This is a genomic window from Acinetobacter sp. MF4642, from assembly GCF_002018925.1.
In the GTDB taxonomy this organism is placed as follows: domain Bacteria; phylum Pseudomonadota; class Gammaproteobacteria; order Pseudomonadales; family Moraxellaceae; genus Acinetobacter; species Acinetobacter johnsonii.
Genome location: NZ_MVON01000006.1, coordinates 57,672 through 115,342 on the forward strand (window position 1 = coordinate 57,672; position 57,671 = coordinate 115,342).

Genomic DNA, 57,671 nt, shown 5'->3' on the forward strand with positions numbered 1-57,671 from the left:
TGTTTCAACAATAATGTTGGCATCAGTACGTAAACCAACATTAATTAAATAGTGATGTATAGCACCTGTTGCCATCAATGCATTTGCAGGCAAGAAACCTTGACGAATTTTCTTATCAGACAACACCAATAAGGTTTTGCCATCACGAATCGCTTGCGCTGCTTCTTCACAGATACGCGCAATTGCAGCTTCTAGCCCTTCATTTTCAGCATAATTTAAATCGATATCTGCAATTTCATAACCCTTACGACCCAGCGTACGGATTTGATGCATTTTCGAATTTGACAATACTGGGCTTGAAATGATCAAACGATCCGCATGCTCAGGGCTTTGTTCAAAAACGTTTTGCTCACGGCCTAAACACGTTTCCAATGACATTACAATCGATTCACGTAATGGGTCGATTGGTGGGTTAGTGACCTGAGCAAACTGTTGACGGAAGTAATCCGACACATGACGTACTTGGCGAGACAAAACTGCCATTGGTGTATCATCACCCATTGAACCCACTGCTTCCTGACCGCTTTCAGCGATTGGGCGAAGCAATTGGTCACGCTCTTCAAAGGTCACCATAAACATTTTTTGTGATGCTTTAAGGTCGTCGCCTTTTAAGCCTTGATCACATAAATATTCTTCAAGCTCTGGACTACCTTGTACACGAACTGAGTTTTCACGTAACCATTCACGGTAAGGACGCATTTTTTTCAAATGCGTGCTGACATCTTTAGTGTCGAGCATTTTACCTGTGAAAGTATCAATCACCAGAATTTGACCTGGACCGACACGACCTTTAGAAATCACGTCTTCAGGCTCGTAGCCCCATACACCAATTTCAGACGCCAGTGTGATGTAACCGTTTTTGGTAATCACCCAACGTGCTGGACGTAAACCATTACGGTCCAACATACAAATTGCATGACGACCATCTTGAATCACTAGACCTGCAGGGCCATCCCACGCCTCCATATGCTTCGAGTTAAACTCATAGAATGCACGTAAATCGGCATCTAAAGTTTCCACGTTCTGCCATGCTGGCGGAACCAACATACGCAATGCACGGAACAAATCCATACCACCGCCCACAAGAATTTCAAGCATGTTGTCTAAGCTTGAAGAATCCGAGCCAGTACGGTTCACGATTGGGTTGAGCTCAGTTAAACCAGGCAATAATGGGTTTTCAAACTTTGGCGTACGCGCCATCGCCCAGTTACGGTTCGCAGTAATGGTATTAATTTCACCATTGTGCGCAAGATAACGGAATGGCTGTGCCAAAGGCCAACGCGGCAAAGTATTGGTCGAGAAACGTTGGTGGAACACCACAATATGTGACTCAAGACGTGGGTCTGCCAAGTCTGTGTAGAAGTCAGCAATTGCTTCAGGCATCATCAAGCCTTTATAGCTAATCACTGTTGAACATAGTGTAGTTACATAAAATGATGAGTCATTGCTGAGCTGTTGTTCTGCACGGCGGCGTGCCAAGAAAAGTTTACGGTTAAACTCAACTTCAGATACACCCATTGGGCAGTTCACAATAATTTGTTCAAATGCAGGAAGTGACTGCATCGCAATCGAACCCAAAGCATCGTTATTGGTCGGGATCACACGCCACGCCAAGACTCGACAGCCTTCAGATTCAATTTCTTTACTTAGAATTTGTTTTGCATGTGCTGCAATTGCTGGATCGAGGCTTAAAAACACCGTACCGACAGCAAAAACTTCACTGAGTGTAATATCACTGAGTTTTTTCGCTTCTTCGCGGAAAAACTGTTTTGGCATTGCTAAGAGTAAACCGCAACCATCCCCTGTCTTACCATCTGCAGCAATACCACCGCGGTGGGTCATACAGCTCAGACTGTGCATAGCAGTCTTGACAAGATCATGGCTTGCATCACCCTGCATATGGGCGATTAAACCAAAACCACAGTTATCTTTAAACTCATCCGGTTGGTATAAACCTTGAGCGGGAGCTACAGTATTAGGCGATGGCATGTGCATAGCGTACCCTTCTTTCTACAGGCCCTGTCGGGCGTCTAACAATCTAATTACTTCTTGCCGATTCGTTCAATTGACTCATATTCAGATTCTGATTGAAGTACAGCATTTTTTCTTCACACCCAAGATAGACTGATTTTCGTCTTTATGCATGTCTTAATTGAAAAAATGTATGCAGCAGTCACGCACTTTTTTAAGGCACTTGGCCGCTACTATTTCGCTCATAAATCGAATCTTTTTTGCGCCAAAACAGTGACATCAACTCAATTCATGCACCATTAAAGCAAGTTTTATGCCAATTATTTATTTTGTGTGTTAAGCGCTTTAGTTTTATTAGGTTTGTGTTTTTTACGTAAAAAATTAGTTCGAAGACAATCCATTTATTGCACTATATTTGTGCGTATATGAAATTTACATTTTTTGATGCGCCATAATGAACCAATTTTAATTAAATGGGTCGGTCACTTCAGGTTCATTTGTTTTATTTTGTGGCGCATTCTCTACGGTCGTTTGTGACTTTTGCACATCAACCACATTTCCATCTGCATCACGACGAGTAACCGTTGTCGATGTGGTCGATTGTTTATTTTGTGCGACTGCCGCACGTGCCGCTTGTTGACGCGCAGCAAGGGTAGCTTCATCAATCACGGGGACAGCGGCTGGTTTCAACTGCACAGCATAGAGCTTATTGCTAAGTCCAAGTTCATCAGAACCTAGGTCATTGACATATTCAGCATAACTTTCAATTTTTTCAACTTTGGGTTTCACCGACTTCGGCAACGTCAGCTTTAAGTCCGCCAATACCTTTTGCGCCTCATTGGCATTTTTATATACACCATAGATCAGCACATATTGCTCAATTTGGTTTTCACCCGTCAGCCTTAGGTAACTAAACGCTTGACGATCAGATTGCCTTTGCAAAAAGCGCTTAATAATCGCTTCTTCTGAGACTCTAAACAGTTCAACCGTACTGTTCTTTTTATTTTCCTGAATAAATTTGGTCCCACGGAATTCAGCTTCATGCTGCGCGATTGCTACAACACGTGTCGTCATATCCAAAGGTTTTACTTCATCGAGGAATGAGCCTAAATGTGCGGTTGTTGCGACTTTTTCTGGCTGAATTTGTAACTCAACTTCAGATTCAGCCTTTTTTTCAACTTCAACCACAGTCTCTTGATCTGTAATGGCCCAAAAGACTATGGCGCCAAACAAGCATACCCCTCCGAATGCAAGCCAAATATAATTTTGCTTTGTCTGCCACTGGGTTCGAAGGGTTGTTGCCATAATAAAGTTATGCCTGCTCTTGGTTGGCTAAAATCGCCTGTTTCATCAATTCTACATCAAATGTTTTGGTAATGATGGCCTGCCCTACCGCTTGCATCAAAACCAAACGCAATTGCCCGTTCAAGACTTTTTTATCATGAGCCATATATGCCAAAAAGTCATCGAGAGGAATCTGCGGACATACTATCGGTAAATTCGCGCGTTGAATGATATTTTTTGTACGTACCAAATCTTCTGCACTAATCCATCCCATACGCTGCGATAGATCTGCTGCCATCACCATACCTGTTGCCACAGCTTCACCATGGAGCCATTCACCATAGCCTAAATAAGATTCAATCGCATGTCCAAAAGTATGCCCAAGATTCAATAGGGCACGCTCGCCTTGTTCTTTTTCATCATTGGCAACAATACGCGCTTTATGGGCACAAGAACGATACACAGCTTCAGCCAGTGCAGCTTCATCACCCTGGACCAAATCATCTATATATTGTTCCAACCAAGTGAGAAAGTCAGCATCTCCCAAGAGTGCGTACTTAATCACTTCTGCCAAACCTGCTGATAACTCACGTGGTGGCAGCGTTTTAAGTTGAGACATATCCGCCAAGACCACTTGCGGTTGTTGAAATGCCCCGATCATGTTTTTACCCAGCGGATGATTAATCCCTGTTTTACCACCGACACTCGAATCAACCTGTGAAAGAAGTGTCGTTGGCACCTGAATAAAATAGACTCCGCGCTGGAAGCATGCCGAAGCAAAGCCCGCCATATCACCAATCACACCGCCACCTAGAGCTAAAACTGTACAATCACGGTTGAAGCCTGACGCTAACAATGCATCAAAAATCAGGTTGAGGTGCTCAATATTCTTATATTTTTCACCATCGGGCAAAATACACGTTGCAACTGTTTTTCCCAAAGCTTCAATTGCTGCCACGTAACGCGCTAAATACAAAGACGCAACCGTTTCATTACTCACAATCATCACTTGGCGCCCTTGAATATACGGCTCAAGTAAAGCTTTCGGATCTAAATCACTGCCAATAAAGATCGGGTAACGGCGTTCGCCAAGTTCAACATATAAGGTTTGCATGGATCAAATCACTTCAAAACTGAATCAAAACTACTTTACAAGAATCAAGTTTAAGATACGCTGCGCAAGATCTCGTGCAGCCCCTTGATTGGTCTCGATAATATAATGGGCAACTTCACGATATAAAGGATCTCGAACGCAGAGTAAGTCAGTTAACTTTTGTTCAGGATTCTCCACTTGAAGCAGTGGGCGATTTTTATCACGATAGGTTCGCTGTAGTTGAATCTCTACAGGAGTATAAAGATAAACAACGATACCTCGCTGTTTTAGGAATGCGCGATTTGGAGCCTGAGTCACCGCCCCACCACCTGTGGCCAAGACCAAGTTGGGTCGAGAGGTTAACTCATCGATTACAACCGTTTCACGACTACGAAACCCAAGTTCACCCTCTTTTTCAAAGATCCATGGAATCGTTGCCCCTGTTTTACGCTCAATCTCATGATCGCTATCAAGAAATTCACGTCCTAACAATTCAGCTAAATGTCGTCCTACCGTTGTTTTTCCGGCCCCCATAGGGCCTACCAAATAAATATTTGGTAGGGTTTCAAACTCTTTGCTTGGCAAGGAGTCACCTTTTAGATTTGTTCAAATTGAAAATATATTAATGATTTCTTGAAACACTGTCATTAACAATTCGTGGTGTCACAAAAATCAATAACTCCGTTTGTATCGTCGTTTTGACATTATTCTTAAATAAGTTACCCACCACAGGCAAATCTCCTAAGAATGGTACTTTTTGATAGTCATTACGTTTCGTATCATCAAAAATACCACCAAGCACGACGGTTTCACCATCGTCTACCAACACATTGGTTTGTAATTCACTGGTATCTATCGCAAGACCATCATTGGTGATATCACCAATCGAGTCTTTCTCAACCATGAGCGCCATTTGAACTTTACCATCAGGGGTAATGCTTGGAGTCACCTCTAACTTTAAGTTAGCCGCACGGAATTCGGTTTTTAAGCCTTCCGTCGCACTCCATGTTTGATAAGGAATCTCTGTACCACGCAAGATATAGGCTTTCTGTTTATCACCAGTCAGTACTTTAGGTGCCGACAAGACTTCACCATGACCATCCGCTTGAAGCGCGCTTAACTCAAGGTTCAACATATAGTCTGAAATTTTCAATAACCCAAAGTTAAACGTACCAGCAGTGTTTGTTGCTAAATCCACACCCAAATCAAAACTTGGCTGGAAGTCTCCGCCCCATACCGGGCTACCGCTAAGCTTCTTCGCACTCCACTTAATCCCCAATTCGCGAGAAAAGTCTGTTGATGCTGTGACAATACGCGCTTCGACCATCACCTGTTTCACTGCGACATCCAGCAAGTCAATCATGCGACGAATCTTGTCAATATTTTGCTGCGTATCATTAATAATTAAAGTATTGGTACGCGAATCAGAAACTGCACTACCACGAGCACTCAATAAACTTTCCAAAGCCAATGACTCTGAACCCGCTGTACGGTTCGACTCACTTCCTTTACTATCACGAGAGTCCTCTAACAACTTCAATACATCCGCCGATTTTGCATAACTCAATTGAATGTAATCGGTTTGTATTGGTGAAAGCTTAATACTTTGCGCGATAGCTTTGGCTTCATCTTCCTCAGATTTGATCAGCTCAGCTACAGGTGCAATCCAAATCACATTACCATTTCGTCGCTTATCCAAGTTCTTGGTTTTCATAATAATATCAAGTGCTTGATCCCACGGAACATCTTTAAGGCGCAAGGTAATATTGCCTTGTACTGTGTCCGAAGCCACCATGTTAATGCCTGTAAAATCAGCTAAGAGCTGTAATACACGTCGCACTTCAATATCTTGAAAATCTAAAGAAATCTTTTTGCCCGTATAAGCACTTGGTGCTTTAGGTTTCATTGGATTTTTATCTTCAGGACGCTTTAAACTAATGGTGAGCTTATCTTCTGCCTGATAAGCCATATATTCAAAACTGCCATTCGATTGAATTGTGATCAGGCCATTACTACCATCGTTTTGTGCATCAATGGTCGATACAGGCGTGGCGAAATCATTCACATTGAGACGGCGTGATAAGTGGGCAGGAATTTTATTCCCCAAAACGCGCACCACAATTTTACTACCTTGTTGTTTCACATCGACAGGGGTATTGCTACCTTTTAAATCAATGACAACTTGGCCTTCGCCGTCTGAACCACGTTGGAATCCAATATTTGAAATACCTTGCTCTGAACGCGCTGCAGCAACAGGTGTTGCTAGCGCTGGGTTCACTGAGTTAATTTTCAGAATAAAGGTATTACCTTCAACACGTGTAGTAAATGCACCGGCATCAGCCAAATTTACAGTTAAACGTGAACGCTGCGCATCTGAAGTTACATCTACTGTACTTGCTTCAGCCGTTGCCACCGCAATGCTGCCTTGTTTTAAGCTCTGCTGTGCTTTATCAAAATCCAAAACCAAACGTGATGGCTGTTCCAACTGATAGGCTTGCGGCTGTGGTGGCAAACCGTTGAACATGACACGAATTTCTGTTCCCTGTCCCGGAATTTGCATCGGCACAATATTCGTAATACTGACTTGCGCACTTGCAGCCTGCATCACCGCCATTGCAATTGCACCCATTGAAAACTGACGGAACATATGGTTCATCGTATTGCCATCCCCAAATATAAAATCTTTAGCACTATTATTCATTTTTATTCCTTTTCCTTTTTTAAGGCGCCGGCCCAATTAATACTAGGCTTCTCGGGCGCTCGACATAGCCCTCACGCCCATCCGGAATAATTTCAATCAAATCAATTTGTGTGGCGGTGATATTAATCACACGACCATGATTCATCCCCAAATAACTACCACGCTGCACGCGTTCAATTTCACCATCAGGTGTTTGAATCAACGCCAAAATTTGTCCATTTTGCCCGCGCATACTACCTTTCATGTTAAGCGATTCAATCGCATAACTTTCCAAAGGTTGTAATTGGCGAGATAAGTTTGGATAAACACGCTTTCCAGCCATAATTTTCAATTCAGCTGCCAATGAGCTTGGCATAAACGGACTCTTTAATTGATGTGCGGCATAATTAAAAGTCGGTACAGGTGGAAAATCTGGCGCAGGTTCAATCGGCAATGGTGGCTGATTGCGAATTTCAGCCATTTGCATATTGACCGCATCAATACGTGAATCACAACCGATAAGAAATAGTCCAACGCAGAGACTAAGCATGAGATTTTGATATTTCATTACTGAGCACCTCCTGCATCTGCTTTAGCTGTATTTTCCACACTTGCAGCAGCTGTCGCCCCGACATAGCGGTAAGTTTTAGCCTTTACACTGTATGAAATTTGCGGAATATCCGTCTTTTTCTCATTATTACTTGATGCTGAGATATCGAAGTCATGCAAGGTCACAATACGCGGTAAAGCTGCAATTCCACTGACAAATGAACCAAAAGAATGATAATCACCCGTCGCTTCAATAGAAATCGGCTGTTCGATAAAGAACTCTTGGCGAATTTCTGGCTCTAAACGAATATTTTTAAATTTTAATCCAGAATTTACGCCGCTCACGTTAATGTCTTCAACCAAACCAGGAATTTCAGTTTCTTTCGGCAGCTGTTCTAACTGCTGATTAAAATTGGCTTCCATTTCTTGCAATTGCGCTTGATATTGCTGCAAATTACGTAATTTTGAATCTTTTTCACGAAACTCATTCAGTAAATTTTGTTCTTGTGCATGTGCATTTGAAATCGCATCAAGCTTCGGTTTAATCACGACAAAATAACCCAATGCCCCAATTACTAAAATGATAAAGATCCAACAAGTCAATTTGACTGAAAAGGGCCAACTACCGTAATTGTTTGGATCTAAGGTATTAAACTGTTGAAAAAACTTATCAACCGTCATTTTTTTCTTGGTTACAGCATGGTTTTCTGATGTTAATTCTTCAAATTCATCGCGACTCATTGTGCTGCCCCCGCTGTTGAATTATTAACTGTACTTGCGGCTTCAGGTGTCGTCGCATCAGGTGCTACTGGCTGTGCAATCTCATCTAAATCTGCCGTGACCACAAAGGTGCCATAGGTTTCTTCAACACGAGGCACAATGGAACTTGGTGCTTTATCTTTTTTCTCTTCAGCAACCAAGAATGAATTCATAAAGGCATTGCGATACCACGCAGATGCTTCGAGATTTCGTAAGAATTCCGCAACTGTATTCGGGCTTTCCGCTTTCCCTTCAATGGTAAATTTATCACCCGTACGCACAAACTTAGTAATGTACATATTACTTGGTGTGACACGTACCATTTCATCGACCAAACGAACAGCCACAGGACGTTGACCTTGCAAACCTTGGATCAACTTCATCCGCTCAACAATCGCATTGCGCTGTTCTTGCAGACCTTCCAATGACTTTAATTGGACATCTAAGTTTTGATTGGTACTCACCACCAACTGATTGGCCTGTTCCTGATCTTCCAGTTTTTGACTGTAAAAGAACCAAGCCAAAGCAACAGCTAAAACCCCAACTAATGCAGCCCCAACACAATAGGCAATAAATTCTTTTTTTCGTTTCTCTCTTAACGCATCACGCCAAGGGAGTAGGTTTATTTTTGCCATTAATCAAAACTCCTCAATGCCAACCCACATGCCACCATGAGTGATGAAGCATCATTTTCAATTTTTTTAATGTCGATTTGTGGAGAAAAGCCCATCTGTAAAAATGGGTTGGCAATAGTGACCCGATAACCTAATTTTTGTTGTAATAACTTCGCCAGTCCTGGAATATTGGCATTCCCCCCTGCCAATAAAATATGGTCGATCTCATTAAATTGAGAGGACGAAAAGAAGAACTGCAAAGAACGTGCTGCTTGTTGCACCACAGCTTCAAGAAAAGGTTCAAGTACTTCAATATCATAGTCGTCAGGCAAAGTACGGCTTTTTTTGGCGCGTCCAGCTTCTTCAAAAGACAAACCATAACGGTTTTGAATTTCTTGAGTCAGTTGTTTACCACCGAACACCTGCTCACGGGTATAAATGACTTTATTATTCTGCATGACAGATAAGGTGGTCATGGTATGACCGATGTCCAGAATCCCAACAGTATTTACGCCCATTGGAAGCGTATCTGAAAAGACTTTGAATGCATTTTCAATGGCGAAACTTTCAACATCGGCAATCTTAGGCGTTAAACCACCTAACTCCAATGCTTCGGATCGCGCCTCTACATTTTCAATGCGGGTTGCAACGAGGAGTACATTGACACGATTGGGATTGGCTAAACGATCTGGAAGGACTTCAAAGTCCAAACTCGCTTCATCTAATGGGAATGGAATATATTGCTCAGCATCATCACGAATCTGAATTTCACGTTCGTCATCGTTCATATCGGCATCCATTTCAATGATTTTAGTAATCACCATGGAGGTTGGAACTGCCAGTGCTACGTCTGTCGATTGAACATTGGCCAAATTTACCGCACGCTCAAGGGCATCACCAACTGCTTCTGGATTCAATATATTTTTTTCGACCACACTTCCTTCTGGTAAAGGGACAAGTGCATAGCTCTCCACCCAATACCGATTGTTTTTAACAGAAAGTTCCAATACCTTAACAGAAGTCGAACTAATATCTACTCCTATTAACCCCTTACTTGGCTTACGATATAACCTGAGCACAGTATCATTCCTATTATTTTTTTATCCCCAAAAAAAGTAACCCACTAATTAGTCCGCGTCTATAATTTTATACGGATACAATAACTCATCTAACATTCCGTATGTGTACAGGATATACTGACCGCTAATTAGTTTGCCATTAGCTCTTATTAAAACTTACTTGTTATGAAAAAGCTATCTTGTTCGGGCCGTGTTCATCCATTTTTTTTGATCATTATTATAATGTTGGTCTCAATTCCAATGGGTTTTTATGGCATGTATCTCTATATTGCCCCATCTTTGCCGCAAATGACAACTCTAAAAAAGGCGCCATTACTAAAACCTTTACAAGTTTATAGTGCGGATAACCAACTCATTTCGGAATACGGTGGCAAGCTATCTGTACCCGTAGATTATGATCAGATCCCACAAAGTTTTATTCATGCCTTTTTAGCGGCGGAAGATTCTTCTTTTTTTGAGCATAGTGGTATCAGTTTTAAAGGTTTAGGGCGTGCAGTCAGTGAAAGTATTACTGGGTCAAACGTCCAAACGGGTGGCTCGACCATCACCATGCAAGTGGCAAAAAACTATTATCTCAGTCCCGAGCGTACGTTAAAACGTAAGTTGACTGAGGTTTTTCTGGCACGAAAAATTGAACAAAATTTGACGAAAGAGGAAATCTTAACCCTCTATGTCAACAAGATTTTCTTGGGTAAAAATGCCTACGGTATCGCAGCGGCAGCTAAAATTTACTACAACAAAAGCTTAGACGAACTCAGCATTGCACAAATGGCAATGATTGCAGGTCTGCCTAAAGCGCCGTCTAAATACAATCCAGTGGTCAACCCCGAACGTGCTTTAGAACGTCGTAACTGGATTTTGGGTCGTATGCTCCAACTAGGCTATATTAACCAAAGCCAATATGAAAAAGGGATTGCTGAACCAATTAACCTCGATATGCCTGACCGCGGGGTAAGTAACCGATTTCCCTACATCGGTGAAATGGTCCGCAGCGAACTGATTGAAAAGTTCGGCGAGCATGCCATTGACTCTGGTTATAAGGTCTACACCACCATCAACAGTGAACGCCAAGCCTATGCCGAACAAGCGGTACAAGATGGTTTAGAAGCCTATGACCGTCGTCATGGTTGGCGTGGTGCGGAAGCTCATGACAAACCCTTAAGTAGCTTTAGTGCATTTGCCAACACCTTCCCTGCCGAAGTTACCCGTGTGAATCAAAATAGTTTTGATGCCTTAATGCAAGATGGCTCAACGGTAACCGTACCATGGTCTGGCATGTCTTGGACACGTCCTTATCGCAACGCGAATGCCGTAGGCGGTGCACCATCAAGAGCATCTCAGATTGTTAAAGTAAAAGACATTGTACGTCTGCGCCCCAATGACAACAAAACCTCATGGGCTTTGGTGCAATTGCCTAAAGTTCAGGGCCAGCTGATTGCACTTAACCCAAACAATGGCGCTGTAGAAGCACTGGTCGGTGGTTATAACTTTTATCAATCTAAATTTAATAGAACCACACAAGGCTGGCGCCAACCAGGTTCGATTATTAAACCCTTTGTCTATGCACTCGCTTTAGAGCGCGGGATGACACCGTATAGCATGGTCAATGACAGCCCAATTACCATTGGGAAATGGTCACCACGTAATGCCGATGGTCGCTATTTAGGCATGATTCCCCTGCGTCGTGCACTCTATCTATCTCGGAATACCGTGTCAGTTCGACTCCTGCAAACCGTGGGCATTGAACGGACACGTCAATTGTTCATGGACTTCGGCTTAACCGATGAACAGATTCCCCGTAACTACACCATTGCACTCGGAACACCTCAGGTTTTACCGATTCAAATGGCCACAGGTTACTCAGCCTTTGCCAATGGCGGTTATCGTATTCAACCACACTTCATCAATCGTATTGAAGATGCCTATGGCAAGGTCATTTATCAGAACAACCCTGAATATGCATGTATCAGTTGTATCTCTCAACAAGAATCAAATCCTCAGTCTGCTGACACCATCACGCCTGATGATGAAGTAATTGAAGTCACCAACCAAGAGCTGAACCCTGCTGAAAAATCGGCAAATCCTATTGAGATCAACAGTGACTATCGTCAAGCGCAACGTATTTTAAAATCCAGCTCTGCTTATGATATGGCGAATATTTTAAAAGACGTGATTCAACATGGTACAGGCCGTGCTGCGCTACGTATTGGACGAGATGACTTGGGCGGAAAAACAGGAACCACCAATGATGCAAAAGATGCTTGGTTTGCTGGCTTTAATGGCAAATTGGTGACCGTAGCGTGGGTCGGTTTCGACCAACCAACGACCTTAGGACGCCGCGAATACGGCGGTGTGGCTGCGCTCCCAATATGGACAGATTTCATGGCCAAAGCCTTACAAGGCACGCCTTCGGCTTGGGTTCAACTCGATGCCAAAGCCAAAGCACCGATTCAACGCCATCAGAAAGAAACACCTCAGAGCAACTTAGGACCAACCCCACCTTTGGCGCAGCCGTTGTATCGCCCTGCACCAGTGGTGGTTCCACGTGCTCCTGAGCGTGACTTTGATGATTTGCCAGGTGAAGAGGAAACACTAGTTCCAAAGAATAGTACTCCACCCACCATGCAAGCACCCAAAGAACAACCGAAACCTAAATCAGATGCGCTCGATCATTTAATTGATCAAGTCCAATAATAAAAGCCCGCAGATGCGGGCTTTTTTATACTCATGCTTTTTTCTGAAACAGTAAAATTTGATACTGTGCTTGTAAGTCAAAAGCTGCTTGCGACTCTAAAGCTTCACGGCGCTCTTGTTTTGCTTTATAGGCATAAGGGGTCATGGCAATCAGGTTTTTTAAGTCCTGCTGATTAAGCTTAAATTCAGCATCGACAACATCATCACTCACCAAATCAAACGCATCACTCAACTGCTCTACAAATTTGCTCGGTTCATGCGGCTTCACCTCTTCGAACAAGGCCTCACGCATGGCATACAAATGCTGAGGCGCAGGCGTCACCACCAATAAATATCCTTGCGGCTTGAGCACCCTTAAAATCTCTTGTTTTGGAATCGGGCTAAACAAACTACTACATAGATCAATCGATTGGTCCAACACGGCTAAAGTTGCTCCTGTACCCACCACCCACGTGATATTTTTATTGATTTTCGCAGCCACTTGCACTGCATTTTTTGCAATATCTACACCGACACATTGCAGCACTTCAGCTTGCATCGCATCGGTGTAATAGCCTTCACCACAGCCGATATCGAGTAAATTTTCAATACGTAACTCACGCACCTTATTGACCACTGCTTGCTGTAAAGGCGCGTAATGACCTGCACTTAAGAAGGCACGGCGGGCTTGTACCGACTCAGGCGTATCCCCCGGATTTTTGCTGTGCTTGTGTTGAACGACATGCAGATTGACGTAGCCTTGTTTCGCCACATCATAACTATGTGAATTCGCACAGCGCCATGTTCTTTCGTTTAAAGTTAAAGCCTCACGACACACAGGACACATGAGCAGATTCATTATTTTCTCCAAGACGTTACCTCAGGCATAAAAAAAAGCCGGCAAATACCGACTCTTTTCATACTTTTTGCTTAACGCAATTTTAAGGTCATTAGCCCTAAAACTACCAGCATAATTGTGATAATCCAGAAACGAATCACCACTTGGGTTTCACGCCAGCCTTTTTTCTCATAATGGTGGTGTAATGGCGCCATCAGGAATACCCGTTTATTGCGCATTCTGAGAGAGCCAATTTGCAAGAAGACTGAAATCGCTTCGACCAAAAACACACCAGCCATAATGGCAAAGACAATTTCCTGACGAACCATCACAGCGATTGTACCGAGCATTGCACCCAATGATAATGCACCCACATCGCCCATGAAGACCTGTGCAGGGTGCGCATTAAACCAGAGGAAAGCTAGACCCGCGCCAATCATAGCTGCACAAATCACCACCAATTCAGAAGCAAACCGCACATAAGGAATATGTAAATAATTGGCAAAACGGACATCACCAGCCAAATATGCAAATACGCCTAAACCCGCTGCAACCAGCACCACAGGCATAATCGCTAAACCGTCCAAACCATCAGTGAGGTTCACGGCATTTGATGCACCATTAATCACCAAATAGGTGAAAATGATAAAACCAATACCCAACGGGATCACCGACAAAGGAATACTTAAATCTTTAAAAAATGGAATCAGCAGATCCAGCATATTTGCAGTATGTACAGGATTGCTCTGTTGTTGCGCAATTACATACAGCGCAATACCTGCGCCCAGTGACGCAAGCGACGTCCAGAAGAACTTTTTACGGGCAGGTAAGCCAGCATTGTCTTTATAGCGAATCTTGATCCAGTCATCGGCCCAACCCACTGCACCAAAAATCACCATCACTGCCAAGACAATCCATACATAAGGGTTGGATAAGTCTGCCCACAACAGTGTGGAGATACCAATTGAGAGTAAGATCAGCACCCCACCCATGGTTGGTGTACCCATTTTTTTGGCATGATTTTCAGGAGCATATGAACTCACGGCTTGACCATATTTGAGTGCTTGCAACTTGCGAATCATCACAGGACCGAGCACTAGACCAATGGTCAGTGCGGTTAAAACACTGAGCAAAGAACGCAATGTTAAATAACGAACCACCTGAAACGAACTATGATAGCCCGCCAGTTGTTCAAATAACCATAACAACATTTAGAGTTTCTCCATCAAATCAGCCATCAACGTTTCCATATGGGTATAACGAGAACCTTTAAACAGGAAACTCATAGACTGGGGTTGATGTGTTTCAATTAAACTGAGTAAGAACGGCAAAGCCTGCTCTTGATTCAAAAAAGCCTGCATTTTTTTGCCATATTGGGTGCTGCGTGCGCCTTCTTGTGCCGCAGGTGCAAATTCACCGACAGCCACCACGAAGTTCAGCCCTTTCACTGAGACCAAATCACGCCCCAGCATATAGTGCTGCTGTGCAGCAGAGCTACCTAGCTCACCGATATCACCCATCACCATCACTCGAACCCCCTCTTGCTGTGCAAGCACTTCAGCAGCGGCACGCATAGAGGTTGGGTTGGCATTGTAGGTATCATCAATTAACAAATGACGGCCTTGTTGAATAAAGTTCAAACGCCCTTTTGCACCGACCGCTTGCTCAAGGCCAAGCACGATATCATCCAAGCTAATACCAATCGCTAAAGCAAAAGCTGCCGCAGCAGTTGCATTTTGAACATTATGCTCCCCAGCAAACGGCAAATTCACCTGACGCACGCCTTGCGGGGTATTTAGCTTAAACGTTGCAGATTGTGCCTGTAACTCAATCTCAGTGGCAAAGATTTCACCACCCGCACCAAAGCTGAGCACCTGTTCAGTTTGCACTGCTTGGCGAATGCTATTGGCAAAATCATCGGCTGCAGGAATAATTGATGTGCCATTTGGAGCAATATGCGCATAAATCTCAGACTTAGCACGGCAGATGCCATCGCGTCCACCAAACTCACCCAAGTGTGCTGTGCCAATATTGATAATGCCCGCCACCAAGGGCTGGACCAAATTCGAAGTATAGTCAATTTCACCTTGATGGCTTGCACCCAACTCCATCACTGCATATTGATGCTCAGGACGTAATTCCAATAACATGACTGGCACCCCCAAGTCGTTATTCAGATTGCCACGGGTCACCAACGTTGGTGCTATACGTGACAAAATACTGCCTAACATTTCTTTGGTGGTGGTTTTACCACTACTACCCGTCAGCGCAATCACTTTTAGCTGTGGGTTTTGTGCACGACGATAAGCCCCCAGTTGTCCCAATGCCAAACGTGTATCAGGCACCACCAACTGACAAATCTCTGCATCTATAGGCTGGCTCACAATGGCCACTTGGCAACCTTGTTCAGCAACTTGCGTAATAAAAGCATGTGCATCAAAACGTTCGCCTTTGAGTGCTAAGAAAGCATCTCCTGCTTCTGCATCACGTGAATCCGTCAAAATACGCTTAATTTCAGTATTTGGCGCTTGATCATTTAGCCAATAACCTTGGGTAGCTTCGAGCAACTGTGCGGCGGTCCATGACACTAAAGGCACTGTGCTGGTTGTTGAGGTATGCATACGACTTCCTTAGTGTGCAGGATAAGCAGAATCAGTAGTGTGGTGCTGTGCATCAATCGCGGATTGCACTTCAACGACATCATCGAACCAATGCCGAACACCCTCTATTTCTTGATAGTTTTCATGACCTTTGCCGGCAATCACGACAATATCACCCGCTTGGGCCTGTTGAACGGCAAATTTAATCGCTTCACGACGATCATGGATTTCATGAACCACACGGTTTGAGAAATCAACACTTGCTTTCATATCGGCAAAAATTTGATCAGGATTTTCTGTACGTGGGTTATCTGAAGTCAACAACACCACATCCGCTCCATTTAAAGCAGCTTGGGTCATGAGTGGCCGTTTACCACGATCGCGGTCTCCACCACAGCCAAATACTGCCCAGAGTTGCTGTTCTACATGGCGCTTCAACGTACTTAAGACTTGCACCAGAGCATCAGGCGTATGCGCATAATCAACCACAAACAAACGCGCATCATCACGAATCACTTGCATACGACCTGGCGCACCCTTGAGCTGTGCTGTCGTAGCAACCACATCGGCTAAATCAAAACCCGCTTGTTCAACCATAATTAAACTGGCGACCAAATTTTCAATATTAAAATGACCCAATAATGGGTTCTGTACCTGATATTCGGCCTGTGCCGTACACAGGCTAAAGTTCGCACCCGTCAAACTATATTGAATATTCTTCACCTGATAATCAGCAGGCTGCGTGGTTGAATAGGTTAAAATTTTCGGTTGGGCTGGATTATTTTGTGCCGCTTGAATCATGACTCCAGCATGCTCATCATCCAGATTGATGACTGCAACTTTCAATGATGGAAATTGAAATAAGCGAGATTTAGCTTCGGCATAGACCTCAAGCGTGCCATGGTAGTCCAAATGGTCGCGACTTAAGTTGCTATATGCAGCAATTTCAATTTCACTGCCCGCTAAACGGCCTTGTTCCAAACCATGTGAAGAGGCTTCAATCGATGCAAATTCAGCACCTTGCTTGGCATAGCTATGTAGTGCATTTTGTAGATGCAGCGCATCCAAGGTGGTATGCGACGATGCTTCTAAATTGGGCAAAATGCCATTACCTGTCGTGCCCATTACCGCACATGATTTGCCTTGTAGCATCAACAGTTCTGCGACTAAACGAGAAATGGTGGTTTTACCATTGGTTCCTGTCACCGCTAAAATACGAGCAGGCTGTACTTGGCTAGTGGCCAACAAAAATTGCTTTTGCCAGCCCCCCATCAAGTGGCGTACATTCGGCACCACAATACTGTTTGCAAGTGCAAGCTCAGTTTCACTCACCACTGCTAAAGCCCCTTTGTCCAAGGCTATTTGCGCAAACTGCTCTGTTTTCTCAGGTTGTGAAAGTGATGTCAGCGCAATAAAAATTTGCCCTGCCTGTACTTTACGACTATCAAGAACAAAACCTTGAAATGGCTGTGCCATCCATTCAGCGCTTAAGTTAGCGGTGTAGAGTTGTTGAAATGTAATGGACATTCATCACCTATCTCTTGATTACAGGAGCATCTAAAGGTTTATCTAAAGGCACGTTCATTAAACGTAAGGATTCTTGCATAACACGGGCAAATACAGGCGCAGACACCGTACCACCATAGTAGGTCCCTTGCGGGTTTTCGACCACAACCACCATCGCTAAACGCGGGTCGCTGACTGGTGCAACACCGGCAAAAAGTGCACGATATTCATTGGTTGAGTAGCCTTTACGGTCAGCACGTAACTTATGCGCGGTTCCTGTTTTACCCCCCACACGGTAGCCCGGAATGGTTGCACGAGTCGCGGTACCACCCGGTAAGGTTGCCGTTTCCATCATCAACAAAACTTGATCCGCAATTTTTGGATCAATCATTTGTTCACCACGGGGCGGCGCATCTAACTTATACAAACTCAAAGGCATTTTCACACCTTTGTTAGCCAACATGGCATAAGCATCCACCAGTTGCAGCACAGTCGCATTTAAGCCATAGCCATACGCCATGGTCGCGACTTCCGATACATTCCATTTACTTGGCGGAAGAATTAAACCACCACTTTCACCTGGGAATTTAACTGCAGAACGCTGACCAAAACCGAGACGTTTATAAAAAGTCGGTAAAGTTGCATAAGGGAGAGACAAGGCAATTTTAGCCACACCCACGTTAGACGATTTTTGAATAATCCCGCCCAAAGTTAGTGGACCGTAGTTATGCGTATCTCGGATGGTATGGTTACCGACTCGCATTGAACCCGGAGTGGTATTGACCACCGTATTCGGCATATATTTGCCGCTTTCCAAAGCCATTGAAATGGTCAAAGGCTTCATGGTTGAACCCGGTTCGAAAGAGTCAACCGCACCACGGTTACGCATGGCGTCTTTATTGGACAAACTATTTTTATCGTTCGGGTTATACGACGGCCACGACGCCATCGCTAAAATTTCACCCGTTTTCACATCGACCGCAATTGCTGTGGCAGAACGAGCATTATTGGCTACACCCGCAGCAGTCAGTTCACGGTACATAATGTACTGAAGGCGCGAATCAATACTGAGCGTAATATTTTCGCCCGGCTCAACTTCTTTAACTACCTCTGCATCTTTAAAACGATTGCCCTTTTTATCTCGAACAATTTGCTGCTCACCATCAATACCCGACAGGCGTTGATTCAGCTGCATTTCTAAACCTTCAATGCCCGAACCTTCACTGTTGGTTAAACCAATAATTTGCGCATTCGGTTGTGGCTGCGGATAGTAACGTTTGTAGTTCTTTTCGGTATACACCCCTTGGAACTCACGTTTTGCAATCAGTTCAGCTTGCTGAGGTGGCACTTCTTTTTTCAAGACCAAGTAGCGCGAACGCGGACGTTCATTCAGTTTCCGCTTCAGTTCCGCACGATCCATGCCCACGGCATCAGCCAGTTCATCCAGATTTAGGTTTTTGTCTGGTAATTGACGCTTCAACTTACGATTGTGTGGATCTTTGGCTAATTCAGCGGTAATTTCATCAAACAGTTTTTTATTATCAAAATAATCACGTGGATCAATCACCACTTTCATAATCGGCGTACTGATCGCCAAAGGCACACCATGACGGTCATAAATCACACCGCGCATGGCCTTAATTTTTTCAGTTCTTAAAATATTGGCATTGGCTTTATTTTGCAAAAATTCAGTATTGATGACCTGTACGTAAAAAGCACGTCCAACCAAAGCAATAAAGCAGGCTAAAACCACCGCCCACATGAGATAAAAGCGCCACATTTCAACCTGTAGAGCCGATTTTTCAGTCACCGCTTGCTGTTTTTTAAGAGTGGGTTTACGCTTTTCTACCATGTTACAGCGGCCTTATTTTTTGTCTTCTGAAGTCGTGGGTAAAGAAATCACTACGGTTTGCGCCGCAGGTGGTGAATACATCCGCAGTTGCGTCACCGCGCGCGTTCCAATTTGTGCAGTTGCGCCAAAAGTTTGCTGTTCAATCAGCAAACGGCCCCACTCTGCATTTAAATCATCACGCTCGCGCATAAAAGAGCTCATTTCACGATAGTCATGACGGTATTCAAACACTTGAAACACCACCATCATGGCACTGATAAACACCAGCACCAATAAAATGACATAGGCAATCAGCTTCTTAAACTTTAACTTTGTTGGAATTTTTTCAACGACTTCAGTTTTCATTATTCGCCTTTAAGTGCTAAGCGCTCTGCAACTCTAAGCCATGCACTACGTGAACGTGGATTGGCTTTAACCTCGGCATCACTTGCTTTCACACGTGATACTTTCTTTAAACGACGTGTATCTGGTCGTTGTTGGGGCATACCCCAACCCATGTCTTCCTCAAGTGTCGACTCTTTTTGAATAAATTGTTTAATTAATCGATCTTCTAAGGAATGGAAGCTAATCACAGCCAAGCGACCATTCGGTTTTAATATGTCTACCGCTTGCGGTAGGAAAACTTCAATATCTTCTAATTCTTTATTAATGGCAATACGAATTGCTTGGAAAGTTCGTGTTGCGGCATGTTTATTTTTTTCCCATTTCGGGTGTGCCACTTTCACAATTTCAGCCAACTGCGCTGTGGTTTCAATCAACCCAGCTGCTTTAATAGCTTTGGCAATACGACGGCTATAACGCTCTTCACCGTATTGGAAAATAATATTGGCTAACGCCTCTTCCTCAATATTGACCAACCACTGCGCTGCAGTTGGACCTTTTGAATTGTCCATACGCATATCCAGTGGGCCATCTTTCATAAAACTAAAGCCACGCTCCGCCTGATCAAGCTGCGGTGAAGACACGCCCAAATCGGCCATAACGCCATCTACCAAGCCAATACCGCGTACTTCTAACTCATGTTTAAGGTCAGCAAAGCTGGCATGGATAATTTTAAACCGTGGATCTTCTTGTTCTAAAATTGCGGCTGTTTCCAGTGCTTGCGGGTCTTTATCAAAACCATAGACACGTGCATTTTCATCCAGCTTAGACAACAGCAAGCGTGTATGTCCGCCACGACCAAACGTCCCGTCAATGAAAATCCCTGTATTGCGATCTGCTACCAAAGCATCAACAGTTTCGTGAAGTAATACAGAAATATGCGACATAAAGACTCAATATGATCGGAAGGAAAAATGTAACTGCACATTATTACCTTGTTTTAACAAAGCTCCAAACGACTTTTTGTAGGGAAATATTACTTTTCATAGACAAAACCGTTTTTAAACGGCATTCATTATCAAAAAAGCCTCCCAAGGGAGGCTTTTTAAGTAGTAGCTGAAATAATTAACTGGATTATTTACGGCTATTATAGATTTGGTCGAAGGTCGCCCCATTCACAAAGTGGGTCTTTTGAGCATTGGCCCAACCACCAAACACTTCATCAATGGTGAAGGTTTTTAACGGTGGAAATTGCGCTTTATATTTTTCTAAAACCGCAGCATTACGCGGACGATAGAAGTGTTTCGCCGCCATTTCCTGACCCAGTGGTGAATATAAATAGTTGATATAACCCTGTGCTAACCACTTGTTGCCATTTTTCGCCACGGTCTTATCCACGATTGCCACCGAAGGCTCGGTTAAAATCGAGATCGATGGATAAACAATATCGAACTGATTTTTACCTAAAGTTTTTTGTGTCACTAAGGCTTCATTTTCCCAAGTCAATAACACATCACCAATACGACGTTCTGCAAAGGTGGTCATAGATGCCCGTGCCGCAGAGTCCATGACTTTCACGTTATGGTACATTTTACCCACGAACTCTTTGGCTTTGGCCTCATTGCCACCAGGTTGTTTCAGTGCATAACCCCAAGCAGACAGATACACCCAACGCGGTAGACCGCCTGTTTTAGGATTAGGCGTAATAATTTGTACACCCGGTTTGGTTAAATCAGACCAATCCTTAATTTTTTTCGGGTTGCCTTTGCGTACCATGAACACAATGGTCGATGTATAAGGTGCAGAGTTATTTGGAAACTCTTTTTGCCAACCCGGCTGGATTTGACCCGATTTAACAATTTCTTCAATGTCATTGGCTAAGGCCAAGGTCACCACATCCCCTTTTAGACCATCCACGACCGAACGGGCTTGTTTACCTGAACCCCCATGTGACTGTTTAAAATCGACCGTTTGTCCTGTACGACTTTGCCAATAAGCACCAAAGGATTTATTGAACTCATCGTAAAATTCACGTGTTGCATCATAGGATACATTGAGCATAGTACGGTCAGCCGCTTGAGCTGATGTCATACTGAATGTTAAACCTGTTGCCACTACGGCAGCAGCCCAGAGAGATTTCAAATGCGTTTTCATGGCGTATTAAATTAAATATCAAGAATTATGCTAAATATATGAAACAAAATCATAAATCGCAATTCACTTTTGTTTTTTAAATACTCGTTATTTTAGAACCACTGAGACTTAATGAATTGTTTTTATTTAAAATAATAGCAAACACTTTACTTATTCTTATTATATACATTTTTATGCTTAAAATATAATAAAAGTGGATATGCACATATCCACTTTGATGTCCGAACGTGATCGCGTCAAACCACAGCACGTTTATTTTTCAGTATAAATCTGATCAAAGATCGCACCATTTACAAAGTGAGTTTTCTGCGCTTTGGCCCACCCTCCAAAGACATCATTAATATTAAAGGTTTTTTGCTTTGGAAACTGAGCAAGGTATTTGGTCGCCACTTGTTTATTTCGTGGACGGAAGAAATGCTTCGCCGCCAACTCCTGACCTTTTGGCGAATACAGATAGTTTAAATAGCCCTTGGCCAAATTTCGATTGCCATTTTTATCCACGGTTTTGTCTACAATCGCAACTGACGGCTCTGCTAAAATCGAAATAGAAGGATAAATAATATCGTATTTGTCTTTACCTAGGCCTTGAGTTGCCAGTAAGGCTTCATTTTCCCAAGACAACAACACATCACCTATGCTTCGTTCAGCAAACGTGGTCAATGAACCTCGCGCGCCTGAATCAAGGACTTTGACATTTTGATAAAGTTTTTTCACCAATTCTTTGGCTTTAGCATCATTACCTCCCGGTTGTTTTAACGCATAACCCCAAGCCGATAAATAGATCCAACGCGGCGCACCGCCTGTTTTTGGATTTGGGGTAATGATCTCAACCCCCGGCTTGGTTAAATCATTCCAGTCTTTAATTTGTTTCGGATTACCCTTACGCACTAAAAAAACAATGGTTGAAGTATAAGGTGCAGAATTATTTGGAAATTCTTTTTGCCAGTTTTTATCAATTTGTCCAGTATTCACAATTTCATCAATATCATTGGCCAAGGCCAAGGTCACCACATCTGCTTGTAGACCCGTTGCAACGGCACGTGCTTGCTTGCCCGATCCACCATGAGACTGTTTAAAGTTGACCTCCTGCCCAGTTTTGCTTTTCCAATACTGTCCAAAGGCTTGGTTATATTCTTGATAAAACTCACGGGTCGGGTCATAAGACACATTTAAAAAATCTTTTGCCGCATAAGCACTGGCTGCAAAGCCCCCAAGTAATACTAAAATAGATGTCGCTAATATTTTTTTCATTGCTTTATACTCGAACTGAATTTGCTCACTATATAAACAACAAAAAATCAATACAATCATATAATTATAATTAATTATGGCTTTTATATCTGATAAAAAGATATCTCTAAAAGGACTATTTTGTGCACTTTTAAGGATAACCCCATATCCATCATCTACAGATCAAGTTCAAAATCTCCATGCTATCTCCACAGTTATTTGGTACAAAAAGCCAAATGATTTATATTTGATGTTTAAATGTCAATTTAGCCCAAATTTGTTTATAATTTTGTAAATTGTGTGACACAGTTCTACTTTTTTATTTGTAAAATCGGTTAAATTGAAACTAGATTACCAATGACTTTAATAAAAATCTGTTCCAATACCATGTTGAGAGGGGGAAAAGGACATGAAAGCAACATTTTTACATACCGTTACGTTGAGTATCGGCTTGGCTTGTTTTAGCCAACTGGGACATAGTGCAGCCATTCAAAGCAATGACAAAGCCACGATGCCCACTGAAAAAACATCGTTGATTGAAAAAGCGCTCAGCCAACAAAAAGGCAGTGACCGAACTACGATGACGGATAATGATTTAAAAATCATGACCTCAATCAAAGTTGCACCGACACAAAATTTCTTTGCTACACAAAACCAGCGCTTTAGCCGTTTTGTGCAATCATTGTTCCTCTAAACTAAAAATAAGCCACAGCGTCATAACCACTCTCAAGTTATGACATTTGCGTACTAAAGCCTGATCACTGAATGTTGAATTAAGCATTAAGTGATCGGGCTTTTTCGTTATAATAGACCTCAATTTACATTCTGAATCATAATTGGCTATGACTGTTCGTACTCGTATTGCACCCTCTCCAACTGGCTTCCCGCATGTGGGCACAGCGTATATTGCGTTATTTAACTTATGCTATGCCAAGCAACATGGTGGTGAATTTATTCTGCGTATCGAAGATACCGACCAACTTCGTTCGACTCCTGAATCTGAACAAATGATTTTAGATTCATTGCGTTGGTTAGGACTGAATTGGTCTGAAGGTCCAGACATTGGCGGGCCACATGCGCCATATCGCCAGTCTGAACGCATGCATATTTATAAGCAATATGCACTGGATTTGGTTGAAAAAGGTCATGCGTTCTATTGCTTTGCTACAAGCGAAGAGTTGGATCAAATGCGTGCAGAACAACAGGCACGTGGTGAAACACCAAAGTACGATGGTCGTGGTTTAAAATTATCTGCTGAAGAAGTCCAAAGTCGCCTTGCTGCAGGTGAGCCACACGTGATTCGTATGAAAGTGCCCGAAGAAGGCATTTGTACAGTCAATGACTTACTGCGAGGGGAAGTAGAAATCCCTTGGGCACAAGTGGACATGCAAGTCTTACTTAAAACAGATGGTTTACCGACCTATCACCTTGCCAATGTGGTGGATGACCATTTGATGCAAATTACCCACGTTTTCCGTGGCGAAGAATGGCTGCCTTCTGCACCTAAACATCAGTTGCTGTATCAATACTTTGGTTGGGAAATGCCTGTACTGGGTCATATGCCATTACTACGTAACCCAGACAAATCAAAACTGTCGAAACGTAAGAACCCAACCTCTATTAACTACTACAAAAATATTGGTGTTTTGCCTGAAGCCTTGTTGAACTACTTAGGCCGCATGGGCTGGTCGATGCCAGATGAACGCGAAAAATTCACATTGGCGGAGATGATTGAACACTTTGATATTCAACGTGTATCCCTCGGTGGTCCAATTTTTGATGTGGAAAAACTGAATTGGCTCAATGGTCAATGGATCAAAGGCTTAAGCCCTGCTGAACTGTTAGATACTTTATTGGCATGGAAAGCCGATCGTAAGATGCTCGAAGACATCGCAGCAGCGATTCAACCTCGTATCAACTTACTTTCAGAAGCGGTGAACTGGTCTGCACATTACTTTAACCAGTTCCCAAGCTTGACCAAAGTACAGTTTGAAAGCAAGAAACTGAGCGAAGAGCAGGTTCGTCAAAGTCTGCAATTTGCGATTTGGCGTTTGGAAAGTATGTTCACATGGAACAATGACACCGTAAGCCAAACCTTGATGGACTTAGCCAGCCAAATGGAAATTAAGCTCCGTGACTTTATGCCAGCGTTCTTTATTGCCATTGCAGGTTCAACCGCTTCGACCCCAGTGATGCAAACCATGGTCACCATTGGCCCTGACTTAACCTTCGCGCGCTTACGTCATGCCCTTGAAATTGTGGGTGGTCCAAGCAAAAAAGAAGCAAAAGTTTGGGAAAAACTTAATGAAAGCCTAAAATTGCCGAAAAATGACGCAGTTGATGAAGCTTAATTGATTTTTTAGTTGACGCATGGGCGTTATATCCCTAATATAGCGCACACACAGAGAGACGGTGTTAACCACTCAACGTGATGCCTCAATAAGTCCCTATCGTCTAGAGGCCTAGGACATCGCCCTTTCACGGCGGTAACCGGGGTTCGAATCCCCGTAGGGACGCCATATTTAAGATGGCAACATCTGGTAAAAAACCCAAGCATTATGACTTGGGTTTTTTATTACCTCAAATTTATCAGCACTTCATTACCACGCTTTTTTGGCTTTCTGCTCCAATCCGATTAGAATACAGCATAGATTCGAATTTTGGAGTTGTAATGCAATATCGTTGTCCTCAATGTCAAAGCCCAAAAATTATGCCTGTTGCTCAAGCAGGGGCTCCAGCAACACGCCCTGTCGTACCTAAAAGTCTGGTTTTTTTAGTTCCAGCCATTTTTGTATTATTACTTTTGGTGCTCATTAGCATCGCAATGTGGCTATTTGGGGATGGCGCTGGCTCAACACTACAAATTGCAACGGTTGTGGTTTTCATCGTGTGTGTGATTGCAGGCTTCCTATTTTACCGTGACCTTCCTGATTTTAAGATTTCAATGCAAGGCTTCATGCAGTCTCAGAAAAAATGGAAATGTCGCGAGTGCGACCATGAGTGGGAAATCTAAGCCTTAACTTAGAACCTGCATCCAAAAGGGGGAGTCTATGCACCCCCTTTTTATCCACCCAAAGAATAAATAATAATTATTATCACCTGTTAGTTTTTCTCGATATAATCAAAAGCCTTATCTTACCAAATATTTTTAGGCCTAGTCTCTATGAAAAACGCTCTATTCTGCACATTCTTATTCTGTTCAGTGGCTCAAGCGCATGAACCCTATGTCGCTCCACTGGCGTATCACACTGAAAATACCCAAATTCCTGTATTGAGCGCCTACGCAGAACAAGCCTTTCATCCTGAATATGCCCTAAAAGATATTTCATTCAGCGTTTTCCAGCCAAACCAAACACAGACTACGATTCAAGCACAGAAGCACTTAGAATCTGCAACTGCATTTGATCTTAAGCTACCGGAAAAAGGCACCTATACCATTTTTGCCAAGACCTCATATCCAATTGAATATGTACAACATAATCGTCAATGGAAAATCTTTGCTGATGTCGCAGCAGACAAAGTCCCTGCCTTAAGCGAGCGTGACTATGTCATTCCAAGTGACTTTAAAGGCAAAGTACCAAGCAAGGTCTCTACGGTTCGCGAATGGAGCATTCAAAGCTATGTGAGCAAAGACAGCACCTCACCTGTTGCTATAACGCCAGCCCCAATTCAAGTCAACTTCAAAATCCATCCAAACCAAATCACGGTACAACAACCTGTACAGCTGCAAATTACTCAAGCAGGCAAAGCCCTAGCGCATGCAGAACTCATGGTTCGTGCTCAAGGTGAGCTTGAGCAACAAGCGAAAAGCACACCTGTCGACGCACAAGGCCATGCCACACTCGCATTTGCACAAGCTGGGCAATACCTGATTGAAGTGAGCGAAAAAGTCGATGCCAAAGCAAAACCTAAAAATCAGTATTACACCATTATCAGCGTACAAGTGAATGCCCCTAAAATGCCTTAAGCGGTAATTGCTAAGCATAAAAAAACCAGCCCGAAGGCTGGTTTTTTAATTGAATTAACGGAAGTATTAACCGCCAATTTTCTTGTATTTGGTCCGTTTTTGAACTGCAGCATCACCTAAACGCGCTAAACGATAGGCTTCATATTCAGCATAGTTACCTTCGTAGAATTCAGGCTGTTCGTTCTCAAACGACAAGATGTGCGTTGCAATACGGTCAAGGAACCAACGGTCGTGCGACACCACCATTACCGTACCTGGGAATACAAGAATTGCATCCTCAAGTGCACGTAAGGTTTCGATATCCAAGTCGTTCGATGGCTCATCCAGTAAGATGACGTTTGCACCCATCTGCAGGATTTTCGCCAGTTGTAAACGGTTACGCTCACCACCTGACAACTCACCTACACGCTTCTGCTGGTCTTGACCTTTAAAGTTAAAGCGACCGATATAAGCACGTGATGCAATTTCATAATCGCCAATTCTTAAGATATCCAAACCGCCAGAAACTTCTTCCCAAACGGTTTTGTTGTTATCTAAGGTGTCACGAATCTGACCCACATACGCTACTTTAACCGACTCACCCAAAGTCACCGTACCTGTATCTGGCTGTTGTTCACCAGTCATCATACGGAACAGTGTGGTTTTACCCGCACCGTTTGGACCCACGATACCCACAATTGCTGTAGGCGGTACGGTAAAGCTCAGGTTTTCGTACAGTACGCGACCATCAAATGATTTGCTGATGCCTTCGACTTCTACGACTTTATTGCCTAGACGTGGGCCAGGTGGAATATAGATTTCAGAAGTTTCGTTACGCTGTTGGAATTCGCGTGAGTTAAGCTCTTCAAAACGCTCCATACGCGCTTTGTTTTTCTTTTGCTGACCTTTGGCATTTGAACGAACCCATTCAAGTTCTTTCTTCAATGCTTTAGCAAAAGATTCTTCTTGCTTGTTCTCTTGCTCTAGACGCGCATTCTTCTGCTCTAACCAAGAAGAATAGTTGCCTTGATATGGAATACCCATACCGCGGTCAAGCTCAAGAATCCATTCCGCCACGTTATCCAAGAAATAACGGTCGTGCGTAATCGCCACAATCGTGCCAGCAAAGTCTTTCAAGAAACGCTCTAACCAAGACACCGATTCTGCATCCAAGTGGTTCGTTGGTTCGTCTAGAAGTAACATGTCTGGCTTAGATAAAAGCAAACGACACAATGCAACACGACGACGCTCACCACCGGAAAGTAGTGTGACATCTGCATCCCAAGCTGGTAGGTTCAAGGCAGCTGCAGCTTGATCCATTTGGTTGCTAAGGTTATGCGCATCCCATGAATGGATAATCGCTTCAAGTTTTTCTTGCTCTTTTGCCAATGCATCAAAGTCTGCATCTTCTGCTGCATATTCAGCAAACACTTCGTCCAAACGTGCCAAAGCATCCAATGGTTCACGTAAACCATCTTCTACGTTTCCACGGACATCTTTATTTGGATCAAGTGGCGGTTCTTGTTCTAGGTAACCAATTTTGATACCCGGTTGCGCACGTGCTTCACCAGAGAAATCTTTGTCTACGCCCGCCATAATACGAAGCAAGGTCGATTTACCTGCACCGTTTAAACCAAGTACACCAATTTTTGCACCCGGGAAAAATGACAAAGAGATGTCTTTTAAGATTTCGCGCTTAGGCGGAACCATTTTAGACACTCGGTTCATCGTATAAATATATTGGGCCACGTAGGACTCCTCAATAGAAAAACCAAAAAATCGCAAGAAGCGAAAAAATATTTGCGGGCATTATACGATGAATACGTTGAAAAAATAAGGCATGAAACCGATCTTCAATGCAATGTTACAACTTTCAGTGCGGTTATTTTTTAAACATACTCTTTATCTCACTTTTCCACAGACAAGAAGCTATTCTTAGCTCATCTTTATGAATTTTTTAGATAAATATTCATTATTTTCACACTTTCACTCATATTCATTGATGGTAGACTGTGCAATATTTAACTCACGCAGATGAAGTCCCATGACCTATAAAGATGAAACTTTGGCTATCCATGCTGGTTATAGCCCCGAAGCCACCACCAAAGCAGTGGCCGTACCGATTTATCAAACTACGTCTTATGCCTTTGATAATACGCAACATGGTGCGGATCTATTTGACCTAAAAGTCCAAGGTAATATTTATACCCGAATTATGAACCCGACCACTGCGGTGCTAGAACAACGTTTAGCCGCACTCGAAGGCGGTATTGGCGCGTTGGCCTTAGCCTCTGGCATGGCAGCCATTACTTATGCTATTCAAACCATTACCGAAGCAGGGGACAACATTGCTTCTGTTTCGACCTTGTACGGTGGCACCTATAACCTGTTTGCCCACACTCTACCGAAACAAGGCATTGAGGTACGTTTCTTTGATTATCAAGATCCAGAAGCCCTACGCGGTTTAATTGATGAAAAAACCAAGTTGGTTTTTGTTGAATCGATTGGCAATCCACTCGGTAACATCATTGACCTAGAAGCGATTGCCAAAATTGCACATGAATATGGCGTGCCTGTGGTAGTCGATAATACCGTCGCAACTCCTGCGCTGCTGAAACCCTTTGAATACGGGGCAGATATTGTGGTGCATTCCTTGACCAAATATATTGGCGGGCATGGTAACTCGATTGGTGGAGCGATTGTCGATAGCGGTAAATTTCCTTGGGGCAAGTATCCTGAGCGCTTTAAAGTGCTGAATACGCCAGACCCAAGCTATCATGGCGTGAACTATGTCGAAGCTTTAGGCGAAGCAGCTTATATCGCGCGTGCCCGCGTGGTACCACTACGTAATACCGGCGCTGCGATTAGCCCTTTAAGCGTGTTCTTGATTCTACAAGGCTTAGAAACCCTAAACCTACGTATGGAACGTCATACTGAAAATGCGCAGAAAGTCGCAGAATATTTACAAGCCCACCCCAAAGTGAAATGGGTCAACTATGCCGGCCTGAAAGATCACCCTCAGCATGGCTTGGCGCAAAAATATGTCAAAGGAAAACCTTCGGCAATTTTATCCTTTGGGGTACAAGATGGCCGTGAAGGTGGCACCCGCTTTATTGATGCTTTGCAACTCTTCACTCGCTTGGTCAATATTGGCGATGCCAAAAGTCTGGCGTGCCACCCCGCCACCACCACACATCGCCAACTGAATGAAGCGGAATTAAAGTCTGCTGGAGTGAGTATTGATATGGTACGTTTATCTGTAGGCATTGAACATATTGATGATTTGATTGCAGATTTAGAGCAGGCCTTGGCTCAAGTCTAAAATACAGAGTGCTAAACTTAAAACCTCAATCACATGATTGAGGTTTTTTATACGCTTGTCTTTTATATTTATAGCCCTTTCACTTTGATTGAATTCATGTTAAAAACAATTAATTAGAACCAATAAAATAGAGCTTTTACTCTAATTTTATTTATTATTTCAATAACTTATGCAGTGATATTTTTAAGCAGTTTAGGTATTATACCGTGAAGGAAAGCCGCTACATTTCTCAGAAAATGTAGCCTTAATAATCGAATATAAAAATAGCCATAACCCTCAAATATTTGACTTAGATCAGGAATGATAACGTGAATTCAAGAATGGATAGACTTTTTAAAGAACGTGTAAATGGAAAAACCGTCTTAATTACAGGCGCTTCAAGTGGTATTGGTTTAACCGTTGCACACAAACTGGCTGATGCAGGAGCACACGTCCTTTTAGTTTCGCGCACCAAAGAAACACTAGAAGAAGTTAAAGCAGAAATCGAAGCCAAAGGTGGTTCAGCCTCTGTTTTTCCATGTGACCTAAATGATTTAGACTCGATTGATGAAGTCTCTAAGCAAATTTTAGCTTCAGTCGATCATATTGATATTTTAATTAATAACGCAGGTCGTTCGATCCGCCGTGCTGTACATGAGTCAGCCGAACGCTTCCACGACTTTGAACGCACCATGCAGCTCAACTACTTTGGTGCGGTACGTTTAGTCATGAACATCCTGCCACAAATGATGATTCGTCGTGATGGGCATATTATTAACATTAGCTCGATTGGTGTATTGGCAAATGCCACTCGTTTCTCGGCTTATGTGGCGTCTAAAGCCGCATTAGATGCATTCAGTCGCTGTCTTTCTGCTGAAGTGCATTCACATAAAATTGCGATTACTTCGGTGTATATGCCTTTGGTACGTACGCCAATGATTGCGCCGACGAAAATTTATAAATACGTTCCGACTCTTTCGCCTGAACAAGCAGCAGATCTGGTTGCTTATGCGATTGTGAAACGCCCGAAGAAAGTGGCAACTAACTTAGGTCGTTTGGCATCAATCACTTATTCAATTGCACCAGACATCAACAATAAGCTCATGTCGATTGGTTATAACTTATTCCCAAGTTCTACCGCGTCTGTAGGCGAACAGCAAAAACTCAACTGGGTACAAAAAGCGTATGCACGCTTGTTCCCAGGTGAACACTGGTAAATTTTCTTACAATTTACCCAACCTTTGACCAAAGGTTGGGTAGCTAAATTTTTCGAAACTCTTTTATAGTTCTTAATATTCGCTTAAGAAAAAAAGCTCATCATAAAAGCAATTATAAAAGGGGAAAAGAAATGCAGGCACTTTATTTATTCAAGCTTTTTTGCTTCATCTTTGCTGCAACCACCGCTTTTAATCTATATACAGAACTTACCCTCTCTCATATTTCAATCTGGCAAGTGCTGATTCATGGCGGTTTGCTGATGATCTTGCTCGAATTTGGCTTTAAGAGCCAACGCGCACCGCAACAGCCTACCCCACTGACGAGCGGAATATACTCTCTAGAAACAAAAAACAAGCCAACCTCACAACCCTCAAGCATGTATTGCAATATTTTTTCAAAAATAGGTTTAGTCTCCATTTTTTCCAGCCTGATTGCACAAAGCCTAATCAGTTAAGACTCATACCTTTTTTTGTGGACAAAAGATAAAGACGACGTGACCCTTCTACTTTTTGTGTTATAAACAGCCGTCTTTTTTTATTTTGTGAATTTATGCGCGCTTTTACTTTCGTACTGCAATATGTGTGTATCGCTTTTGCGATTTATCTCTGCTACCGAGTAGGCAGTAGCCTGTATTTACAAGATTATGTGATGATGGATATCGTGGCCAATGTCGGGACAATTCTAATCTGTATCGATCTTGCTGTTTTCCTGTGGCATTGCCGCAGCACCCAAGCCATAAGCCTCAAAGATTATGCCACTCGACTGGAACAACCCGCTCCAACTTTTGTCAAAGTTTGCCGAAAGCTTGGGCACTTTGGCATTATGTTGATTATCACCAGTTGGATCGTGCCCATCATCAACGGATAAAAGTAACCATAAAAAAACCTCCCACTTGGGAGGTTTTTTTATTCAAATCTTAAAGATTATTTCGAACCTTTAATACCCGCTTGAAGTAACAATGCACCTAAACCACCAATTTTATTTTCTTGAGGTTTAGCCGTTTGCGGCTTCTTGTTTGTTTGAGCACGCTCACCTTGAGGACGTGTTTGTTGTGGACGTTTACCTTGTGGTTTACGTTCACTACGCTCTGTATTTTCACGACGTGGTTGACGCGGAGCTTTAGCCGCTTCAGCACCTTCCGGACGCATGGACAAATTCACACGATTACGCTCAGCATCTACTGTGAGTACACGAACTTGTACAATTTGCCCCGGCTTCACCACTTTATGCGGATCTGCAACGAATTCATTGGCCAACTCTGAAATATGGACTAAACCGTCTTGGTGTACACCCACATCCACAAAAGCACCGAAGTTCGTCACATTGGTCACGACACCCTCAAGCTGCATGCCTTCAGTCAGTTGCGCAACTTCGGTAATGTCTTCACGGAATTTTGCTGTACGGAACTCTGGACGTGGATCACGACCTGGTTTTTCCAGTTCAGACAGTACATCTTGAATGGTTGGTAAACCAAATTTCTCATCTGCAAATTCTTCAGCATTCACTTGGCGAATGATTTCAGAGTTACCAATGATATCTTTCACTGTCGTCGCTTTCGCTTCAACAATTTTACCGACCAGCGCATAAGACTCTGGGTGAACAGCAGAAGCATCCAGTGGCTCTGAACCATCTTGAATACGTAAGAAACCTGCCGCTTGTTCAAAAGTACGCTCGCCTAAACGTGGCACTTTCTTCAAATCTTGGCGGTTGTCAAAACGGCCATTTTCTTTACGAAAATCGACAATTTGCTGCGCAATCGACTTATTCAAACCTGCGATATAACCCAAGATAGCAGATGATGCAGTATTAACATCCACACCCACTGAGTTCACACAGTCTTCAACGACAGCTTCAAGGGTTTTCGCTAAACCCGTTTGGTTTACATCATGTTGGTACTGACCTACACCAATCGATTTTGGATCGATTTTCACCAGTTCAGCCAATGGGTCTTGTAAACGACGTGCAATCGACACTGCACCACGAATCGACACATCTAACTCTGGTAACTCCGCAGAAGCCAATTCAGATGCTGAATAAACCGATGCACCCGCTTCTGATACAGAAACACGGGTCAGTTTTAAATCACTGTTTGCAGCCATCATTTCAGCCACAACGCTTTCTGTTTCACGGCTCGCTGTACCATTGCCAATGGCAATCAGGTCAACATTGAACTCGCGGCATAAACGGGCAAGTTCTGCAATTGAACCCGCTTTATCATCTTTGGGTGCAAATGGATAAATCGTGCTATGTGCAAGTACATCACCTGATGCATTCACCACAGCCAATTTCACCCCTGTGCGGATGCCAGGGTCCACACCTAAGGTTGTACGTGCGCCCGCAGGTGCAGATAACAACAAATGACGTAAGTTTTCAGCAAAAACATCCATTGCTTCAGACTCAGCGGCAAGACGCTTTTCGGTGAGCAACGAATGTTCGATGCTTGGACGAACCTTACCTAACCAGAACAATTTAGCTGTTTGTTTTAAGTAATCTTGACGTGCTTGCGGCTGTGCAGTTTCAAGGCTGTATTCTGTTTCAATACGCGCCAATGGTGCATCATCTTCGCCATCAACTTTTAAACCTAAAACGTTTTCTTGACGACCACGTAACATAGCCAATAAGCGGTGTGACGGGACTTTATTTAAATTTTCAGAAAAGTCGAAGTAATCGCGGAATTTTTTGCCAACTTCTTTTTTCTCATCACTTGCCACTAAACTTTTTAAAGTGGCTGTTTTTGCAAACATGGCCTTGAGTTCAGTGGTCAGTGCAATGTTCTGCGCCCAGTCATCAATTAGAATATGTTGAATCGCATCCAACTGACTTTCTAGATCTGGGTAATCTTCATGGCTAAAGCCTGCCAATGCTTCAGCTGGATCAACCGCTTCTGCAAAGATTTTCTCTGCAATCGGGCCTAAGCCTGCTTCTTTGGCTTTAAATGATTTACTGGTCCGTTTTGGACGGTACGGTGCGTAAATTTCTTCTAAGGCATTTTTAGTTTCAGCAGCATTTACACGTGCCAATAAATCATCAGACAATTTGTCTTGTTCTTTTAATGATTCGATTACCTTGTCGCGACGTTCAAATAAGTCACGTAAATAAGCCAAACGTGTATCGAGCTGACGTAACTGCGCATCATCTAAGCCTTGCGTGACTTCTTTACGGTAACGCGCAATAAATGGAACGCTAGCACCTTCATCAATCAACTTGATGGCAGCCTCGATTTGATTTGGACGTACGGCAATTTCTTTTGCCAACTGCTGAACTAAGTCAGTCATCGTATGTGATCCCACAAGGATATGTACTAAAAGCCATGATTATAAAGACCAAGACTATAAAATCCACAACTGTTTTTATTAATTTAATGGCTTAAATGTGACATATTTCAGGCAAATTTCATAAATCCATCTCATTTTCAGTGTTAAATCTTATTTTTAGGTATTCTTTGCCATTTTTTTCTATGGGCTAAGATGTATACATTTGGTATCTATGTCTTGATTTTACCTGCAATATTTGTTGCTTTAGAGCATAGTAAAGACATACAAATGAGTCGTATACTCAAGGCTATCCCAACTTTTGTTTACGATGACAATAAAGAATAAAGGAGCACTTCAATGAGTTTAGTTGTACCTGCTGAAAAAACAGATGCTGTACATAGCGATGCAGATCGCGTTGAACGCATTTTAGTGGTAGATGACGATGTGCGTTTACGTACGCTACTTCAACGCTTTTTAGAAGATAAAGGCTTTGTGGTAAAAACAGCGCATGACGCAACTCAAATGGATCGTCTCTTACAACGTGAACTTTTTTCACTGATTGTGCTCGACTTCATGCTTCCTGTTGAAGATGGCTTAAGTATCTGTCGTCGTCTACGCCAATCCAATATCGATACGCCTATTATTATGCTCACCGCACGTGGCAGTGACTCAGACCGTATTGCAGGTCTAGAAGCGGGTGCAGATGACTATTTACCGAAACCATTTAATCCAAATGAGTTGTTAGCACGTATTCGCGCCGTACTGCGCCGCCAAGTGCGTGAAGTTCCAGGTGCACCAAGCCAACAAATGGAAGTGGTCAGCTTTGGACCATGGTCACTTGATTTATCAACACGTACCCTAACGCGTGAAGGTCAAGTCGTGACCCTAACTACAGGTGAGTTTGCGGTACTCAAAGCCTTAGTACAACATCCACGTGAGCCTTTGACTCGCGACAAATTGATGAACCTTGCGCGTGGCCGTGAATGGGGTGCAATGGAACGTTCAATTGATGTCCAAGTATCGCGCCTTCGTCGTCTTGTAGAAGAAAACCCTGCTCGTGCACGTTATATCCAAACGGTTTGGGGTGTAGGTTATGTGTTCGTTCCAGATGGCGCGGAATAATAAGCTCCAATAATGTAAACGTTCACCGAACTTATTGTCCCTAAAAGCCATTCGCTGCTGTTTGAGCCAATTTTACTTTCAAGGCTCGCCAACTTTATTGCGAGTTCAGCGAATGGCAAAAGTTTTGGTTACTTTTTAAAAAGTAACAGAATGAGCTCCTTCTATTACTGATAAAAGCGGTAAGACTCCGCCGTGTATATTTCAGTAATATTGATAAAAAATATTCCACAGGAAGCTGGCGTGAAACTCGAACCCATCGACCCTCAAAAATTTACAGATTACGAAGCGTATTCAGAACGGAAACGCACGCGTTGGGAACGCTTTTTAGATAAAATCAAGCCGCGTTCTGCTGCCATGCGCACCACCGTACTGGTACTCTTCATTGTATTTTTCAGTTTATTTATGTCTTTGTGGTTCTTTTGGCGAACTCTATATCTTCCAGAAATCCAGCAACATGCTCGCTATCTTGCTGTTGAAATAGAAATTCTCAACAACCCCGATTTACGGATTTATCATCAAAATACTGAAGTCGATGTCGATGACTGGCTAAGAAGCCGCGTCGGGATTGAATACGTCACCGATCCCAAAGAATATCCCAATGTTAAAGATAAGGTCATCGCCGAGTTCTTTACCAACCAAATTGAAGCTAAGCTGGCCAAAGAATTAAAAGTCGAACATGCCACAGTATATTTCCAATTTAAACCTAGCCCGCGCATTTGGATTCAAACGCCTGAAATGAACGGCAACTGGGTACGGGAACCACTAAAAACCTATGCCAACTACAGCCCTGAGTTAATTTTCGGTTGGCTGCTTGGCGTACCCCTTATTGCAGCAGCCATTATTTTAACCTTGGTTCGTCAGCTCAATCGCCCGCTGCGTCGTCTGCAAAATGCTGCCAACAGTTATAGTAAAACAGGCACAGCGCCGTATTTAGAGACCAATCACGGCCCCCAAGAAATTCGTGAGGTCAACCAAGCGTTTAATCACATGATTTACACCCTAGATCAGACTGAACGTGACCGCCGGATTATGTTGGCAGGGATTTCACATGACTTACGCACCCCACTGACTCGTATTCGACTCAGTGCAGAAATGATGCCCGATGATGATTTTTTAAAAGAAGGACTGATTTATGACGTTGAAGATATGGATGCGATCTTAAATCAGTTCATTTCCTATATGCGTGATGGTTCGGATGAGGAAATCCAAGACACCGATTTAAATATGCTGTTACAAGAATTGGTGGTGCAATTCAAACCGCTGGATATTCGTTTTGAACCCGCTGAATTACCGATTATTCAGGCACGTAGTCTGTCTCTTAAACGCCTGATTGGTAACTTGATTAATAATTCAAAACGCTACGGTGCTGAGCCGATTGAACTTTCCGCAACAGTGGAAAATGAACATATTTTAATTAGCGTAGCAGACCATGGTGAAGGCATTCCTGACGATCAAATTGAAGAACTCATGCAACCTTTTGTGCGTGGGAATGAAGCCAGAACAGTCCAAGGCAGTGGTTTAGGTCTCGCTATTGTGAAGCGCATTGTCGACATTCACCAAGGTCAACTGACTATTCATAATCGAGAACAAGGCGGTCTTGAAGCAATTATTTCGCTGCCTCTTCATCACAATCAAGATGCTGAAATTTCCAGCAACAACCCACTCGAAAAATTAAAGCAAACCTTGGTTGAGCATTTTTAAACTTTGTACAATAGTTGATCAAACGATTTTGTTCAACTATTCAACAATTTAATTTTACCAAATATATTTCAAACACTTACAAATCATCAGAATCCCTTATACCCACATTTTTTCAAAAAATTAGACCTTAGCCTAACAGGTATGCACAATGTCGTTCTTGATCGGTACAATCGGTGCCAGATCCAGAATATTAACGAGAGTAAACCATGTCTTTAGATCGTATCCGTTTAGCTTCACTTCACGATAAAGTCATCAGTGCAGAAGAAGCGTCTGCTTTTATTGAAGATGGCATGACTGTAGGTATGAGTGGCTTCACTCGTGCTGGCGAAGCGAAAGCTGTACCTTTGGCATTGGTTAAACGTGCGCACACAAATCCTTTAAAAATCACATTAATTACTGGTGCTTCTTTAGGTAATGACCTAGACAAGCAATTGACTGAAGCGGGTGTATTGGCACGTCGTTTACCGTTCCAAGTGGACAACACTTTACGTAAAGCCATCAACAATGGCGAAGTGATGTTCATTGACCAACACTTGTCTGAAACTGTTGAGCAAATGCGTAACCTTCAGTTGAAAAAACCCGATGTAGCAATTATTGAAGCAGTTGCGATTACTGAAGATGGCGGCATCATTCCAACAACATCTGTAGGCAACTCAGCAAGCTTCGCAATTTTCGCAGAAAAAGTGATTGTTGAAATCAACACCAACTTAAGCCCTGCATTTGAAGGCTTACACGATATTTACATCCCAACTTACCGTCCGACACGTCAACCGATTCCATTGACTCAAGTGGATGAGCGTATTGGTACGCACGCGATCAATATCGATCCTGCAAAAATCGTCGGTATCGTCATCAACAACGACTTGCACGACTCTCCATCAACGGTCACTGCGCCAGATGATGAAACTCAAGGCATTGCAGACCACTTAATCGCATTCTTTGAAAAAGAAGTGTCTGAAGAGCGTCTACCGAAGAACTTAGGCCCATTACAAGCAGGGATTGGTTCAATTGCCAATGCTGTACTTACAGGCCTTAAAGATTCGAACTTCGAAGACCTCGTCATGTACTCAGAAGTCCTACAAGACTGTACTTTCGAATTGATCGATGCCGGTAAAATGAAGTTTGCTTCAGGTTCATCAATTACCCTTTCTGCAAAATATGGTGAGAAAGTATTTAACAACCTTGAAGCGTACAAAGATAAATTGGTTTTACGTCCACAAGAGATCTCAAACCATCCTGAATTGGTTCGTCGTTTAGGTATTATCGGCATCAATACTGCGCTTGAATTTGATATTTACGGTAACGTAAACTCAACTCACGTTTGCGGTACGAAAATGATGAATGGTATCGGTGGTTCAGGTGACTTCGCACGTAATGCGCACTTGGCAATCTTCGTGACCAAATCAATTGCGAAAGGTGGCGACATCTCTTCAATCGTACCGTTTGCGTCGCACATCGACCATGCTGAACACGATGTTGACATCCTGGTAACAGAACAAGGTTTGGCAGATCTTCGTGGTTTAGCACCGCGTGAACGTGCTCGTGCGATTATCGACAACTGTGCACACCCACTGTATCGTGATGCATTAAACGACTACTTTGATCGTTCATGTGCAAAAGGTGGTCATACTCCACACTTACTTCGTGAAGCGTTGTCTTGGCATTCTAACTTTGAAGAAACAGGCCACATGCTTCCTGTTCAAGCAGAAGCAAAATCAGCTTAATTTGAAGTTTAAAAAAAACGCCCTCTTGGGCGTTTTTTTATGTCTGTTGAAAAGTGTAAGAAAACACTTATCAAAATAAAAAAACTCAATTAATCTAAAGGCATCCAAAAAATAAAAATGCCAAGCTCATGTTCATTATTCGCCCCTATCTCGAAACAGATTTAGAAGACGTCATTGCACTTTGGGAGGTATGCGACCTCACTCGCCCTTGGAACAACCCTGAAATTGATATTTTTAGAAAAACCGCACAAAAAGATGGTTTATTTTTATTGGCGGTTAAAGATGAACAACTCATCGCCACCTTGATGGGTGGTTATGATGGCCATCGCGGCTGGATTAATTATTTGGCGGTACATCCACACTTTCAACGCAATGGGGTCGCAACCGCACTCATACAGCAGCTCGAGAAGCGCCTGATTGCGTTAGGTTGCCCCAAACTACAACTGCTTGTACGTAAAGAAAATATCGACGTGCAAAGCTTCTATGAGCAGCTAGGCTATGAGGAAATCGAAGTCGTGTGCTTTGGTAAACGTCTGATTGCCGATTAAGCTCAGACACTCAATGCGCCGATCCAGGTAGACGACCCAATCTTAAAAAAATTGGAAATTTAAGCTCAAAAACTTGGTTCACGTGATCATCCAACGCAAAGAATGCTTTGAACTCATATAAGGGGTCATCTGAATTTTTCGCTCGATAATGTTTCAGTGCAGACCATGTATTTAAATAATCCAACAATTGGGCAGCAGACCATTGAAATGACATCGACAATTCAGACGTCGCTATTTCCTCAAAGGGAAAAGGAATGGTGTGATAGGCCTCGTCGATATAACGTCGTTCGGCATCCCAATAGCCTTTCAAAGTCTTAAAATAAGGTCGCTCAATACACTCCTGTAACTCAGGTTGCTGCAGCTGAATTAAACCATAGCCAATGACCGCCAAAATGCCTTCAGGTCGTAAAGTCCGCAGCACCTCTGCATAAAAACCATCAAAATCAAACCAATGAATGGCTTGGGCCACTGTGATTAAATCAAAACTCTGCTCGGCAAAACTGGTGTGCTCTGCAGACTGAACTTGATAACTGACATTTTCAAAATAAGGTGCATGTTGTAACTGATGAGCACTGATATCTGTCGCCACCACGGCATCAAAATGCGGCGCCAACAATTGAGTCAATTGCCCCGACCCTGCGCCACAGTCCCATGCAAATTGAGGAGTCGCCACATGCTTGAGTATTTCTTGAATCAAATTCGCTGGATAACTCGGCCGTGCGAGTTGATAAAGCTGACTTCCTGACGAAAAGCGGTCTTTCATAAGCCATTCTCAGTCTTCTTTTTGACTCAAAATTAGCACATTTCCCATTAACCAAAGCATGATGTTGTCCAACATCTTATACAATCGCACTTTTCATGGGACAAAAAAAAGCCCCAAACATTGTTTGAGGCTTTTTTGAATATGGTGGCGAGACCCAGGATCGAACTGGGGACACACGGATTTTCAATCCGTTGCTCTACCTACTGAGCTATCACGCCGATGCCGTGTATTAAGCCGTATCTCGGATGAATAGTCAATAAAAATCATCACTTTTTTATTTGATCGGATAAATTTCAGGCAAAAAAAATCCCTGATGGGATCAGGGATTGAAATCTTTAAATAAGATTTTGAATATGGTGGCGAGACCCAGGATCGAACTGGGGACACACGGATTTTCAATCCGTTGCTCTACCTACTGAGCTATCACGCCGATGTCGCGTATTAAACAGTTTAAGCCGTGCAGCGTCAAGTCCGTTTTCAAAAAAAACATTTGAGTGTTTACTTTTACAGCAAACCCAGCACCCTTCGTACATTTTTTGAGTCATTCTTTGTACTTAGAGTGCATCACCATCACTATCCATGAAAAAAAGCAGTGTATAAACTGCTTGAAAAAAGCTTAAATTTTACCAATGTGCTCTAAGCAACGGTGAATCGCACCACAACCCGGCTCGAACACTTTGACACCTTTGGCTTCTTCCATACGACAAACTTCTTCAACCAGCCGCTCCGCAACCCCTCGTCCACGGTTAGCAGGATGTACTACGATGTATTCTAAGGTTTTATTTTCACCCTGCCCACTACACCAAATGGCGCCAATGACTTTAGTATTAAATTCTGCGGTATAAAGTAAGGTATACTGAGCTAGATTTTGCTCAAGTTGTTCTACGGCATCATGCCCATCGCCAAATTCAGGACTGGTGTCGTACAGTCGCTCTAGCTGGCTGCGCAACTCTTCTTTTTCCAGTGAAGTATAAGCGTGTACGGTAATAGGCATTGATAAACCCTCCTGAGCAATCTAATATGCGGTGACTTCGTTACGGCGAAACATTTTACATCAATTATTTGACGTCTTTGAGGAACGTGTCTATGACAGAACGTATCAGTGAAGTGGTAAGAAATACCAACGAAACCAAAATTCGAGTTCGTGTAAACCTCGATGGTACGGGTCAAGGCACGCTCAACACAGGTATTCCCTTTTTAGATCATATGATTGATCAAATCAAGCGACATGGCTTATTTGATATTGATATTGAATGTGATGGTGACTTGGAAATTGATGATCACCACACGGTTGAAGACTGTGGTATCACGCTTGGACAGGCTTTTGCCAAAGCTTTAGGTGACAAAAAAGGTTTACGTCGTTATGGTCATTTTTATGCACCGTTAGATGAATCTTTAAGCCGTGCTGTCGTGGACTTATCAGGCCGTCCGGGTTTGTTTATGGATATTCCATTTACCCGCGCCATGATTGGTCGTTTTGATGTGGATCTATTCTCTGAGTTTTTCCAAGGCTTTGTGAACCATGCACTCATGACAGTACACATTGACAACCTCAAAGGTAAAAATAGCCACCACCAAATTGAAAGTGTGTTCAAAGCGTTTGCGCGTGCACTTCGTATGGCCTGTGAAATTGACCCACGTGCAACCAACACCATTGCTTCAACCAAAGGTAGTTTGTAATGACCCGTATTGCCCTTCTTGACTATGGTATGGGTAACCTACACTCAGCCGCAAAAGCGCTTGAGCATGTTGGTGCAACAGTCGATGTAACCAATGATCCCAAGTTAGTGGCTCAAGCTGATAAAATTGTGTTCCCCGGCGTAGGCGCTATGCGTGACTGTATGCAAGGCATGCATGAAGCAGGGATTGATGAAGTCGTTCGTCATGCGGCATTTAATAAGCCCGTATTAGCGATTTGTGTGGGTATGCAAGCGCTGATGCAACGCTCTGAAGAAAATGGCGGAGTCGATGCTCTCGGTATTTTTGAAGGCAGTGTGAAACGCTTTCCTGATGTAGACGGCTTGAAAGTACCCCATATGGGTTGGAACCAAGTTCATCAAGCCGATCCGAGTCATCCAATGTGGAAAGACATTGAGCAAGATGCACGTTTTTACTTCGTGCACAGCTTTTATGTTGAACCGAAGAACTCTGGCATTGTGGCGGCGACCTGTGACTACGGTTTAGAGTTCTGCACAGCCATTCATCAAGAAAATTTGTTTGCGACCCAGTTCCACCCTGAAAAAAGTCATACCGCAGGTTTACAACTGCTGAAAAACTTTGTGGAATGGAAAATTTAATTTATTCCAGCCTCTGTTTGATTGAAAAAGCTCAACTTCGGTTGAGCTTTTGTTTATCCAAAATTGATGCACCTAGACTCAAAATAAATCATAAACAGCTTAAATAAATGAGGCGTGTGCCTCACTCCTATACATCTGAAGATATAAAATCTTTGCTTTACAGCAAACTAGTGTACTCAAGATGACTACGATGCCTTTTCATTGGCACCAAATTTGATTATGATTTGCCTGCTTTTTAGACATTTTTATTTATAAAAAACTTAATTTACAACGATAAGGTAAGTCACTATGACTCAATATGCACAAGAATCTGCGCTGAATGCCGCAGGTCGTTTCGGACGTTTTTCATACCTAGCATGGAACTGTCTACTTGCCATTGTAGCGTCAATTATTCTTGGTATTTTCATCGCCATCTTTCCTAATACATTTGTGAACTTGGAAACAGGCAACTTCGGTGGCGGCATGATTTTTATCGTCCTGATCTATGTTGCGCTGATGTACTTCACGTTTGTATTTACTATTCGTCGCCTACATGACCGCAACCATACGGGATGGTTATCACTGTTGATGCTGGTGCCTCTTGCCAACGTGATCCTAATGCTTTACCTGATTTTCGCACCAGGCGATGATCGTAGCAACAGCTATGGCTCACCACGCCCAACGGCAGGCTGGGAAGCCGTTTTGGCATGGATTTACATCGTGATTTTCGTTTTAGCGATTATCGGCGGTATTGCGGCTGGTTTTATGTCCTAAAATCACCTGTGCAAAACAGCCTGCCTAGGTCGGCTGTTTTGCTAAATCAACGCAAAAGCTTTAGGCTTAAGCAACAGTGGCATAGTCAAAGCATGATGGATTCTTCTTTTCAACACATCCTTCCCAGCAAAGTCGAAATTCAAAAATTTCCTCGTTTTCAAAATTTGCCAAAACAAGCAATTCATGTCATTCAAAACTTAGAACAGTGTGAAGCAATCCGCGCTGAACTAGAACAGGTTTCCATCTTCGGTTTTGACAGCGAGTCCAAACCGACCTTTCAAGTGGGAGAAGTCTCCACGGGTCCGCATCTCATTCAACTGGCCAGCGTCGAGCAGGCTTATTTGTTTCAAATGAGTCCACCCATTTGGAGCTTCCTTGCACCATTTTTGGCGAATCCAGACCAGCTCAAAGTGGGCTTTGGTTTAAAAAATGATGCCCATCTATTCCGCAAAAAGGGTTTTGAACTCAAGGGTGTGGTTGAGCTGTCAAAATGCTTTGCCAGCTTTGGTTTGACCAACCCTGTCGGCATTAAAAATGCCATCGCCCTGCTGTTTCAACTCAACTTCCCCAAAAGCAAAAAAGTCAGCACTTCAAATTGGGCGAGGAAAATACTCACGCCTGAACAAGTTGACTATGCCGCTGCGGATGCCTATGCGGCGCTGTTGGTTTTTGAAGAATTGCGGCGTTTAGAGCGACTCCCAAAAGATATTTCCAAAGAATTAGAAAAAACAACAAAACCTTGTCGTCATGAAAAGCTGTAACAGATGCTTAGAAAATTGCCAATACTTTGCTAAGATGACGGACATTGATTTTATTTAAGATTTGGCTAGGAGCGAAAGCATGCTGATCATCCCTGCAATTGACCTGAAAGATGGCAAATGTGTTCGTTTAAAACAAGGTCGTATGGAAGACGATACGGTTTTTTCTGATGATCCTGTTGCAACTGCACAGCACTGGGTAAATGAAGGCGCGCGTCGCTTACATTTGGTCGATTTAAATGGTGCTTTCGCTGGTACGCCAATTCATAAACCTGTGGTTGAAGCCATTGCTCGCGCACAACCTGAACTGCCAATTCAAATTGGCGGCGGTATTCGTTCACTAGAAACCATTGAACACTACTTAGAAGCGGGTGTGTCTTTTGTCATTATTGGCACCAAAGCTGTTCAAGATCCTGAGTTTGTAGAAGAAGCATGTAAGAAATTTGCAGGTCATATCATTGTCGGTATCGATGCCATGAATGGCATGGTGGCCACCGATGGCTGGGCCAATGTGACCGATGTGAAAGCAACCGATTTGGCCAAACGTTTTGCCGATGCGGGCGTATCGAGCATTGTCTATACTGACATTGCACGTGACGGGATGATGCAAGGGGTCAATGTTGAGCAAACTGTTCAACTGGCGCAATACTCTGGTCTACCTGTGATTGCATCAGGTGGTGTGACCAACCTTGATGACGTACGTAACCTCAAAGGTCAACCGGGTATTTTGGGTGCAATTACTGGTCGTGCGATTTATGAAGGCAGTTTAAACCTACGTGAAGCACAATTGCTGTTAGATGAACAATCGCTCTAATTGTAGAATTTAAAAAAGAGGTCTTTTGACCTCTTTTTTATGCGCTAAATATCAGTTTTTAAGATCTGCTTCTTAATAAATTGCATTACGAATAAACTTTAACGGTACAGTTCCACGGTTGATATATTGGTATTCGATGGCACTCGAAAACACAATCGACTCACCTACACCTAAGACTTTCATGTCACCCGCCAAATCCAAAGTTAACTCCCCCTCCATCACATAGAGCATCTCACGCCAACCGACTGGGTCAGGTTCTGCACTATAGTGCTCATTTGGGGCAAGTACCCATGTCCACAGTTCAACTTTTTGTGTTGCTGCCGCCGAGGCCATTAATTTTGCTTCACTGTGTGCTTGTGTACCCTGCCAAGCCAGAACGTTGACGACCGCTTGACCTTGCTGTTCAGGCGCAGCAATGATCTGTACAAAATCGACCTCAAGCACATCGGCAATCAAGCTGAGTTTCGCCAAACTAATATTGTCCTGTCCTGATTCAACCCCAGCCACCATGCGCCGGCTTAAACCAGCCAAATCCGCCAATTGTTGCTGGCTCAGGCCTTTTAAGCTTCGATAATGACGCACATTTTGACTGACGTGTTGTAGTACCGCAGGAGAGTTCATAAAGTTAAATCAAAAAAATATGGAGCAATATATTGCACACAAAAACAAAGCATGACAAGCTATGTGCAATATATTGCACACCAGTTCTTTTATGTTGAATACTCAGCTCGGTTCTAAAGCGCCTGTCATTGCACTGATTCTAATTACCTTTATTTGGGGCGGTACCTTCTTGGCCGTGAAATATGCCTTAAATTTCAGCTCCCCCATGTTCTTTGTGGGTTGTCGTTTCGCCTGCGCCGCGACGATTATTGGCTTTTTTTCCTATCAACATTTAAAACACATCACCCGACAGGACTTATGGGCAGGTGCACTCATTGGCTGTATGGTCACTATTGGCTATGGCACACAAACGGTCGGACTACAAACAGTCAGTAGCAGTGAATCTGCCTTTTTAACTGCACTGTATGTGCCTTTGGTACCTGTATTGTTGTGGCTGATCTTTCGTAAAGTGCCCCATTTTATGATTTGGATTGGTGCGCTCTGTGCATTTATGGGCTTAGTCTTACTTACAGGCAATAGCCTGAATTCAATTTCACTGAATTTTGGCCAGACCTTAACCCTACTTGGTGCAATCGCTATAGCAATGGAAATCATTCTGATTGGCTATTTTGCTCCAACAGTCGATCTTGGTCGAGTGACGGTGATTCAACTGGCAGTTGCCTCTGTGCTCGCCTTTGCAGCCATGCCATTGGCAGGTGAACACCACATTCCAGACTTTTCATGGCCTTTACTGAGTATCGCACTCGGCTTGGGTCTTGCCAGTGCCGTGATTCAATATGTAATGAATTGGGCACAGCGCTCAGTCAATCCATCTCAAGCGGCAATTATTTATGCAGGAGAGCCTGTATGGGCGGCACTGTTTGGGCGTCTTGCAGGAGAACGCTTAGCACCACTGGCTTTGTTGGGTGGGCTTTTGGTGGTGTTTGGCATTATGATTAGTGAATGGAAACCGAAACTGCTGAAGTCGAAAAAGAACCTCGAACAACTTTAGCCTATCTCCGAAACGAAAAAACTGCTGAATCGAGTGATCAATAGCCCCCAATTCAGCAGTATGGTCAGGTGGTTAGAATGACACCATCTTGCCCGGATTAATCATTGCTCCAATTCCATACATGCTTTTGGCTATTGGAATGACCAACGGCGCCAGTGCACGACCAAAAGGAATGTTCTGATGTTGAATACGGGTCAACATATTAAAGTCATCACTTTCACCGCAGAAATCATCGGCAATGGCTTTACCAATACGCACCGTTTGCGCAACACCATGTCCACTCCACCCCTGAACAGCATAGATTGGGTATTGGCTGCCAAATTTGCGACTATCCGCGGCGCCATTAACGGTTAAATCTGTCGTGCCACTCCACACAAAATCAAGCTGGACTTGCTCTAACTGAGGAAATACGTGTTGAATACGCCCTAGCAAATAGTCATGCGTTTGTTCAGGACTCCAACACGAACCCGTGCCTTCACCGCCAAATAACAATCGATTTTTAGAAACCCCGCGGTAGTAGTCAATTTGAAACTGGGTATCGTATACTGGCAGATCCGTCGGCAGCAGTTCTTTCAAATCCAATGCTAAAGGCGCAGTGGTACACACATAAGTATAAAAAGGAATGGTGGTTTGATTGCGTTCTTCTAAGAGTTTAAATGAGGCATGGTGTACACCCATCACCACACTTTTACGTGCTTTAATTACCCCTTGCTCTGTGGTCACATAAATACCATCTGTACGCTCCTGAATTGACTGTACTTCCGTCTGTTCATAAATCGTGCCACCGTTTTGGCAAAAGCCATAAGCCAAACCACGCGTCAAGGCTAAAGGATGAATATGTCCCCCGAGCTGATCCAACTGACCTCCAAAATAGTTGTCGGATTGCACATGCTCACGTAATTCATCTTGGGTCAACATTGAGGTATTTTTTTCATCTAAATAGTGACGCGCCTGCATACCTTCACGCAGTGCATCTAAATGTCCAGAGTGTACCGCAGCCGTCAAGTGTCCATGTTTACGTTGCACATCTAAGTCATATTTTTCAGTAATGTCATCTATCAAAGTCATGGCTTCCGTTGAGGTAAAGTGCCATAACTTTTTAGCCTCTTCAAAGCTGAAGTGCTCAATCATGGTTTCGGCTTCCCAACGTGCCAACCCCGGGGTGAGTTGCCCACCATTACGCCCTGAGGCAGCACTGCCCACTCGGTTTTTTTCAACCAAGACCGTATCGACACCCTGCTCCGAAAAATGCAGTGCAGCCGATGCTCCCAGTAAGCCACCGCCTATCACGACCACGTCACATTCAATATCCGCATTTAAAGGCTCAAACTCATGCCATACATGCATTGAACTTTCATAGTAATTGGCTGGATGACTAAACGCACCACACTGCGGGTTCAACCAATTCCACTCTTTACCACTTTGTGCCGCAGAACAGGCTTTGTATTCAACGTCATCTAAAAATGTCGGTTTATTCATATTCATTTCATTCACACTCAATATCTATCTCATTTTCATGCAGGTTTTAATATGCATTTCCAATCACAATGTTTTGTCTTTTCAATTTCTTATAAATAAATAGACCAATGCCTATCGCCAACCAAGAGCAACCAAAAATCAATGCATTTCGTTCTAAATTGACCCAGAGGCAAAGCATCACCAATACAGATAACAAGGGAAGAATCAAATTGAGGCATTTGTTTTTAATGCCTTGGGTTTGTTTTTCCAACAGATAGAACTTCACAAAAACCGAGAAATTCACCGCAGTAAAGGCAATCAAAGCACCGAAGCTAATCATGCTGACCACAGTCGCAAGATCTAGAAAAATGGCCGATAGCGAAATCAGGCCAATACTTAAGACGGCATAAAGTGGCGTACCTAATTTTGCATGGAGCTGCCCAAAGGTTGCTTTGGAGAAAATGCCATCCTTCGCCATAATATGAATTAAGCGTGAAGCGCTGGCATGGGTGGCTAAACCTGAAGCGAAGGTATTCATGATTTGGGCACATAAAAATACGGCTTGGAAAAGTGCTCCCCCCACATAGAGGACAATTTCAGGTAAGGCTTCGTCAGGGTTGTTAAAACGCACATTGCTTGGAAAATACAGCTGGATAAACCATGAGGCACTAATAAAAATCCCGCCCCCGAGCAACGTGGTAAGCAGCACGGCACGTGGAATATTCTTTTGCGGATCTTTGGTTTCATGGGACATGGTCGTGACCGCATCAAAACCCAAAAATGAAAAACATAAAATCGATGCACCCGCAATCAAAGGCAAAACAGAACTGTCTCCATTAAATAGCGGGGCTAAAGTCAGTACATGATCATAGCCTTGTTCAGAACCCACGCCTTGAATGACTAGATAGATAAATAAGACCATCAGCAGTAAGGGTAAAAGTACAAACAACTGACTTAAATTTGCCAAAATATTGATTCGGAAACAGTTAATCAGCGTAACCAAACCCGTGAATAGAACTACCCAGACCCAATAAGGTACACTCGGGATCACAGCTTCTAAGTAAATACTTGCCAGTAAGGCATTCACCAAGGGCAACAAAATATAATCTAGCAGTGAACACCAACCGACAAAAAAGCCTGCTTTGGCTCCACACGACTGTGCCGTGTAGTTATAGGCAGAACCTGAGTCACCACTGATTCGGCTAAAACGTGCATAACTAAATGCGGTCAGTAACATTGCAACCAACGCCAAAATATAAGCCAATGGCACACGCCCATCGGTGATCCCAGACACAATCCCAAAGGTATCAAACACTACCATCGGGGTCATATAGGCCACACCAATAATGACCACTTGCCATAGTGACATTTTCTTTACAGAAAAATCTGCATTTTTCACCGAAATCACCATCTTTCATTTTTTAATCTAGTGATTTTGGTTTTTGCAACAACTATGCCATATAATAACAGCTTCGCTATTTTAAAAATATTGAATTAAATGCCAAAGTACGATTTAGAAACTCGAAAAGCAGCGATTCAACGCTATAAACTCACGGATTATAAGGTTGCAGTTTGCAAGGAGTTCAACATCTCTCGTGTGACCTTAGACGCATGGATTAAGCTCGAAGAAGAAACAGGTGGCTTGTCTCCAAAAGTAGCCAACAGCCGTGGAGCACCCAGCCATATTAAGGATTGGAATGAATTTCAAGCCTTTGTTAAAAATACAAAATTTCAGAATATTAGCGATTTAGTTACACTTTTTGAACAACACTTTGGCTATTCTGTTTCTTATGCAGTTTTGGTTCGCGCCATCCATGTTTTGGGGCTAAAACGTCGTCGCGGTAGATTCTACGCTTAGTCAAAAAAAGGACTATTTTTTATAATAACCACCATATATATTTATATAAATAACTGTACATTAATGTAAAGTTAATTTATTAAAAATGTAAATTAAAATTATTAAAAAAGTAATTATTTATAAATAAAAATGTAAGTTATAAATATTAAAAAAGTAAATTTATTAATATAAAAAAGTAAAGATTGAAATTCAATTTAGTAAGGTGCTTTTTAAAAGCCTACACAAAAACAGAGACACTGCTGCATCAGCTTGGTTCATCTCGGTGCATAAACCTTGTTATAAAAAAATCATAAAAAAAGGGCACACTGCCCTTTTTAAATCTCACCACTTGTTATTGATACATCGGTTGATTGTCATTTAAACGAATAATGCCTTTAATGGCACGATACACAATCCACACCCACGACAACCCAATCACGGCCACACAGAAGGTCGAAGCACCGAATGCAACACCTGCGAAAGCTGTGGCATTTTCACCCGTAAAGAATAAGAAAATAAATGGCACAAAGGCAATCACGTTCCAAATCAAATACCACCAAAAGGTGCGAATCTGCCAAGTAAAATGGCTCTCAAAAATGGAACCACGCACAGAGCCACGCTTCACATAATTAATCACTAAAGCAATGATGGCTAAAATCCCTGCGGAAAAAATCGCAACGATATACAAAATATAAAGAATAAAAGTCAGACTACGATTCGGATCTTGATCGACTGAATAATTCATATTGTCCCTCATGAAGTGGGCTTGAACTTTAAATAGGCAAACTATTGAAAGGAGAAATAAGCCATAAAATTAAAAGAATATTGAATAGAATTGTACAAAAGTAGATCTTTCTAAACGGTTGTTTTTGTGTTTTATGTCGTAGCTTTTGCTGCGCTAACCATGCTGCAGGCCAACCACCCAAAAATGAAAGCAGATGCAACGTGTTTTCAGGTACACGGCGCTGTCCATTTTGCGCAGCCTCTTTATCTTGCGCATAGAACCAATAACTGGCCGCATTCATCACACTAATAAACAACAGCACCAATCCACTCAAACGCCCCAGGAGTACCAATAACGCCAAAAACACGATGTATGCCACCGATGCAATTTGCATTGGACTCCAGCGTTGCCCCTGTTCGGTCTTTTTCGGGGAGACTTTTGGGGTACGACTCTTTTGGGTTTGCGATGCTTTTAAATAACTGACTTGCTGTGCACGATAACGCCCTTGCGCATCCACAATCACGTTGTATTCCAACGCACAGCCTAAAATAGGACGAGGACCTTGCCGTGCAAAGTCCTTGATATGTAAAAACACGCGATCTTTGCTGTCATCGTTGGGCTGAATAAAGCCATAGCCTTTTTCATCGAACCATTCAACGAGTCGTCCTTGGTCACGCATTTTTCTTTCCTATTTAAGCAGTTACAAATTTTAAGCGGTCAATCACCATATTACGCATTTCAGCAGGATTTTTCTGCAAAATGTCATCCCCCGTACGACCTTGTTCTGCATTTTTTTGTGCCACTTGTAAACGCATCATCCAAAAACGTGCAGCGGCCATTGCGAGATACAACTCTAGGCAAGATTTTTCATCGGCAGTCAAAGGACGAATGCTTTCATAGGCATTTAAAAATGCGATGGCTTTGTCTTCATTTAAATGCACACTTGGGTATTCAGTACAGAAGTCATTCAGCGTAATCGCAATATCAAACAAGAACTCATCTTTATTCAGTTCATAAAAGTCTAAAATGCCTTTGAGCTGATTGCCCTCAAATAAAGTATTGTCACGGAATAAATCCGAGTGGATAAAGCCCTTAGGACGATTCGGATAAACCGCTGATAATGCGTCATATAGGCCCAACAACTTACTGAGCAGTGCTTGATCCGCGTCACTTAAAGTCGGTTTCATCTGTAACGCTACAGCGAGCCAGTAATCATGGTCACGGTATTCTGCACGCTGTAGTGGAAAATCTTGCAGTGCGACATGGATTTGCGCTTGTGCAACCGCAATCGCCTCGGCTTGCTCAAGGGTCGCAGGCATGGGGTGCTTGCCCATCATGCATGGGGCAATTTGCGCGGGTTTATCTTTTAAACTATGAATGGCTTTACCTGAATGACTTAAAGGTACAGGAACCGCTAAACCAGCCTGACCTAAATGCTCAAGTACAGGAACCAACTCGCCTGCGCCCTGTTCATCCATTTCTTCAAATACAGTCAATACATACTGCACAGCATTTTCACATACAATAAAATAGTTCGTATTTTGAATACCGCCTTGAATTGGGATCAGATCGATTACCTCAAGTCCATAAGGTGCTGCAAACGCCTGAACTTCCTGTAAAGTCAAAGTGGTATAAACCGACATATAAAACCTGCAAAAAAACTTACATAAGTTTGATAGAATACCCGCTCCGACTATTAAGGTGTAGCATCTAAGTCGCGAAGTTTCATAATCGGCTGTTATTTTTGGAAAAAATTATGCTAGCTAAACGTATTATTCCTTGCCTCGACGTAGACAACGGTCGTGTAGTGAAAGGTGTTCAATTCCTTGATATTCGTGATGCAGGTGACCCAGTAGAAGTAGCACGTCGATATAACGAACAAGGTGCTGATGAAATTACCTTCTTAGACATTACCGCAACTTCGAATGGTCGAGACACGACTTATCGTACGGTTGAACGTATGGCTGAAACGGTTTTTGTTCCCTTAACAGTCGGTGGTGGCGTTCGCAAAGTTGAAGACATTCGTCTCTTACTCAATGCTGGCGCGGACAAAGTCAGCATTAACTCAGCAGCGGTGTTTAACCCAGAATTTGTACAAGAAGCATCGCAACGCTTTGGCGCACAGTGTATTGTGGTTGCCATTGACGCGAAAAAAACGGGCGAGAATAAATGGGAAATTTTTACCCATGGTGGCCGTAAACCAACGGGTATTGATGCAATTGAATGGTCCGTGAAAATGGCTGACTTTGGTGCAGGTGAACTGCTCATTACCTCGATGGATGCCGATGGTACCAAAGCAGGTTATGACCTTGAGCTGATGCGTCACATCAATGACCGTGTCACCATTCCAACCATTGCTTCGGGCGGTGTCGGAAACTTACAACACTTGGCCGATGGTATTTTAAAAGGTGGCGCAGACGCTGTACTGGCTGCTTCGATTTTCCACTTTGGACAACACACCATTCCTGAAGCGAAAAAATACCTTGCAGAGCAAGGTATTGAAATGCGTCTATAAACAGACCATAACCGTAAAACCTATGAAAAGAGTACTTTCGAGTACTCTTTTTTATCATTTTAAAGATGAGAAAAAATGTATCACTTAGAGCTAATCTTATTTATTTGTGGTCTATTGATCTGTTTTGTTTTCATCCTTTTGATGAAGAAATATGCTGACCGCCCTTTCGGTATGCTGGCTGTACTGTTACTCCTTGGTTTATGCCTGTTTAGCTATATCAGCTTCTGCAAATATCAGTTTAAACAGTATTATGAAAAAGCGTTGATTGCACCTGATCAAATTCGGGCTTGTGGTATTTTTACACAATGGTCAGAGGTCACCCATTACCGACGGCACAACATCAGCACTGAAAAAGTGTTTTACTTTCAGAGTGATCGACAAGCTTTTTTATTTAGCAATAGTCCACGTGCCAGACAAAGCTTCCCTGATCTCAAAACCTTAAACATCAACGAGCATGTGTGCTTTCAGTTTTCCCCTGACTATACCGATGAAATGGATCGCTATATTTTAACGGACTTTAAAAAGCAGGCGAATTAAAAGACTCAATTACGCTGTACTTCGGCACAGCTGAGCTAACGCTGAGTTGAACAGTACTATCGATTATGCAGTAGATGTTAAAGCTTAGAATGCTCGCTGGCTCTTGACCACAATTATGCTCTCAATTTTTGAGATAAAAAAAGGGAGTCTTGCGACTCCCTATAAACCTAGAATAACTACAACATTGTCTTGTTAAACTGGAAAATGAAAAATGACGTACTAGTGCTCATGAGATGATCTCACCTCATCAACAGCTTTACTATAGAATGTTCAAATGACGAAATATTGACAATACACACCAATATTATTGACAAATCACGACAAAATACCCATTCAGTTATCCTGCAACCGTTTCAGTCGTCTGCGCTGAGTTCAGTGGAATCGCTTCAGGTGCCTTAACCCATTTTGCAGGGAAGACCTGATTGACCCACTGGGTGAGCTTATCCGACACCACTTGGGGTAAAGCAATACCCAACGGATTTTGCTCTTGCAAATCCAATGAGGAAATGACCCGCGTTCCTAAAATATAATCAAACCATGGCTTGGTCACACACCAGTTGGCATCCTGATTGGAGTTCATATGATGATCATAATGCCAAGGAATCTTACGCATTGCCCAGTCTGGCTCTAAGTGCGCACGGCGGTGGATGTAGTAATAATTTCCTGCACTGTACAACACAGACAAAGTCATGCCTTTGGAGACAGGATAAAATAATGTCCCAAATACACCCGCCACGACTGCGAGTGACACGATTTCATTTTTGGTACGCCAATTGCTCCAACCTTCAACATAACCATGATCATGAAATGTGGTTTTCCGCACTTCTCTGTGATGCTCCCAATGCGATTTCATGCTGTCAGGCACAGGGCTATAGCGTGGCTTTCCAGCACGGTGTGTTCCATGCAAAATATATTTATGCGCAACCCACTCAAACGCATTGGCAACCACTAGTCCTGCGACAAAACCCTTCCACATGGCAAATTCCTCCTATATTCAGATTGAATATAATGTGGAAACTATGCTAAATATTGACCCTAGCATTCAAATTCATTGACAAATTACGACAAGAACAATAGAGCCAATAAATGCAACATTTCAAAGACTACACAGGTTCTGTCTACGGTGGACTGGGGCATTTACTCTATGCCTATTGCCAAGCCGTGGACTACCCCATTTCTGAACAGCTTGAAAAAGCACAGAACTTAGAACGTTTTGATTATGCCCTGTGGTTAGAGTTACTGAATGATCTTGACAGCCATCTGCACATCCCTGCGCTCGGACTTGAGATTGCAAAGTATGTACAGCCCAAGCATTTAGGCATTTTGGGCTATATTGCGCTGTCCTGCGAAAATTTAGGCGAAGCGCTCACTCGTTATCATGACTTTCACCGTCTCATTTATGATGGCAGTTCACTATATGTTGCAATTGAAGGTGAAAATCTATGCTTTGGTTGGGTGGAGATGCCGATTGAACTCACTACACAACTCAGCAATGAAGTGGCAATGGCGCTGATCATTCAGTTTATGAAGCACTTTGTCGCCCATGATGACATCCAGCTCAGCGAGGTTCATTTTACTCATCCTGCACCGAAAAATACGGCACTGTATGAGCAGTACTTTAATTGTAAAGTCCGCTTTTCCCAAAGCTGCCCGATGATGATGATTCCTCTCAGCGAATTATCCATGCCCTTTCAGCAAGGTGATCAAACCCTGCAAAAACTGCTCTTACAGCAGGCCGAAGCCTTACTGGAAAAACTTCCCAACTCTACTCACATCGACCAGCGCTTACAGCATGCGATTTTAACGGGGCTACAAAAAAACCAATATCAAATTGAACATATTGCTCGGCAGCTGAACTTTTCAGTCCGACAGCTGCAACGTTACTTACAACAACAAGGCACGACCTACCAACAGCGGATGCAAGAAGTTCGACGTATTTTGGCGGAGCAATACTTAAAAGATCCACACCTCAGCTTACAGGAAATTGCACTGTTGCTGAGTTACTCTGAACAAAGTGCTTTTCAACGTGCCTTTAAACACTGGACCCAAGTCACACCTCAGCAGTGGCGTATTCAGCATTTTCACTAAAATCTGACCTGTTTAATCCACGTCATCAGGATGTCATGCTTTTTTTGTTAAATTGATTGAAAAACGAGTATTTTCTCGTTAGATATAAAGTTCTATGCGAATAAAACATCAATAACTACAAAAGGCGCATTATGAATAAATATCTTGCTGAATTCATCAGAACGTTTTGGTTGGTCTTCGGAGGCTGTGGCAGTGCCATTTTTGCAGCAGCTTTTCCCGAGTTGGGCATCGGCTTTCTTGGCGTTGCACTTGCCTTTGGTTTAACCGTTTTAACGGGTGCCTTTGCACTTGGACATATCTCTGGCGGGCACTTTAACCCTGCGGTCAGTGTCGGCTTATGGGTCGGTGGACGCTTTGATACCAAAGATCTGATTCCTTATGTGGTCTCCCAAGTGGTCGGTGCAGTTTTAGCCGCTTGGGTGTTATACCTGATTGTCCAAGGCCAAGCTGGTTTCACCGGCACAGGAGGCTTTGCGACCAATGGTTATGCCGAGCTGTCACCAGGAAAATACTCCTTAATCTCCGCTTTAATGATTGAAATTGTACTGACCGCAATGTTCTTAATCGTGATTATGGGTGCCACAGATAAACGTGCGCCTGCTGGTTTCGCGCCGATTGCCATTGGTTTAGCCCTAACCTTGATTCACCTGATCAGTATTCCTGTGACCAACACCTCGGTTAACCCTGCACGAAGTACAGGTGTTGCAATATTTGCTGAAACAGGCGCATTAAGCCAACTCTGGTTGTTCTGGGTTGCTCCGATTGTCGGTGCCATTATCGGCGCTATTATTTATAAAATTTTAGAAAAAGAGGATTAATTTTTTCTCTATCCATTAATAACAAAGCCCACAATCTGTGGGCTTTTCTTATTGTTCCACATGGAACATAGATAGGCTTATGTTATAAAAATGGATTGTCAATTTCACTCGAATGCGGATGTTCAATTTTCTCAGGAAGCTGAGCTTCACTTTCAAGCTGTTGCACAATGGCATTCAGATACGCCTGCAATGCTTTGGCCGCAGCTAAACCAGCTTGGTCTTTGGTGAGTTGTAAATTGCCATAAATACTGACGCAGTCCGTGTCATTTTCAAGGGTCAAATCATGAATGGCATGGGACTCGTTACCTTGTACAAAAGGTTTAAACATTTTATTTTTACTCTTGTTTGTTTTTCAGGCATTGGGCACTGCAGTCGAAGGTCTATACATCCAACTGCATAGAACTTTAACGTAACAGCTGCAAAATATATTGCAATAAGGCGTCGACCAATTGTTTCACAATCGCATCTTGATCCGCCGCATCAATACCCGTGCCTGTTTTGACTGTGCTACCACTACTCGACTGAGTAGAGCCCGATTTAAAGTTTTTTTGTAAGGCTTTGAGCTGCTCGGATGAAACCTCTTCTGCACACTGACTTTCCGCATCCCAATGTGAGTATTGAATTGCACTATTGGCTTTTACCGCCGTTGCTGTCAACGGTAGTTTATAAGTATTACGTTT

55 protein-coding genes and 3 tRNA genes (2 of these 58 cut by a window edge) are annotated in these 57,671 nt (G+C 43.0%); 25 read left to right on the forward strand and 33 right to left on the reverse strand.

Annotation, left to right across the window (positions count from 1 at the left end):
• The 9 genes from gltB to MF4642_RS05140 all read right to left on the reverse strand — a co-directional run.
• Positions 1-1,989: the 5' end (the start) of a glutamate synthase large subunit gene (gene gltB / locus MF4642_RS05100; RefSeq protein WP_171262496.1), read on the reverse strand. 2,487 nt of this gene lie to the left of the window's left edge; only the first 1,989 of its 4,476 coding nucleotides appear in the window; the start codon lies at positions 1,987-1,989; its stop codon lies beyond the left edge, outside the window.
• Between the two features lie 447 nt (positions 1,990-2,436).
• Complete coding sequence (locus MF4642_RS05105; protein WP_078425513.1) at positions 2,437-3,276, reverse strand: hypothetical protein; 840 nt, start codon at positions 3,274-3,276, stop codon at positions 2,437-2,439.
• 7 nt (positions 3,277-3,283) lie between these two features.
• Positions 3,284-4,369, reverse strand: coding sequence for a 3-dehydroquinate synthase (gene aroB, locus MF4642_RS05110; protein ID WP_078425514.1), 1,086 nt, complete (start codon positions 4,367-4,369; stop codon positions 3,284-3,286).
• 30 nt (positions 4,370-4,399) lie between these two features.
• On the reverse strand, positions 4,400-4,933 hold the full coding sequence (aroK, locus tag MF4642_RS05115) for a shikimate kinase AroK (protein WP_078425515.1): 534 nt from the start codon (positions 4,931-4,933) through the stop codon (positions 4,400-4,402).
• A gap of 37 nt (positions 4,934-4,970) precedes the next feature.
• The gene (gene pilQ, locus MF4642_RS05120; protein WP_078425516.1) at positions 4,971-7,049 is read right to left on the reverse strand and encodes a type IV pilus secretin PilQ family protein; all 2,079 of its coding nucleotides are present in this window, start codon (positions 7,047-7,049) and stop codon (positions 4,971-4,973) included.
• Positions 7,050-7,068: 19 nt separating this feature from the next.
• Positions 7,069-7,596: a pilus assembly protein PilP gene (locus tag MF4642_RS05125; RefSeq protein WP_004691496.1), complete on the reverse strand. Its 528-nt coding sequence runs from the start codon at positions 7,594-7,596 to the stop codon at positions 7,069-7,071.
• Positions 7,596-8,318 carry a type 4a pilus biogenesis protein PilO gene (locus tag MF4642_RS05130; protein WP_004691497.1) on the reverse strand — a complete coding sequence of 241 codons (723 nt, stop codon included), beginning with the start codon at positions 8,316-8,318 and terminating at the stop codon, positions 7,596-7,598. The genes MF4642_RS05125 and MF4642_RS05130 overlap by 1 nt, the downstream gene beginning before the upstream one ends.
• Positions 8,315-8,971 carry a PilN domain-containing protein gene (locus MF4642_RS05135; protein ID WP_005401354.1) on the reverse strand — a complete coding sequence of 219 codons (657 nt, stop codon included), beginning with the start codon at positions 8,969-8,971 and terminating at the stop codon, positions 8,315-8,317. Before MF4642_RS05135 ends, MF4642_RS05130 begins: the two co-directional genes overlap by 4 nt.
• Positions 8,971-10,029, reverse strand: coding sequence for a pilus assembly protein PilM (locus MF4642_RS05140; RefSeq protein WP_058870420.1), 1,059 nt, complete (start codon positions 10,027-10,029; stop codon positions 8,971-8,973). The genes MF4642_RS05135 and MF4642_RS05140 overlap by 1 nt, the downstream gene beginning before the upstream one ends.
• Positions 10,030-10,194: 165 nt before the next feature.
• Here MF4642_RS05140 and ponA point away from each other — a divergent pair, with 165 nt between their 5' ends.
• The gene (ponA, locus tag MF4642_RS05145) at positions 10,195-12,723 is read left to right on the forward strand and encodes a penicillin-binding protein PBP1a (protein WP_078425517.1); all 2,529 of its coding nucleotides are present in this window, start codon (positions 10,195-10,197) and stop codon (positions 12,721-12,723) included.
• A gap of 31 nt (positions 12,724-12,754) precedes the next feature.
• Here the strand turns inward: ponA and MF4642_RS05150 are convergent, their stop codons facing one another.
• From MF4642_RS05150 to MF4642_RS05190, 9 genes are all read right to left on the reverse strand, one after another.
• Positions 12,755-13,561, reverse strand: coding sequence for a putative RNA methyltransferase (locus MF4642_RS05150; protein ID WP_078425518.1), 807 nt, complete (start codon positions 13,559-13,561; stop codon positions 12,755-12,757).
• Positions 13,562-13,632: 71 nt separating this feature from the next.
• The gene (gene mraY, locus MF4642_RS05155; RefSeq protein WP_004691502.1) at positions 13,633-14,751 is read right to left on the reverse strand and encodes a phospho-N-acetylmuramoyl-pentapeptide-transferase; all 1,119 of its coding nucleotides are present in this window, start codon (positions 14,749-14,751) and stop codon (positions 13,633-13,635) included.
• Complete coding sequence (locus MF4642_RS05160) at positions 14,752-16,161, reverse strand: UDP-N-acetylmuramoyl-tripeptide--D-alanyl-D-alanine ligase (protein ID WP_078425519.1); 1,410 nt, start codon at positions 16,159-16,161, stop codon at positions 14,752-14,754.
• Positions 16,162-16,170: 9 nt separating this feature from the next.
• Positions 16,171-17,667, reverse strand: a complete 1,497-nt coding sequence (locus MF4642_RS05165) for a UDP-N-acetylmuramoyl-L-alanyl-D-glutamate--2,6-diaminopimelate ligase (protein WP_078425520.1) — start codon at positions 17,665-17,667, stop codon at positions 16,171-16,173.
• 7 nt (positions 17,668-17,674) lie between these two features.
• A complete protein-coding gene (gene ftsI, locus MF4642_RS05170) occupies positions 17,675-19,498 on the reverse strand; it encodes a penicillin-binding protein PBP3 (RefSeq protein ID WP_078425521.1) in 1,824 nt (607 codons plus the stop codon).
• A 12-nt stretch (positions 19,499-19,510) separates the two neighbouring features.
• Positions 19,511-19,843 carry a cell division protein FtsL gene (gene ftsL, locus MF4642_RS05175; protein WP_004691506.1) on the reverse strand — a complete coding sequence of 111 codons (333 nt, stop codon included), beginning with the start codon at positions 19,841-19,843 and terminating at the stop codon, positions 19,511-19,513.
• The gene (gene rsmH, locus MF4642_RS05180; protein WP_078425522.1) at positions 19,843-20,766 is read right to left on the reverse strand and encodes a 16S rRNA (cytosine(1402)-N(4))-methyltransferase RsmH; all 924 of its coding nucleotides are present in this window, start codon (positions 20,764-20,766) and stop codon (positions 19,843-19,845) included. The genes ftsL and rsmH overlap by 1 nt, the downstream gene beginning before the upstream one ends.
• 187 nt (positions 20,767-20,953) lie before the next feature.
• Positions 20,954-21,973 (reverse strand): sulfate ABC transporter substrate-binding protein, encoded by a 1,020-nt coding sequence (locus MF4642_RS05185; protein ID WP_039890570.1) that lies wholly within the window; start codon positions 21,971-21,973, stop codon positions 20,954-20,956.
• Between the two features lie 252 nt (positions 21,974-22,225).
• Positions 22,226-23,224, reverse strand: a complete 999-nt coding sequence (locus MF4642_RS05190) for a sulfate ABC transporter substrate-binding protein (RefSeq protein ID WP_078425571.1) — start codon at positions 23,222-23,224, stop codon at positions 22,226-22,228.
• 388 nt (positions 23,225-23,612) lie between these two features.
• Between MF4642_RS05190 and MF4642_RS05195 the strand changes: the two genes are divergently transcribed.
• From MF4642_RS05195 to MF4642_RS05215, 5 genes are all read left to right on the forward strand, one after another.
• Complete coding sequence (locus MF4642_RS05195) at positions 23,613-23,897, forward strand: hypothetical protein (protein ID WP_004978106.1); 285 nt, start codon at positions 23,613-23,615, stop codon at positions 23,895-23,897.
• A gap of 148 nt (positions 23,898-24,045) precedes the next feature.
• On the forward strand, positions 24,046-25,554 hold the full coding sequence (gene gltX / locus MF4642_RS05200; RefSeq protein ID WP_078425523.1) for a glutamate--tRNA ligase: 1,509 nt from the start codon (positions 24,046-24,048) through the stop codon (positions 25,552-25,554).
• A gap of 92 nt (positions 25,555-25,646) precedes the next feature.
• Positions 25,647-25,722, forward strand: a tRNA-Glu gene (locus tag MF4642_RS05205).
• Positions 25,723-25,874: 152 nt separating this feature from the next.
• Positions 25,875-26,216 carry a membrane protein gene (locus MF4642_RS05210; RefSeq protein ID WP_010327661.1) on the forward strand — a complete coding sequence of 114 codons (342 nt, stop codon included), beginning with the start codon at positions 25,875-25,877 and terminating at the stop codon, positions 26,214-26,216.
• A 150-nt stretch (positions 26,217-26,366) separates the two neighbouring features.
• Positions 26,367-27,170 (forward strand): DUF4198 domain-containing protein, encoded by an 804-nt coding sequence (locus MF4642_RS05215; protein ID WP_078425524.1) that lies wholly within the window; start codon positions 26,367-26,369, stop codon positions 27,168-27,170.
• Between the two features lie 66 nt (positions 27,171-27,236).
• Here MF4642_RS05215 and ettA read toward each other — a convergent pair whose 3' ends face one another.
• Complete coding sequence (gene ettA, locus MF4642_RS05220; RefSeq protein WP_004691537.1) at positions 27,237-28,898, reverse strand: energy-dependent translational throttle protein EttA; 1,662 nt, start codon at positions 28,896-28,898, stop codon at positions 27,237-27,239.
• A gap of 295 nt (positions 28,899-29,193) precedes the next feature.
• Between ettA and MF4642_RS05225 the strand changes: the two genes are divergently transcribed.
• From MF4642_RS05225 to MF4642_RS05240, 4 genes are all read left to right on the forward strand, one after another.
• Positions 29,194-30,471 (forward strand): O-acetylhomoserine aminocarboxypropyltransferase/cysteine synthase family protein, encoded by a 1,278-nt coding sequence (locus MF4642_RS05225; RefSeq protein ID WP_078425525.1) that lies wholly within the window; start codon positions 29,194-29,196, stop codon positions 30,469-30,471.
• A gap of 320 nt (positions 30,472-30,791) precedes the next feature.
• Positions 30,792-31,667, forward strand: a complete 876-nt coding sequence (locus MF4642_RS05230; RefSeq protein WP_238893368.1) for an SDR family NAD(P)-dependent oxidoreductase — start codon at positions 30,792-30,794, stop codon at positions 31,665-31,667.
• 131 nt (positions 31,668-31,798) lie between these two features.
• Positions 31,799-32,122, forward strand: coding sequence for a hypothetical protein (locus MF4642_RS05235; RefSeq protein WP_078425526.1), 324 nt, complete (start codon positions 31,799-31,801; stop codon positions 32,120-32,122).
• Between the two features lie 95 nt (positions 32,123-32,217).
• On the forward strand, positions 32,218-32,535 hold the full coding sequence (locus tag MF4642_RS05240) for a hypothetical protein (protein WP_078425527.1): 318 nt from the start codon (positions 32,218-32,220) through the stop codon (positions 32,533-32,535).
• Between the two features lie 56 nt (positions 32,536-32,591).
• On the opposite strand, the gene MF4642_RS05245 is transcribed toward MF4642_RS05240, so the two are convergent.
• Positions 32,592-34,943, reverse strand: a complete 2,352-nt coding sequence (locus MF4642_RS05245; RefSeq protein WP_078425528.1) for a Tex family protein — start codon at positions 34,941-34,943, stop codon at positions 32,592-32,594.
• 336 nt (positions 34,944-35,279) lie between these two features.
• On the opposite strand from MF4642_RS05245, the gene ompR reads away from it, so the two are divergent.
• The 4 genes from ompR (at position 35,280) to MF4642_RS05265 (ending at position 40,017) form a co-directional block, all read left to right on the forward strand.
• Positions 35,280-36,044, forward strand: coding sequence for a two-component system response regulator OmpR (gene ompR, locus MF4642_RS05250; RefSeq protein ID WP_004691545.1), 765 nt, complete (start codon positions 35,280-35,282; stop codon positions 36,042-36,044).
• Positions 36,045-36,284: 240 nt separating this feature from the next.
• Positions 36,285-37,745: an ATP-binding protein gene (locus MF4642_RS05255; RefSeq protein ID WP_078425529.1), complete on the forward strand. Its 1,461-nt coding sequence runs from the start codon at positions 36,285-36,287 to the stop codon at positions 37,743-37,745.
• A gap of 206 nt (positions 37,746-37,951) precedes the next feature.
• Entirely contained in the window at positions 37,952-39,469 is a 1,518-nt protein-coding gene (locus MF4642_RS05260) for an acetyl-CoA hydrolase/transferase family protein (RefSeq protein WP_078425530.1), read from the forward strand.
• 128 nt (positions 39,470-39,597) lie between these two features.
• Positions 39,598-40,017: a GNAT family acetyltransferase gene (locus MF4642_RS05265; RefSeq protein WP_004691549.1), complete on the forward strand. Its 420-nt coding sequence runs from the start codon at positions 39,598-39,600 to the stop codon at positions 40,015-40,017.
• 10 nt (positions 40,018-40,027) lie between these two features.
• Here the strand turns inward: MF4642_RS05265 and MF4642_RS05270 are convergent, their stop codons facing one another.
• The 4 genes from MF4642_RS05270 to MF4642_RS05285 all read right to left on the reverse strand — a co-directional run bounded on the left by MF4642_RS05270 (position 40,028) and on the right by MF4642_RS05285 (position 41,774).
• Complete coding sequence (locus MF4642_RS05270) at positions 40,028-40,780, reverse strand: class I SAM-dependent methyltransferase (protein WP_078425531.1); 753 nt, start codon at positions 40,778-40,780, stop codon at positions 40,028-40,030.
• A 142-nt stretch (positions 40,781-40,922) separates the two neighbouring features.
• Positions 40,923-40,998 (reverse strand) — tRNA-Phe (locus MF4642_RS05275).
• 136 nt (positions 40,999-41,134) lie between these two features.
• Positions 41,135-41,210, reverse strand: a tRNA-Phe gene (locus MF4642_RS05280).
• Between the two features lie 186 nt (positions 41,211-41,396).
• Positions 41,397-41,774: a GNAT family N-acetyltransferase gene (locus tag MF4642_RS05285; RefSeq protein ID WP_004691552.1), complete on the reverse strand. Its 378-nt coding sequence runs from the start codon at positions 41,772-41,774 to the stop codon at positions 41,397-41,399.
• Positions 41,775-41,866: 92 nt separating this feature from the next.
• Between MF4642_RS05285 and hisB the strand changes: the two genes are divergently transcribed.
• The 5 genes from hisB to hisA all read left to right on the forward strand — a co-directional run bounded on the left by hisB (position 41,867) and on the right by hisA (position 45,402).
• Complete coding sequence (gene hisB, locus MF4642_RS05290; RefSeq protein ID WP_004691554.1) at positions 41,867-42,460, forward strand: imidazoleglycerol-phosphate dehydratase HisB; 594 nt, start codon at positions 41,867-41,869, stop codon at positions 42,458-42,460.
• Positions 42,460-43,077, forward strand: coding sequence for an imidazole glycerol phosphate synthase subunit HisH (gene hisH, locus MF4642_RS05295; protein WP_004691555.1), 618 nt, complete (start codon positions 42,460-42,462; stop codon positions 43,075-43,077). Before hisB ends, hisH begins: the two co-directional genes overlap by 1 nt.
• A 288-nt stretch (positions 43,078-43,365) precedes the next feature.
• Positions 43,366-43,830, forward strand: coding sequence for a DUF805 domain-containing protein (locus MF4642_RS05300; protein ID WP_078389530.1), 465 nt, complete (start codon positions 43,366-43,368; stop codon positions 43,828-43,830).
• Positions 43,831-43,922: 92 nt separating this feature from the next.
• Positions 43,923-44,591 (forward strand): 3'-5' exonuclease, encoded by a 669-nt coding sequence (locus MF4642_RS05305; protein ID WP_078425532.1) that lies wholly within the window; start codon positions 43,923-43,925, stop codon positions 44,589-44,591.
• A 79-nt stretch (positions 44,592-44,670) separates the two neighbouring features.
• Positions 44,671-45,402, forward strand: coding sequence for a 1-(5-phosphoribosyl)-5-[(5-phosphoribosylamino)methylideneamino]imidazole-4-carboxamide isomerase (gene hisA / locus MF4642_RS05310; RefSeq protein ID WP_004691558.1), 732 nt, complete (start codon positions 44,671-44,673; stop codon positions 45,400-45,402).
• A gap of 72 nt (positions 45,403-45,474) precedes the next feature.
• Here the strand turns inward: hisA and MF4642_RS05315 are convergent, their stop codons facing one another.
• Complete coding sequence (locus MF4642_RS05315) at positions 45,475-46,023, reverse strand: helix-turn-helix domain-containing protein (protein ID WP_078425533.1); 549 nt, start codon at positions 46,021-46,023, stop codon at positions 45,475-45,477.
• A gap of 91 nt (positions 46,024-46,114) precedes the next feature.
• Between MF4642_RS05315 and MF4642_RS05320 the strand changes: the two genes are divergently transcribed.
• Positions 46,115-47,014 carry a DMT family transporter gene (locus tag MF4642_RS05320; protein WP_078425534.1) on the forward strand — a complete coding sequence of 300 codons (900 nt, stop codon included), beginning with the start codon at positions 46,115-46,117 and terminating at the stop codon, positions 47,012-47,014.
• A 72-nt stretch (positions 47,015-47,086) separates the two neighbouring features.
• On the opposite strand, the gene MF4642_RS05325 is transcribed toward MF4642_RS05320, so the two are convergent.
• On the reverse strand, positions 47,087-48,499 hold the full coding sequence (locus tag MF4642_RS05325) for an NAD(P)/FAD-dependent oxidoreductase (protein WP_078425535.1): 1,413 nt from the start codon (positions 48,497-48,499) through the stop codon (positions 47,087-47,089).
• A 40-nt stretch (positions 48,500-48,539) separates the two neighbouring features.
• On the reverse strand, positions 48,540-49,841 hold the full coding sequence (locus MF4642_RS05330) for an APC family permease (protein ID WP_413772800.1): 1,302 nt from the start codon (positions 49,839-49,841) through the stop codon (positions 48,540-48,542).
• Between the two features lie 129 nt (positions 49,842-49,970).
• Here MF4642_RS05330 and MF4642_RS05335 point away from each other — a divergent pair, with 129 nt between their 5' ends.
• Positions 49,971-50,330, forward strand: coding sequence for a hypothetical protein (locus tag MF4642_RS05335; protein ID WP_078425537.1), 360 nt, complete (start codon positions 49,971-49,973; stop codon positions 50,328-50,330).
• Positions 50,331-50,661: 331 nt separating this feature from the next.
• On the opposite strand, the gene MF4642_RS05340 is transcribed toward MF4642_RS05335, so the two are convergent.
• The 3 genes from MF4642_RS05340 to MF4642_RS05350 are packed head-to-tail and all read right to left on the reverse strand — an operon-like array spanning position 50,662 to position 52,676.
• Positions 50,662-51,054: a DUF4870 family protein gene (locus tag MF4642_RS05340; protein ID WP_005401390.1), complete on the reverse strand. Its 393-nt coding sequence runs from the start codon at positions 51,052-51,054 to the stop codon at positions 50,662-50,664.
• Positions 51,055-51,082: 28 nt separating this feature from the next.
• Positions 51,083-51,712: a DUF1294 domain-containing protein gene (locus MF4642_RS05345; protein ID WP_078425538.1), complete on the reverse strand. Its 630-nt coding sequence runs from the start codon at positions 51,710-51,712 to the stop codon at positions 51,083-51,085.
• 13 nt (positions 51,713-51,725) lie between these two features.
• Positions 51,726-52,676: a homoserine kinase gene (locus tag MF4642_RS05350; protein ID WP_078425539.1), complete on the reverse strand. Its 951-nt coding sequence runs from the start codon at positions 52,674-52,676 to the stop codon at positions 51,726-51,728.
• Positions 52,677-52,786: 110 nt separating this feature from the next.
• Here MF4642_RS05350 and hisF point away from each other — a divergent pair, with 110 nt between their 5' ends.
• Both hisF and MF4642_RS05360 read left to right on the forward strand, forming a co-directional pair.
• On the forward strand, positions 52,787-53,548 hold the full coding sequence (gene hisF, locus MF4642_RS05355) for an imidazole glycerol phosphate synthase subunit HisF (protein WP_319823138.1): 762 nt from the start codon (positions 52,787-52,789) through the stop codon (positions 53,546-53,548).
• Between the two features lie 141 nt (positions 53,549-53,689).
• Entirely contained in the window at positions 53,690-54,085 is a 396-nt protein-coding gene (locus tag MF4642_RS05360) for a hypothetical protein (protein ID WP_227518519.1), read from the forward strand.
• 337 nt (positions 54,086-54,422) lie between these two features.
• Here the strand turns inward: MF4642_RS05360 and MF4642_RS05365 are convergent, their stop codons facing one another.
• The gene (locus MF4642_RS05365) at positions 54,423-55,061 is read right to left on the reverse strand and encodes a hypothetical protein (protein ID WP_005401394.1); all 639 of its coding nucleotides are present in this window, start codon (positions 55,059-55,061) and stop codon (positions 54,423-54,425) included.
• A 110-nt stretch (positions 55,062-55,171) separates the two neighbouring features.
• Here MF4642_RS05365 and MF4642_RS05370 point away from each other — a divergent pair, with 110 nt between their 5' ends.
• Positions 55,172-56,173, forward strand: a complete 1,002-nt coding sequence (locus MF4642_RS05370) for an AraC family transcriptional regulator (protein WP_078425541.1) — start codon at positions 55,172-55,174, stop codon at positions 56,171-56,173.
• A 131-nt stretch (positions 56,174-56,304) separates the two neighbouring features.
• Positions 56,305-56,991, forward strand: a complete 687-nt coding sequence (gene aqpZ, locus MF4642_RS05375; protein ID WP_078425542.1) for an aquaporin Z — start codon at positions 56,305-56,307, stop codon at positions 56,989-56,991.
• 82 nt (positions 56,992-57,073) lie between these two features.
• Here the strand turns inward: aqpZ and MF4642_RS05380 are convergent, their stop codons facing one another.
• A complete protein-coding gene (locus MF4642_RS05380) occupies positions 57,074-57,319 on the reverse strand; it encodes a hypothetical protein (RefSeq protein WP_004691578.1) in 246 nt (81 codons plus the stop codon).
• Positions 57,320-57,395: 76 nt separating this feature from the next.
• On the reverse strand, positions 57,396-57,671 hold the 3' portion of the coding sequence (locus MF4642_RS05385; protein ID WP_078425572.1) for a DNA/RNA non-specific endonuclease. 813 nt of this gene lie beyond the right edge of the window; the window shows 276 of its 1,089 coding nt (coding positions 814-1,089); its start codon lies off the right edge, out of view; its stop codon occupies positions 57,396-57,398.

Excerpts from the sequence above, each read along its gene's own strand:
- MF4642_RS05130 (WP_004691497.1), bottom strand. The coding sequence starts at position 8,318 with ATGAGTCGCGATGAATTTGAAGAATTAACATCAGAAAACCATGCTGTA.
- MF4642_RS05305 (WP_078425532.1), top strand. The coding sequence starts at position 43,923 with ATGATGGATTCTTCTTTTCAACACATCCTTCCCAGCAAAGTCGAAATT.
- MF4642_RS05300 (WP_078389530.1), top strand. The coding sequence starts at position 43,366 with ATGACTCAATATGCACAAGAATCTGCGCTGAATGCCGCAGGTCGTTTC.
- MF4642_RS05335 (WP_078425537.1), top strand. The coding sequence starts at position 49,971 with ATGCCAAAGTACGATTTAGAAACTCGAAAAGCAGCGATTCAACGCTAT.
- ponA (WP_078425517.1), top strand. The coding sequence starts at position 10,195 with ATGAAAAAGCTATCTTGTTCGGGCCGTGTTCATCCATTTTTTTTGATC.
- MF4642_RS05360 (WP_227518519.1), top strand. The coding sequence starts at position 53,690 with ATGAAGAAATATGCTGACCGCCCTTTCGGTATGCTGGCTGTACTGTTA.
- pilQ (WP_078425516.1), bottom strand. The coding sequence starts at position 7,049 with ATGAATAATAGTGCTAAAGATTTTATATTTGGGGATGGCAATACGATG.
- hisH (WP_004691555.1), top strand. The coding sequence starts at position 42,460 with ATGACCCGTATTGCCCTTCTTGACTATGGTATGGGTAACCTACACTCA.
- MF4642_RS05150 (WP_078425518.1), bottom strand. The coding sequence starts at position 13,561 with ATGAATCTGCTCATGTGTCCTGTGTGTCGTGAGGCTTTAACTTTAAAC.
- MF4642_RS05330 (WP_413772800.1), bottom strand. The coding sequence starts at position 49,841 with ATGTCACTATGGCAAGTGGTCATTATTGGTGTGGCCTATATGACCCCG.
- MF4642_RS05135 (WP_005401354.1), bottom strand. The coding sequence starts at position 8,971 with ATGGCAAAAATAAACCTACTCCCTTGGCGTGATGCGTTAAGAGAGAAA.
- MF4642_RS05160 (WP_078425519.1), bottom strand. The coding sequence starts at position 16,161 with ATGCATACCTCAACAACCAGCACAGTGCCTTTAGTGTCATGGACCGCC.
- MF4642_RS05285 (WP_004691552.1), bottom strand. The coding sequence starts at position 41,774 with ATGCCTATTACCGTACACGCTTATACTTCACTGGAAAAAGAAGAGTTG.
- hisB (WP_004691554.1), top strand. The coding sequence starts at position 41,867 with ATGACAGAACGTATCAGTGAAGTGGTAAGAAATACCAACGAAACCAAA.
- MF4642_RS05210 (WP_010327661.1), top strand. The coding sequence starts at position 25,875 with ATGCAATATCGTTGTCCTCAATGTCAAAGCCCAAAAATTATGCCTGTT.
- MF4642_RS05105 (WP_078425513.1), bottom strand. The coding sequence starts at position 3,276 with ATGGCAACAACCCTTCGAACCCAGTGGCAGACAAAGCAAAATTATATT.
- MF4642_RS05350 (WP_078425539.1), bottom strand. The coding sequence starts at position 52,676 with ATGTCGGTTTATACCACTTTGACTTTACAGGAAGTTCAGGCGTTTGCA.
- MF4642_RS05370 (WP_078425541.1), top strand. The coding sequence starts at position 55,172 with ATGCAACATTTCAAAGACTACACAGGTTCTGTCTACGGTGGACTGGGG.
- MF4642_RS05380 (WP_004691578.1), bottom strand. The coding sequence starts at position 57,319 with ATGTTTAAACCTTTTGTACAAGGTAACGAGTCCCATGCCATTCATGAT.
- MF4642_RS05230 (WP_238893368.1), top strand. The coding sequence starts at position 30,792 with ATGGATAGACTTTTTAAAGAACGTGTAAATGGAAAAACCGTCTTAATT.
- MF4642_RS05240 (WP_078425527.1), top strand. The coding sequence starts at position 32,218 with ATGCGCGCTTTTACTTTCGTACTGCAATATGTGTGTATCGCTTTTGCG.
- mraY (WP_004691502.1), bottom strand. The coding sequence starts at position 14,751 with ATGTTGTTATGGTTATTTGAACAACTGGCGGGCTATCATAGTTCGTTT.
- MF4642_RS05365 (WP_005401394.1), bottom strand. The coding sequence starts at position 55,061 with ATGTGGAAGGGTTTTGTCGCAGGACTAGTGGTTGCCAATGCGTTTGAG.
- MF4642_RS05315 (WP_078425533.1), bottom strand. The coding sequence starts at position 46,023 with ATGAACTCTCCTGCGGTACTACAACACGTCAGTCAAAATGTGCGTCAT.
- aqpZ (WP_078425542.1), top strand. The coding sequence starts at position 56,305 with ATGAATAAATATCTTGCTGAATTCATCAGAACGTTTTGGTTGGTCTTC.
- ftsI (WP_078425521.1), bottom strand. The coding sequence starts at position 19,498 with ATGGTAGAAAAGCGTAAACCCACTCTTAAAAAACAGCAAGCGGTGACT.
- ftsL (WP_004691506.1), bottom strand. The coding sequence starts at position 19,843 with ATGAAAACTGAAGTCGTTGAAAAAATTCCAACAAAGTTAAAGTTTAAG.
- MF4642_RS05190 (WP_078425571.1), bottom strand. The coding sequence starts at position 23,224 with ATGAAAAAAATATTAGCGACATCTATTTTAGTATTACTTGGGGGCTTT.
- MF4642_RS05270 (WP_078425531.1), bottom strand. The coding sequence starts at position 40,780 with ATGAAAGACCGCTTTTCGTCAGGAAGTCAGCTTTATCAACTCGCACGG.
- gltX (WP_078425523.1), top strand. The coding sequence starts at position 24,046 with ATGACTGTTCGTACTCGTATTGCACCCTCTCCAACTGGCTTCCCGCAT.
- MF4642_RS05245 (WP_078425528.1), bottom strand. The coding sequence starts at position 34,943 with ATGACTGACTTAGTTCAGCAGTTGGCAAAAGAAATTGCCGTACGTCCA.
- MF4642_RS05235 (WP_078425526.1), top strand. The coding sequence starts at position 31,799 with ATGCAGGCACTTTATTTATTCAAGCTTTTTTGCTTCATCTTTGCTGCA.
- MF4642_RS05320 (WP_078425534.1), top strand. The coding sequence starts at position 46,115 with ATGTTGAATACTCAGCTCGGTTCTAAAGCGCCTGTCATTGCACTGATT.
- MF4642_RS05125 (WP_004691496.1), bottom strand. The coding sequence starts at position 7,596 with ATGAAATATCAAAATCTCATGCTTAGTCTCTGCGTTGGACTATTTCTT.
- MF4642_RS05215 (WP_078425524.1), top strand. The coding sequence starts at position 26,367 with ATGAAAAACGCTCTATTCTGCACATTCTTATTCTGTTCAGTGGCTCAA.
- MF4642_RS05260 (WP_078425530.1), top strand. The coding sequence starts at position 37,952 with ATGTCTTTAGATCGTATCCGTTTAGCTTCACTTCACGATAAAGTCATC.
- MF4642_RS05185 (WP_039890570.1), bottom strand. The coding sequence starts at position 21,973 with ATGAAAACGCATTTGAAATCTCTCTGGGCTGCTGCCGTAGTGGCAACA.
- MF4642_RS05325 (WP_078425535.1), bottom strand. The coding sequence starts at position 48,499 with ATGAATATGAATAAACCGACATTTTTAGATGACGTTGAATACAAAGCC.
- MF4642_RS05225 (WP_078425525.1), top strand. The coding sequence starts at position 29,194 with ATGACCTATAAAGATGAAACTTTGGCTATCCATGCTGGTTATAGCCCC.
- ompR (WP_004691545.1), top strand. The coding sequence starts at position 35,280 with ATGAGTTTAGTTGTACCTGCTGAAAAAACAGATGCTGTACATAGCGAT.
- MF4642_RS05345 (WP_078425538.1), bottom strand. The coding sequence starts at position 51,712 with ATGCGTGACCAAGGACGACTCGTTGAATGGTTCGATGAAAAAGGCTAT.
- MF4642_RS05340 (WP_005401390.1), bottom strand. The coding sequence starts at position 51,054 with ATGAATTATTCAGTCGATCAAGATCCGAATCGTAGTCTGACTTTTATT.
- MF4642_RS05265 (WP_004691549.1), top strand. The coding sequence starts at position 39,598 with ATGTTCATTATTCGCCCCTATCTCGAAACAGATTTAGAAGACGTCATT.
- aroB (WP_078425514.1), bottom strand. The coding sequence starts at position 4,369 with ATGCAAACCTTATATGTTGAACTTGGCGAACGCCGTTACCCGATCTTT.
- hisA (WP_004691558.1), top strand. The coding sequence starts at position 44,671 with ATGCTGATCATCCCTGCAATTGACCTGAAAGATGGCAAATGTGTTCGT.
- MF4642_RS05195 (WP_004978106.1), top strand. The coding sequence starts at position 23,613 with ATGAAAGCAACATTTTTACATACCGTTACGTTGAGTATCGGCTTGGCT.
- MF4642_RS05165 (WP_078425520.1), bottom strand. The coding sequence starts at position 17,667 with ATGTCCATTACATTTCAACAACTCTACACCGCTAACTTAAGCGCTGAA.
- rsmH (WP_078425522.1), bottom strand. The coding sequence starts at position 20,766 with ATGTCGCATATTTCTGTATTACTTCACGAAACTGTTGATGCTTTGGTA.